Genomic DNA, 57,671 nt, shown 5'->3' with positions numbered 1-57,671 from the left:
AGCCTTTTTTTGGACCGGGTGTAGTCGAGCTGTTACAACGAATCAAACGGACAGGCTCATTGAATACCGCAGCTAAAGAAATGAAAATGTCTTATAACAAAGCGTGGCGAATCATTCATTATGCTGAAAAAGAACTGGGCTACCCTTTAATTATTCGCAATGTCGGCGGCAGTAACGGCGGCGGTTCTAAAGTGACCAGCGACGGAGAACGGATGATTACTAAATTTCTTCTCTTTCAAAAGAAAACGTATCAGGCGACCAATCAGTATTTTGAAGAGATTTTCGGCGAAGATTTTTTATCGTAGGAGCAGGAAGAACAAAAAGAGGAAGCATAGGAGTGAAGCCAATGAAAAGCAATGAACGCATCACACGGAAACGACTTATTATTATAGGGAGCCTGTGTGTATTTTTTCTTGTCATGGCTGTTTCCTTTTTCTTAGGTAAATTTCCTATTCCATTTACTGAATTTTGGCAAGCTATGTTGAATAAAGTGATGCCAATTGCGGAAAATACGAATAGTCAGGTAGAGACTATTTTGTTCAAGATTCGTTTTCCTAGAATTATTATGGCCGTGGTGATTGGCGCTGGGATTTCTGTAGCCGGAGCGGCCTATCAGGCGCTTTTTCAAAACCCTATGATCTCACAGGATATTTTAGGTGCTTCTCAAGGTGCGGCGTTCGGAGCCGCGATCGGCTTGTTTTTTTCAATGGCCTACGAACACGTGATTGGGTTATCTTTTGGCTTTGGGTTGTTGGCAGTTGGTGCGGTTTTGTTGTTCAATCATTTTTTAGGTTCACGTTCTGTGTTGAATTTGATCTTAATTGGGATGATGATCGGTTCACTGTTTTCTGCAGCTGTTTCTTTTTTGAAATTAGTTGGCGACCCGACCAATACATTGCCGGCCATTACTTATTGGCTGATGGGAAGTCTGTCGGGAATCAAAGAACAAAATGTTCTCTTTGCAGCGCCGTTAATCCTAATCGGTATGATTCCTATTCTTGTTTTGCGCTGGCGTTTGAATGTTATTTCTTTAGGTGAAGAAGAGGCAGCCAGTTTAGGCGTGAACAGTCGCCGGCTGAGAATTATTTTAATTATTGCGGCCACTCTAATAACGGCAGCAGCCGTATCAGTCAGTGGTTTAATCGGCTGGGTGGGTCTGATTGTACCTCATTTTGCGCGATTGCTAGTTGGAACAGATAATCGCTACAGTCTGCCGTTAACGGCTATTTTAGGAAGTACGTTTTTGTTGGTGGTAGATGACTTTGCCCGACTAATGACGACGAGTGAAATTCCAATTGGGATTTTAACTTCATTTATCGGTGCACCGATTTTTATCTTTTTGATTGCCAAAAATAGTCGGACGGAATAAAAAACAGGAGGCAGCAGGATGTTAAAAGTAATGCAAGCAGATATTGCCTATAAAAAAAGAACGATTCTCAACGATGTTTCCTTTGAGCTGTTTGCCGGACAGTCGGTTTGTCTTTTAGGCAAAAACGGTGTAGGGAAAAGTACGCTGTTTAAAAGCTTGTTGGGATTATTGCCTCTGCGTTCTGGTGAAATTTATCTTAATGAACGATTACTTACCACCTATTCCAAGCAAGAACTAGCGCAGCAAATCGCGTATATTCCTCAAAAGCAAAAAGGCGTCTTTCACTTTACGGTATTTGAAATGATTTTAATGGGTACAACGGCTCGGCTTAAAAGCTATCAACAGCCGGGAAAAAAGGAATATGAGCTGGCTGAAGCGGCATTAGATCTTCTGGATATTCGCTATTTAAAAGAGGAGTTATTTTCTGAGATCAGCGGTGGTGAACAGCAACTGGTCATCATAGCCCGTTCAGTGGCTCAGCAAAGCAAAATTATTATTATGGATGAACCCTGTGCGAATTTAGATTATGGGAACCAGATTATTGTGCTTGAAATGATTAAAAAATTAACTCAGGAAGGCTTTTTGATCATTCAAGCGACGCATGACCCAAATCATGCCTTGCAGTATGGTGATCATGTGTTGATTTTACAAGAAGGAAAGCTTACTTTGAGCGGTACACCCGCTACTATTTTAACCAGTGAAGTCTTGGCTGAAATGTATCAGGTACCGATTGAGGTGGGCGTGTTGGCTGCCAGTAGGCAACTGGTTTGTGTTCCTAAAAATAAAACAATGGAGAGCTAAATCGCATGTTTAAGGAAAGAAGGATGAGAAATGAAAAAAAGACAAATTTGGTTAGGAGCTTTAAGTATACTATTGCTGGCAACAGCCGGCTGTTCTGCTACAAACAAAAATACTGCGAATCATTCTACCGATCGTTCTGAAGTACAGCAAAGTACTGAAAAAGGACAAACAGCAACTCGTACCTTTGTTGATTCTGCCGGACGTAAAGTACAGGTTCCAAAGACGATTACCAAAATTGCTCCGTCCGGTTCCCTGGCACAAATGGTCTTATATACAAGCTCGCCGGATCAATTAGTTGGGTTAGCGGGTCCGTTTAGTGAAAGTGCTAAAGAATATATCCCGGAAAAATATCAAAAGTTACCTGAATTTGGTCAATTTTATGGGAAAAATGCGTCGTTAAATATGGAAGCTTTGAGCGCTGCGCAGCCGGATGTGATTATTGATATTGGTGAAGCAAAAAAGACTGTTAAGGAAGACATGGACAAACTACAGGAACAAATGGAGATTCCCACAGTTTTTATTGAGGCCAATTTAGAAAATATGCCTGAAGCTTATACTATGTTGGGAGATCTGTTGGGAAATAAAACAGAAACAGAGCAACTGGCCGATTATTGTCAAAAAGTCATTGATCAAGCCCAAAAAGCTCGTAGCGCAATCAAAGAAGCAGATCAAAAATCCGTCTATTATGCATCAGGAAAAGCAGGACTGAATACCAATAGTGAAGGTTCTTTTCATGCACAGGTCATTGACGAAGTAGGTGCCAAAAATGCTGTAACTGGTATGGAAGCAGCCTCGCAAGGCGGTGGAACAGTTGTTTCTCTTGAACAATTAATTCAATGGCAGCCGGATTATATTTTAGCAGATTCCGCTGATGTTTATCAGCTAATTACTACTGATTCCTCTTGGCAAGAGTTGACGGCCGTTAAAAAAGGACACGTATATCAAGTGCCGACTGAGCCTTACAATTTTATGGGCTTTCCGCCGTCAGTGAATCGCTTTATAGGAATTCAATGGTTGGGAGAGCTACTATATCCAGAACAGTATAAGTTGAAAATCGCAGATGAAATAAAAGAGTTTTACCAACTGTTTTATCATTCGTCTGTAACGGATGAACAAATCAACCAGATTTTGCAGAATGCCGACTAGGGCAAGTTGAACACAGAACGTCACAGGAAAAAATGGAGGAGAAAAATGAAGGAATTTTTTCAAGCGTTAAAAGCTGCTTTCGATCAAAATAAGGATACCGTTTTAGTAACAGTTGTCACCAGTTCAGGATCTACACCGCGAGCGGAAGGCGCACATATGTTGATAGGTAAGGAAGGTCGTATCTGCGGAACAATTGGCGGTGGCGCTGTAGAGTTTCAGTCAGAACAGCTAGCCGCAAAGGTTTTGGAGCATCATCAGCCGGTACTAAAAAAATTCATATTAGCACCAAATAAAACAGATGATATCGGCATGATCTGCGGCGGCAATACAGAAATTTTATTTCAATTTATTTCAGGGAAATCGGCGCCACTTTTGGAGCAAATCAATCAGGCGGCAATGACCTGCTTTAAAAAAAATCAAGCTGGCTGGCTAATCTGTACCTACGATGAAGAGCACAACAGCAGCCTCGGCTTCTATAGTCAAGAAGGCTTGATTGGCTTAAGCGAAGAGCTGCCGGAAACCTTATTTACCAACCAAATTCAAAAATATCAAAAGGATCAAATGCATTATTATATCGAACCGATTCTAACGCCAGGTAAGGTCTATGTCTTTGGCGGTGGTCATGTTGGTCAAGCTTTGGTACCGATTCTAAAGTCAGTAGATTTTTATTGTGTGGTTGTTGAAGATCGTCAGGAGTTTTTGACCAAAGAGCTCTTTCCTTTAGCAGATGAGTTGATTCTCACTGATTTTCATGAGGTGACTAAAACCATCCCTTTCACTGAAAACGACTACGGGATTGTGGTGACTCGTGGACATTCCTTTGATTATGCGTTGGAGGAACAGCTGATTCGAGCGCCGCATTATTACCTTGGCGTAGTCGGCAGTGAGCACAAGGTTACGTTGCATAAGAAAAAGCTGATGGAACAAGGTTTTTCTGCTACTGAGATCGCTTCGGTGGATATGCCGATTGGCTTGCCGATTCCTACAGAAACACCGGCAGAAATTGCCATCAGTATTGTCGGTAAATTAATCGAGGCTCGCGCAAATAAATAAAGGAGCTAGTGTTGATGAACAATCAAAAAGAGTACGATCACTACTTATCTTTATGGGAAAAACACAGCGCAGCAAGCATTGTTCACGAAAAACAGTTTTGGAATGAAAAAGCGCCGGAGTGGGCAGACATTATTCAAAAGCAGGATCAAAGCTTTCAATTAATGCAGGAGCGGGTTACAGCAACTACCAATTATCTGCAGCAACGGGGCGTATTAAATGAAAAGACGGAATGTCTGGACTTGGGCTGTGGGCCAGCCCAGTTCGCTTTTAAGTTTGCGCAAACGGCTCACTCCGTTACTGCCGCAGACTTTTCTGAAGCTATGCTGTCTTTCGGTCGACAATATTGTGAAGCACGTAGTTGTTCAAATGTGACGTTTACATTATGCGATTTTCGTACGGCGGATCTTGCTCAGCTTGGCTGGAAAAAGAGATACGATCTGGTGTTTTGCTCGATGACCCCGGCCATACGAATGCCCGGCTTGCTGGAAAAATTAATGGCGGCCAGTAAAAGCTATTGTTTTACCAGCTGTATCTTATCCAAACAAGATTCATTACTAGAAACACTAACAAATCACTTTCAGGACAAATTAGCGAAAAAGTCTGACACTCAATATTTTTATGCGCTGTTTAATCTGCTGCTTTTAAGAGGTTTTTTACCCGAAACCTATTATCATCATCAAACCAGACAAAAAGAGCAATTCCTGACAGAAGAAACGGTGAATGAATACGCCCAAGCTCTTTTTGGAAAAAATTGTCGGCCAGAACAAACGATACAGGTCTCTAATTATTTAGCGGAACAGTTTCCGACGGGTCACTGGACAAGTACAGAAAAAATCACATATGGCTGGCTTTTATGGAATGTGGCTGATCAGAAACGGATGCCTTGAAAATGACGAAGAAAGAGCCAAAGGAACTTTTTAAAAATTTGCCCTAAAAAATATTTTTATTGCCTAAAAATATGTTATAATTAACTCGATCATATAATAATGTCAGGGGTGTATTTTATAATGTATTCATTAGTGGTAAATGGCAAAGAGGAACACTGCGACACAAATAAGAAGTTGATGGATTTCCTTCGTGAAGATTTGCACTTGACCGGAACCAAGGACGGCTGTAATCAAGGCTCGTGTGGCGCTTGTTCGGTGCTGATAAATGGAAGGGTTTCCAAAGCGTGCTTATTTAATTTGGAAAAAGTGAACGGCAAAGAAGTTTTAACCATTGAAGGCTTGGATCAGCGACAAAAAGATGTTTATGCATATGCTTTTGCTAAAGCAGGTGCAGTCCAGTGCGGCTACTGTATTCCGGGAATCGTTATTTCCGCTCATGGCTTACTGATGAAAAAGGAAGAACCCAGCGATGAAGAAGTTCGCAAAGCCATTCGCGGCAATATTTGCCGATGCACCGGCTATGTCAAGATTATAGAAGCGATTCAGCTGGCCGCTAAATTCTTCCGTGAAAATTTAGAGATTCCCGAAGAAAAATCAAGCGCCAAGCTGGGGGATGATTTCAAACGTGTGGATGCAGTTGAAAAGACCCTGGGAACTGGGCTTTATGTTGATGATATCACTGTTGATGGCATGTTGCATGCTTCAGCGGTCAGAAGTGCCTATCCGCGTGCGAAGGTTTTATCTATCAACATTGAAAAGGCCCTCGCTCATCCAGATTGTGAAAGCGTTTTAACTTCTAAGGATGTACCGGGGAATAATAAAATTGGACACTTGGAATTTATTTCTGATTGGGATGTCATGATTCCAGAAGGCGGAATCACCCGTTATGTCGGCGATGCAATTGCGTTAGTCGTTGCTAAAAATAAAGAATCTTTGGAAGAAATTAAGGAATTAGTTGAAGTTGCTTACGAAGAATTAACGCCAATGGTTACCTGCGAACAAGCTTTGGCGGAGGATGCCCCGTTGATTCACGAAAAAGGCAATATCTTATCTCACGAACACTTAATTCGCGGCAATGCTGATGAACAATTGGCCGCCTCAAAGTATGTGGTGACACAGCATTATTCTGTTCCAATTAACGAGCATGCATTTATGGAACCGGAATGCGCGATTGCAATGCCGGAAGGTGAGGATGGTATTCTTCTTTATAGTGCCGGTCAAAGTATTTACGATGAACAACGCGAAGTTGCGCGCATGCTGGGTGTAGAAAAAGACAAGGTTCATGTTCAGGCAAAATTGGTCGGCGGCGGCTTTGGCGGCAAAGAAGATATGAGTGTTCAGCACCATGCTTCATTGGCGGCTTGGTGTTTGCAAAAGCCAGTCAAGGTTTTACTTAGTCGTCAAGAAAGCTTGATGATTCATCCCAAACGTCATGGAATGGAAATGGACTTTACAACTGGCTGTGATGAAGAAGGAAACTTAACAGCGATGAAGGCTGTCATTTATGCCGATACTGGTGCGTATGCTTCTCTGGGCGGACCAGTGCTGCAGCGGGCATGTACCCATGCTGCCGGTCCTTATAAATATCAGCATATTGATGTTGAAGGCTTTGCGGTTTATACGAATAATCCGCCGGCTGGGGCCTTTCGCGGGTTTGGTGTTTGTCAAACCTCCTTTGCCATTGAAAGCAATTTAAATCTCTTAGCTGAAAAGGTAGGGCTTTCCCAGTGGGAGATTCGTTATAAGAATGCTGTAGCTCCGGGAGATGCTCTACCAAACGGGCAAATTGTTTCTAAAAATGCTGCCTTGAAAGAAACCTTGTTGGCTGTAAAAGATGCCTATGAACAAGCGGATGTAGCTGGTATTTCCTGCTTCTTTAAAAATAGCGGAATTGGTGTCGGCTTACCTGATGTTGGTCGCTGTATTATTTCAGTTGAAGATGGAAAAGTGCATGTACGGACGAGTGCTGCTTGTATCGGTCAAGGGATGGCTACGGTGACAACGCAAGTAGCCTGTGAAACACTGGATTTACCACCTGAAATGATTGTGGCGGAAGCGCCTGATACACGCCGAACACCGGATTCTGGTACAACAACAGCCTCTAGACAGTCGTTATTCACAGGAGAAGCAACAAGAAGAGCGGCCATGAAGCTGCGTTATGAACTGGATATGGGACGACCGCTAGCTGATTTAGAAGGTCAAGAGTTTTATGGAGAATATTCTGCAGTGACTGATCCGCTGATTAATGATAAGCAAAATCCAGTCAGTCATGCCGGTTACGGCTATGCATCAGAAGTCGCGATTCTTGATGAAAAAGGAAAAGTCGAGAAATTTGTCGCAGCTTATGATGTTGGTCAAGTCGTTAATCCAAGAGCGGCTGAGGGTCAAATTGAAGGCGGAATCGTCATGGGAATGGGCTATGCGTTAACCGAAAAATTCCTGATGGATCAAGGCTATGTGAAGGCTAAATATGCTACACTAGGCTTATTAAATGCGACTCAAGTGCCGCCAATTGAAACACATTTGGTTCAAGCAGAAAATATTCATGACGGTCTTGCTTATGGCATTAAGGGTGTCGGCGAACTTGCGACAATTCCAACAGCTCCTGCCTTAGCTGCGGCTTATTATGCATTGGATGGTGAGTTAAGACCAACTCTGCCGATGGAAAATACATTCTATCAGAAAAAGAAAAGATAAATAATGTAACTGTGGTGTGTACTATTCACAAGCAGGCAAGCAAAAGGGTCTGTGGCATACCAATGTCTCAGACCCTTCAATTTATTTAGCTGGTGTTCATTATCTTGAGGCTAAAGGAGCGGTGACAATGTTGAAAATTAGCGCGATTATTATGGCTTCTGGTTGCTCATCAAGAATGGGGACCAACAAATTATTTCTTGAATACGATGGACAATCCTTTTTAGAGCGGGTGATTCAATTGACCGAAGAACTGCCTTTTTTTGAAACAATTCTGGTAATTTCACCGCAAAATAGCAAAGAACTGGTGGTTCCGGAGAGGATCAAGGTGGTTTTAAATAATCAGGCAGAGCAGGGTCAAAGTGCCAGCGTACGTTTGGGCACAGAAGCAGCCTCCGGGGATGGCTACCTTTACTTGACGGTCGATCAGCCTTTGTTGAGTCCCGAGACCATCAAAACCCTTTTTCCCGCTTACACTTGTGAAACCATCGTTTTTCCTGTTAAAATGTCAGGTCGTCCAAGTAGTCCCGTTTTTTTTGGCAAGCAGTTTCGTTCTGAACTGTTGAGTGTTCAAGGAACGGCCGGCGGTAGAGCTGTTCGAAACAGACACCCCGACGCTTGGCGAGCCATTCCGATTGAACAAGAGGAATGTTTAATCGATATTGATACAGTAGAAGATTACCAGCGCTTGTGTTTTTAGCGAAGGAAAGCAGGTGAAAAGGTTGAAAAAGCCCGTTTATTTAAATCATGCAGCGACATCAAACCAAAAATTTCCGACTACGATCGTCGCTTTGACTGATTATTTAACAACGAACAATAACTTAACTCTAAATCGCGGAACCCATGATCTGGCGCAGTTAAAGCTGATTTTTGAAGCACGGCAGACGATTGCGCGTTTTTTTCATGCACCGGATCCTGCACATGTTATTTTTACAGCAAATGCGACTATGTCGTTGAATATGATTTTAAATGGTTTACTAAAGCCAGGCGATCATGTATTAGCATCCAGTCTAGAGCATAATGCGGTGGCGCGACCTTTAGCATTGTTGGAAAAGCAAGGTGTTGAAGTCACTTATCTTACATGCAACAAGGCTGGCTGGCTTGATCCTGAACAAATTCCGACAGCTATAAAGCCACAGACAAAAGCCCTTATTTTAACCCATGCCTCAAATGTTCTGGGAACGATTTTACCGATTAAAGAGTGCTTTCAGCAAGCAAAGCAGCAAGGCCTGATCACGATTTTGGATAGTGCACAAACAGCGGGTTTTTTACCGATTGACATGCAGAATCTGGGAGTAGACATTTTGGCTTTTACAGGTCACAAAAGCCTGATGGGCTTGACAGGGATTGGTGGTTTTGCTTTGGCGACTGGTTTAGAAGCCATGATTGCTCCTTGGTTGACCGGCGGAACGGGCAGTCAGTCACAGTCCTTACAACAGCCAAGCTGTTTACCGGATAAGTTTGAAGCAGGCACTATGAATACCTTGGGGATTCTTAGCTTGAAAACCAGTATTGAACAAATTGAAACAATCGGTTTAGCAACAATTATGCAGCATGAACGAACGCTGACTGAACGTTTTTTGGCGGGATTAAAGCTTTTGCCAGTCCGGATTTTGGGAACTCAGGAAGCAGTACAATCAGTGCCGGTTGTGTCGATCGTTTCTGACAAGATCGGTTGTGGTGAATTGGCGCAGCTTTTGGCCGATCGCTATCAAATCATTACTCGTTCTGGCTTGCATTGTGCGCCCTTGGCTCATCAGACAGCCGACACACTTGATACAGGAGCAGTGCGCTTTAGCTTTGGCTGGTTTACAACGTTGGAAGAAGTGGATTATACATTGCAAGCATTACAGGAAATATGTTCTACATTAGTTTAGGCAAAGGAGAAGACACATGACCTTTTTATCTCAATGTACCTCCGGTGGCTGCGGCGCCAAGATTGAACCGGATGCACTGGCAGCCTTTTTACAGGAGCTGCCTCAAGCAACGGATGAACAGCTATTGGTCGGCTATGATGCAGCTGATGATGCTGCCGTCTATCAGATTTCGGAGGATACCGCATTAATTTCAACTGTAGATTTTTTTTCACCTATGGTAGAGGATCCTAGAACCTTCGGCCGAATTGCTTGTGCCAATGCGTTAAGTGACATCTATGCAATGGGTGGGTCGGTGCTTTATGCATTGAATTTAGTCTGTTTTCCCCAAAAGATGAATAAGCAGTTTCTAGCCGAAATCCTTTACGGCGGTTCAGAAAAATTAAAAGAAGCCGGAGCTACTTTAGCAGGCGGTCATTCAATTTACGATCATGAACCTAAATATGGCTTAGCCGTCACCGGTAAAATTGCTCCAGAAAAGATTATTCGCAATGATACGCCGAAAACCGGTGATGTCCTAATTTTAACCAAGGCATTAGGAGTAGGGTTGATCCAGTCAGCTGTACGTGGAAAAATGGCTTCACCAGAAGCGGAAGCAGCTGCCATCCGTTCAATGGAACGTTTAAACAAATATGCAGCCGAAAAAATGGTTCACTTTCCTGTGCATGCCTGTACTGATGTTACCGGATTTGGTTTAGCTGTTCATGCCAGCGAGATGGCAGGTAATGAACACACGATTGTTTTGGCTGCTGATCAACTGCCGCTGCTGCCAGATGCGTATCAATATGCTGCAGAATTTCTAGCGACAGCTGCTGGTCAAAGAAATCGCCAAGCGCTGGAGGGCAAAATTGATCTGTCAGCGGTTGATCCGGCAATGCAGGAGCTGTTGTTTGATCCCCAAACCTCCGGTGGCTTGCTGCTTAGTGTGGCTCCGGAAAAAGCTGCTGAGTGCTTGGCAGCCATTCAAGTCGATGATCCGGCAGCAGCCATTATCGGTGAAGTTTGTCATAGAGAAGCTCAAGCAATACTGATTGTTTAAGAAGGAAGGAAGACTCATGATAAAGATCAATGCAATAGGAAAACCTTGTCCGATCCCGGTGATTGAAGCTAAAAAAGCGATTCGGACGTTAGAAAAAACCGGTGGTGTGGTTGAGGTTTTAGTCGATAACGACGTCGCAGTTGAAAATATTAAAAAAATGGCTTTGGGCTTGAATCTGACAGCTACCTCGGAACAACTGGCTTCGGATCAATTTAATGTTCAGTTGGTTGTTACGGAAAAAAAGCTAGTGGATCAAAAAGCTCAGGAGCAGGGACTTGTGATTGCTGTCGGACGTAAGACAATGGGTGAAGGGGATCCAGAATTAGGGGCTATTTTACTCAAAAGTTATCTTAATTCCCTTTGTGAGTTGGATACGCCGCCGCAACAGCTGCTTTTTTTCAACAGTGGTGCTTTTTTGACCAATCAGGAATCCAATGCGTTGGCGGATCTACGACAATTAATGGAAAAAGGAACGAAGATCAGTACGTGTGGTGCCTGCTTGGATTTTTATAATCTAAAGCAAACGCTGGCTGTAGGCGAGATTACCAATATGTATCAAATCGTTGAAACCATGGCGCAGGCTGAAAAAGTGATTACCCTTTGATGAGGTGAGAAGATGGATTACCTATTAACGTTTCAAAACACCCATTATGCCATTCACAGTGAAAATAAGCTGACAGAGGCAAAGATCCCAATATCTGTAATGGCCTTACCAGAGACAATTGGTGAATTTTGCGGTATTTGCTTGAAAGTGAACGAAGCGTATTTGGTAGCTAGTCGCTCCTGTTTAACAAGAGCTGAAATACCTGTTGAAGCTATTTTTGCCATTACTTATATTGGAAATGAAAGGAAGTATCAGCTATGGAGTCCTTAATCGATTGCTTTTCTTTTTCAAATCAGCAAGTAGTTTCTTTAATCGGCAGCGGTGGCAAAACGAGTTTAATGTGGTATTTAGCGAATTGCTTCAAAAACGAAAAGGTTTTAGTCAGTACCACAACCAAAATTGGTTACCCGCAAAAAAAAAGCTATGACTATTTTTACACAGATCATTTTACGGCGTTAGGGACGCAAGGCTGCGGCATCACTTTAGCCGGAACAGTGACCCACGAGGGACAAAAGCTGGGCATGCCGGAGCTGCCGGATTTTCCTGCGGTTTTTTCAAAATTTGATAAGGTTTTTCTGGAAGCAGATGGCTCCAAGCAATTGCCGTTGAAGGGCTGGGAAACCTTTGAACCTGTCGTCTTGCCGCAAACTACTATGACGATCGGTTTAATTCCAATCTCCGTGATTGGCGAAGTAGCCGATCGGCAAACTGTCCATCGCTTAGATTTATTTTTACGGGCGATTGAACGAAAAGCGGGACATTTAATTGATGAGCAGACCTTAGCGGAAATTATTGCAAGTCCGACTGGTTTGTTTGAAAAAAGTCGCGGTCGCCGAATTTTATGTATGAATCAGGTTGAAACGCCGCAACAGCTGGAACAAGCCAGAGCAGTGGTAAAGCTGCTGCCGCAGATGCTGTTAAAACGCCTATCAAAAGTGATTGCCTGCAGTATTCAGTCACAAAAAGGAGTGGTTCTATGGGAAAAACAAAACAAACAATGACCGATTCAATTATTGTCGTTCGCGGCGGTGGTGATTTAGCGACAGGAGTCATCCAAAAGCTGTATCACGCAGGCTTTAACGTTGTTGTTTTAGAAACGGAAAAACCCTTGGCGATTCGACGAACCGTTGCCTTGTGCAATGCAGTCTTTGAGGGAAGCCAGCGGGTGGAGGATGTCATCGGTTGTCTAGTAGCATCCGTGTCGGAGTGCAAAAAAATCTGGCAAGCTGGCCAAATTCCTATTTTGATTGATCCTCAGGGAGAAGCAATTAAGCTTTTGGAGCCGCTGGTGGTCGTTGATGCGATTTTAGCTAAGAAAAATCTCGGTACAAATAAAACTATGGCGCCACTTACAATAGCATTAGGCCCCGGATTTTCTGCGCCGGAAGACGTGGATGTGGTGATAGAAACAATGCGTGGGCATTACTTAGGTCGGTTATATTTTAAGGGCTCCGCAATTCCCAACACCGGAATTCCAGGAGAGATTGGCGGTAAAAGCGCTGAACGGGTGATTCATTCTCCAACTGCTGGAAAAGTTACACATAAAAAGACTATTGGTGCAACGGTAAAAAAAGGTGAGACGCTCTTTTATGTAGGTGAAACGCCGGTTCTTTCGCCGCTGGATGGCGTCTTAAGAGGCTTAATTTCAGAGCAGGTAATCTGTCAAAAAGGGTTAAAATGTGCAGATGTTGATCCGCGACCTGTTGAGAAAGTGGATTGTTTCACAATATCAGATAAAGCGCGTGCCTTAGGCGGTGCTGTTTTAGAGGCTGTTCTATTTTTAGGACACCAAAAGAATCTGTTTATTTAATATGTTCTCACAAGAAAAAGTAACAGTAATTTTTACTAAAAATTATTTTTTTTACCTAAAAAATATTGTTTAACACCGCATGAATGTGGTATAGTATAGGTGAAGTTTTTACATCATAATGTTTCTTAAAAGATAAGCATTTTCAGTGGTTTTGATACTTTGTGAAAAAGGTAATTTATCAAGGATATAGATTCACGGCTCCATCATTATCTGCTATTAAGTATGAAAATTTTGAAAGGGGTTACAGTTAGCGTTTTCATGCTTTTAAATAATTTGAAAAAAAGATGAGAGGATGAGTAAATATGGCACTAGTAAAAATCGTTTATGCAAGTATGACAGGGAACACAGAAGAAATTTCAGAGATCTTGGAAAGCACTATACAAGAAGCTGGTTTTGATGTAGAAAGAGAAGAATGTTCAGAAGTGGATGTCGATTTCTTTGATGACGCAGATGCCTGCATTATCGCGACTTACACGTACGGTGATGGTGAGTTGCCGTTTGAATTTGAAGATTTCTTCGATGAATTAGGTGAAAAAGATTTAAGCGGCAAAGTATATGGCGTGGTTGGTTCAGGTGACCGCGAATATGGCGAATTTTTCTGTAAATCCGCTCATGATTTTGTCGAAGCCTTTGAAAAAACAGGGGCTAAAAAAGCTGCAGAAACGGTTGAAATTGAAAACAATGCGGAAGATGAAGATGTGGAAGCATTGAAAAAATTTGTACAGGAAGTTGCCGCTAATTTATAAACGCCAATACAAAGAAAGAAGGAAGTGCGAATGAGCATATTCATTCAAAATGGTGATTCCTATGTTTAAGATAACCAGAAGTGAAGAACTTTCGCAAAATGAATTTGATTTTTGGATTGATGCGCCTAGAATTGCCAAAAAAGCGAAGCCGGGTCAATTTGTCATTTTACGAATTGATGAAAAAGGAGAACGAATTCCTTTAACCATCGCTGACGTGGATGCCGAAAAAGGCGAAGTTCGCTTGATTTTTCAAGTTATCGGTAAAACAACAGCCGCTCTTTCGAAGCTGAAAAAAGGCGATTCACTGCTGGATTTAACCGGTCCGTTGGGGATGCCTACAGAAATTGAAAATTACGGTACAGTGATGATCGTCGGTGGCGGCGTAGGAATCGCTGCTATTTTCCCAATACTGAAGGGTTTAAAACAAGCGGGCAATCGTGTCATCACTATTTTAGGGGCTAAGACAGCGGAGCTGGTTATCCTTCAGGAAGAATGTCGCCAGTATTCGGATGAGCTGATTATTACAACAGATGACGGTTCTTTAGGAATGAAGGGGCTGGTTACGGAAGCAATGGAGCAAGTGATTGCTAGAGAACCAGTCAATTGTAGCTGGGCAATTGGTCCTAGCATAATGATGAAGTTTTGTACATTGACTGCTGAAAAGCATCAGCTGCCGATTTATGTTTCGCTCAACCCGATTATGATAGACGGAACCGGAATGTGCGGCGGTTGTCGAGTAACGATTGACGGCAGTATCAAATTTGCTTGTGTGGATGGCCCTGAATTTAAGGGTTCAGAAGTGAATTGGGATGAATTTATCAGCAGAATGAGACAATATCAGCCGGAAGAGCAAGCGAGTTTATCAGATTATCAAAAAGCGCAGGTGAATCAACATGGCTAGAAGAAGCAGAACCAAAACACCAATTACTGAGCAAGCTCCGGACATCCGTAAAACGAATTTTGCTGAGGTTTGCCTTGGGTATACAATCGAAGAAGGACAAGCTGAAGCTGCGCGTTGCCTGCAATGTAAAAATGCTCCGTGTATTGGCAACTGTCCAGTAATGATTGATATTCCGGGCTTTATTCTGGCTATCAAGGAAGGCTCAATGCAAAAAGCGGCGGATATTTTAGGCAAATATACCAATCTGCCGGCCATCTGCGGTCGGGTATGTCCACAGGAAAAGCAGTGCGAACAGGTTTGCAAGCTGGGCATGGCTAAAAATTTTGAACCGGTAGCAATCGGCAAATTGGAGCGCTTAGTCGCTGATTGGGCCTTAGAAAATCAAGATTTTTCAAGTCAAGTAGTCAATGATCAGCCGTATATCGGCAAAGTGGCAGTTATTGGCTCTGGGCCATCCGGACTGACCGTGGCAGGTGATTTAGCCAAGCTAAATTATGAAGTGACGATTTTTGAAGCTTTGCACGATTCGGGCGGAGTATTAACCTATGGTATCCCGGAATTCAGGTTACCAAAAAGAATCGTTCAAAAAGAAATCGAAAGTATTAAATCATTAGGTGTATCAATTGAAACCAACGTTGTTGTAGGTAAGACGATTACGATGGACGAAATCATGGCAGACTTTGACGCCTGCTATATCTCAGTTGGTGCAGGAGCGCCAAACTTTATGGGTATTCCGGGAACTGCTTTAAATGGGGTATATTCTTCCAGTGAATATTTAACCCGAATTAATTTAATGCATGGCTATGAATTCCCTAAATACGACACGCCGATTAAGCAGTCAAAAAATGTTGTCGTCATCGGCGGGGGTAATGTGGCGATGGATGCTGCACGTTCAGCGAAACGATTAGGCGCTGAAACTGTTAGTATCGTGTATCGTCGTTCTTTAGAAGAATTACCGGCACGGATTGAGGAATACCATCATTCAGTAGAAGAAGGAATCACGTATCATTGGCTGACAAATCCAATTGAATATTTGGATGATGGACAAGGCAATCTTTGTGGCGTCAAATGTATTCAAATGGAGCTGGGTGAAGCAGATGAATCAGGGCGTCGCCGTCCGGTTCCAATCGAAAATAGTGAGTTTATTATCGAAGCTGACACAGTGATTGAAGCGATTGGTCAAGGATCAAATAAAGTGTTGTTATCCACTTTCCCAGAACTTAACTTGACCAAATGGGGTTATATTGAAGCGGATCCTAAAACGGGAGAAACATCGATTCCCGGTGTCTTTGCTGGCGGAGATATCGTTACAGGAGCAGCGACCGTGATTTTGGCGATGGGCGCCGGCAAGGTTGCAGCAGTTGCGATTGACAAGTATGTACAAGAACAGAAAACGCCTGTGACAACAAAAGTCTGAGGAAAGATAAAAGGTGAACAGAATGAAAACAACGAAAACGATGGACGGAAATACTGCAGCTGCATATATTTCCTATGCATTTACAGAAGTTGCAGCCATTTATCCGATTACGCCAAGCTCTACCATGGCGGAATTAGTGGATGAATGGGCGGAAAACGGATTAAAAAATATTTATGGTCAAAAGGTTCAAGTTATCGAAATGCAATCAGAAGCAGGAGCTGCCGGCGTAGTGCACGGTTCATTAAAAACCGGTGCTTTAACAACGACTTATACGGCTTCTCAAGGTCTACTGTTGATGATTCCCAATATGTACAAAATTGCGGGCGAATTATTGCCGTCCGTTTTTCATGTGGCAGCCAGAGCGATTACAACCAGTGCCTTGAGCATCTTTGGTGATCACGGTGATGTTATGGCCACACGTCAAACTGGTTTTTGTATGCTGGCAGAATCTACGGTACAGGAAGTCATGGATCTTTCAGCAGTTGCTCATTTAGCTAGTTTGGAAGGCAGTCTGCCGTTTGTAAACTTCTTTGACGGCTTTAGAACGAGTCACGAGCTGCAGAAAATCGAAGTTCTTGACTATGAAGATCTAAAAGAAATGGTCAATCAGGAAGCGGTAGAGCGTTTTAGAAATAATAGTATGAATCCAAACCATCCGACTGTTTCTGGTACAGCCCAAAATCCGGACATTCATTTCCAACAAAGAGAAACAGTGAATGCAAATTACGAAGCGATGCCGGCAATTGTTCAAAAATACATGAATAAGATTAATGCACTAAGAGGAACTTCTTATGATTTAACGGACTATTATGGCGCTGAGGATGCAACAGAAGTCATTATTTCAATGGGCTCAGCTTCTCCAGTCATCGTTCAGACAGTCGATTATTTGAATAGTCAAGGGAGAAAAGTTGGCTTTATCAATATTCATTTATATCGTCCGTTCCCAACGGAAAATCTCTTAGAAAAATTACCGAAAACAGTGCAAAAAGTCGCTGTATTAGATCGGACAAAAGAAGCAGGAGCAGACGGCGAACCATTATTACTGGATGTTCAAAGCGCATTGTATCAGCACGAAAATCGTCCGATTGTAATTGGCGGACGTTATGGACTAGGTTCAAAAGATGTAACACCGAATCAAATCAAAGCGGTTTACGATCACTTGTTATTGCCATTTAATGAATTAAAACAACGGTTCACTATTGGAATTGTTGATGATGTTACGTATCGTTCTTTACCGCTTGGTGAAGGACTGGATCTAACGCCAAGCTCAACCTTTCAAGCCAAATTCTGGGGCTTCGGCTCTGACGGAACTGTGGGAGCGAACAAGCAGGCAATTAAAATTATCGGAGATAATACTGATTTATATGCGCAAGCCTACTTTAGCTATGATTCTAAAAAATCCGGCGGGTTGACCGTTTCTCATTTACGTTTCGGGAAAGAGCCGATTACATCGACTTATTTGGTGGAGCAGGCTGATTTCATTGCCTGTCATAATGCATCCTACATCCATAATTATGATTTACTAAAAGGCTTGAAGGATGGCGGCACCTTCCTGTTAAACACTATTTGGGATAAAGAAAAGGTATACCGCTTGCTTCCAGCCAAACTAAAAAAATATATCGGTGAACATAATATTCAGTTTTATATTATTAATGCAGTTGAACTGGCACGGGAAGTCGGTTTAGGTCGGCGAATCAATACGGTCATGTCTACAGCCTTCTTTGAAGTGACGGACATCATGACAAGGGAACAATATTTACCGTTATTGAAAGCAGAAGTGAAAAAGACCTATGGCAAAAAATCAATGGAAATTGTGGACAAGAACTTTGCAGCCATTGACCGTACCTTTGAATCTCTGCAAAAAGTTGAAGTACCGGCTGAATGGGCGGCTATTGAGCTTGAACCGGAAGTTGTTAATACTGAATTACCAAAATTCGTTACGAATATTCTGCAGCCCATTAATCGTCAAGAAGGAGATCAGTTAACGGTTGGTGATTTGATTGATAACGGTATGAAAGGCGGCGCTATTCCGATGGGAACAGCGGCGTATGAAAAACGCGGTATTGCGCTAGAAGTACCTGAATGGCAGATGGATAAATGTACAATGTGTAATGAATGCTCCTTTATTTGTCCACATGCTGCAATTCGTCCGTTCCTAGCGGATGATGAAGAATTAGAGGCAGCGCCTGCAGGCTTCTTAACGAGAGAAATGCGCGGAACAGACGGCTTGAAATATCGTATTCAAGTATCTTTAGAGGATTGTACAGGTTGTGGTCTGTGCGTACAGGCTTGTCCGGTAAAAGACAAAGCGATCTTAATGAAGCCATACGAAGAGCAAAAAGAACAAGCGATGAACTGGGCTTTTGCAATGACCTTGCGTCAAAAAGCCAATCCGGTGAAAAAATTATCTGTGAAGGGTTCGCAATTTAATCAGCCGTTAATGGAGTTTTCCGGCGCTTGTGAAGGCTGTGGCGAAACGCCGTACATCAAGCTTTTAACGCAGCTCTTCGGCGATCGAATGATGATTGCCAATGCTACCGGCTGTTCTTCTATCTGGGGCGGTTCTTCACCAGTTACGCCTTATACGACCAACGCTTGTGGTCAAGGACCTGCTTGGAGTAATTCTCTATTTGAGGACAATGCGGAATACGGCTATGGTATGTACATTGCTAATAAAACGAAACGACAATATTTAGCCGATCAAATTCGAGAAGCAATTGAGAAGAATGTTGGTTCTATAGAGCTACAGGCACTGTTGGCTGATTGGCTAGAACATTACTTAGAAAGCGACGGCACACAACAGCGTGCAACCAAGCTGGCGGCAGCCCTTAGCGTAGAATACGATGCCGATCCTTTATTAACAATGATTTATAATCAAAAAGATCTTTTGGTTAAAACCAGTCAATGGATTGTCGGAGGAGACGGCTGGGCTTATGATATTGGTTACAGCGGAATTGATCATGTATTGGCAAGCGGCGAAGATGTTAATATCTTTGTTATGGATAATGAGGTTTATGCAAATACTGGTGGTCAAACATCCAAAGCAACTCCGGCGGCTGCAATTGCTAAGTTTTCTGCTGGCGGTAAACAAACCTCGAAGAAGGACCTTGGTATGATGGCCATGACCTACGGCAATGTTTACGTCGCACAAATTGCGCTGGGCGCGAATCCAATGCAGACCATTAAGGCAATTGACGAAGCAGAACGTTATCCGGGACCTTCACTGATTATCGGCTATACGCCATGTATCAATCATGGGGTAAAAGGCGGCATGGTGCAAACCTTGTCGCTAGCGAAAGAAGCAGTAGAGTCCGGTTATTGGCAGTTATATCGCTATAATCCGCAGCTCATCGAAAAAGGGAAAGATCCAATGGTTATCGACTACAAAAAAGCCGACTTCGATAAAATGCGTGATTTCCTTGAAAAACAAACCCGCTTCTCTGCTTTGCATAACATTAAAAAAGATCAGGAAGTGGTCGATCAACTGTTGACTAAAACAAAAGACGATGCGGAAGATCGTTCCGAAAACTACTCTAAATTACTGAGTCAAATGAAAAAATAATCGTTAAATAGCCTAGAACGGAGCAAAACGAATCATCAATTTTGCTCCGTTTTTTTAATCTGTACAAAACGTGGGATTAATAAAAAAATTCTACCTTAAGTAAAAGCATAGTTTTTCTTTAAATTGTGCTATAATCTCATAGACAGATTAAGTAGGAGGGATAAAATGTTTCAGAAATGGAACTTAAACAAAATAGAAATGAAACGTGAAATACTTGCGGGAACCACTTCGTTTTTTGCTATTTCCTATATTATTATGGTGAATACCTTAATTTTAAGCGAAGCAGGCATGCCGAAGGAATTGACCATATTCGGGACCATTTTTATTTCAATCATCGGCTCCTTGATGATTGGTTTTTTTGCGAATGCGCCCATTGTTTTAACGACAGGAATGGGTGTCAACTCCTTTTTCACCTATACCTTGGTGCTTTCATTGGGATTGACTTGGCAGCAGGCTTTAGCCGTCAGCTTTTGTGCCGGTGTCGTCTATCTGGTGGTGGCTTTTACCAGATTAAGTAAGTTATTTGCAGAAGTAGTACCGGAAACCTTAAAAACCGGCATTACAGTCGGCATTGGTTTTTTCTTAGTCTTAATTGGTTTGGAAAAAGGACATTTAATTGAGCAGGGGGCACATACTTTTTTACAGCTTGCTTCTTTAAAAGAGCCGGTGACCTTGTTAACCTTATTTTCTTTATTTTTGACACTGGTCTTATATTTGAAAAAAATTCAAGGCAGCTTTTTTATCGGTATCGTAATCGTAACGATCGTAGCCAACCTTTTAGGCTTAGTTAATACTACTGAGCATTTTTCCTTGGCGGGAATCAGCGATTATTCTACAATTTTGTTTAAAATGGATTTTGGACCAATTCTGACGAAGAACTTTTTCCTTGGTGTGTTCGCCTTATCAATGATTTTGATCTTTGAATCTATGGGTTTGTTAAAAGGGCTGATGCCGGATGCGAGTGAACAACAATATTTAAAAGCCTATCGCATTACTGGGTTTATAACCATGCTGTCAGCTATTTTTGGAACGAGTCCAACAGTAGCTGCCGCTGAAAGTGCGACAGGAATTGAAGAAGGCGGCAAAACTGGTTTAACGGCGATTACCAGCGGAATTTGTTTTATTTTTGCTTTGTTCGCGTTGCCGTTGTTGTCTTACATTCCAGATGCAGCGTTGGCTCCGGCAATTATCATCACTGGCTTTTTGATGATTCAGCAGATCCGCACACTGGATTTCGGCGATTTTAGCGATTATTTCCCGGCGATGCTAATGATTGTGCTCATTCCTTTTACCATGAATATTTCGGACGGAATGGCCTTCGGCTTTGTAGCGTATCCGTTAACGAAATGGCTTGCTGGTAAAAAGTCCGTTCTTTCCTTACCTATGTGGATTATTTCCGCTCTTTTCCTTGTTTATTTAATCGTAAATGTGGTTATTTAAAAAAAGTGCAGTACCGTTCGAGAGCGGTGCTGCACTTTTTTTATCACCCAATAATAATTTTTTCTGATGGATATTCATAGCCAATATCACGTGTTTCTTTTGGTACAAAAAGCATTAATGTATAAAGCATACCAATTCGTCCTATAAACATCAATAACGCAATCATCAATTTTCCCACGGTAGTTAAGTCCGCTGTAATTCCCAGCGATAAACCGGTTGTTCCAAAAGCGGAAGCGACTTCTACAATGATCGCAATCAAAGGATGATCCTCAGTCGCAGTTAAAAAAAGTACCGCAAAAAAGCACATTGTCAGCGACAACATAAAGACGACAATAGATTTTTTGACATCATCTTCATCAATTCGTCGACCAAAGACATTAATATTATCTTCACTTTTTAAAAACGACCATAAGTATAATCCAATAATTGCAACAGTCGTGGTTCTAATGCCGCCGCCAACGGAGCTGGGGCTACAGCCAATAAACATCAGCATGGAAAAAACGATCAGTGTAGTAATTTGAAAATCCCCTAAATCATTAATCTGCAAACCAGCATTTCGCGTGGTCATCGAGTAGAACATCGAGGTCATCCAACGCTTCGTTTCGCCCATATCGACGAATAAATGATCTTTTTCCAATAAATAAATCAAAACCGTCCCGCCGACAAACAGCACGACAAATGCTAATAAAGCAATTTTACTGAATAATGAAAAACGGAATGGATATTGTCCTTTTTTCTTCTTGAAAAACAGCCATTCACGAACTTCCATCAAGACAGGGAAGCCGATCCCACCGACAAAAATTAAAAACATAATCACTAGTAAAAATAGATAATCATCGGCAAAAGGAATAATAGAATCCCCTGTTACATCAAAACCAGAGTTTGTCACTGCTGAGATCGACTGATAAAAGCCGAAGAAAATCGCTTTTGACCAAGTCTTATAATAACCGGCAAAATAAAAATAAATCGAAAAGAAAGTGCCGAAAATCACTTGAAACCAAAGAATAATGGTAAACGTAATACGAATTAAACGTACAATTCCGCTTAATTTTGGCTGATTCATATCCGTCATAATCAGTTGCCGTTGTTTTAATGAAATCCGCCGCTTCGACAAAATAATAAAAGCTGTGGAAATCATCATAATGCCCAATCCGCCAATCTGAAACAAGACCTCTAACAACAAAACGCCACGATCATTAAAGACAGAATTAATATCAAACGTCGAAAGTCCCGTGACACTTACCGTACTAATTGCCATAAACAACAAATCAATAAATGAAACCTGTGAATCCGGCTCTCGAAAAAAGGGTAGACAAAATAATAAATATGAAATAATCGTCATAATAATATAATACGAAACAATGATCTGAATAGATGAAAAATTATTGGAAATAAACCGATTTCCCTTGCGCTGTGCTTGCCACAACAACCTCATTCGACTCATAATGCTCCTCCTGCTTTTCCTTAAAATTAAGTATAGCAGAAAATAAATAGAGGGCAAACAAAGAATAAGAAGGTAGAGGAAATAAGAAATCGATTAAAAAAGTCAGGAATAACCCAAAAATCGAGTAAAACATGCTATTTTATCTATGAGCAATTGTTCTTGATTTTTTTGTGAAAAAAATAGTAAATTCAAACATTTTTTGATAGATTTACTATTTGTTTCAATGATGAAAGCTTTTTTCATTCTTTTGTCATGTGAAATAAATCACTTGATTATCTCGAACGTTACTCGAAAAAGTTTGTTTTGATTAAAATGATCAAAGGTGGGGGAAAAATGAAGAAAGTAGTACTAAGTTTAGTGTCATTAGGGTTATTCTTCGGTATAGCCGGATGCTCTGGAGATCAAAAGAAAACGGCAGAATCACAAGCATCGAAAGAAAGTACAGAGGCGACAACGGGTGCATCAGCCAATGGCTATACAGATTTAAAAGAATTAAAGGATAACTATGATATTGTCATCGTGGGTGCCGGCGGGGCAGGTATGACTGCTGCCTTACAGGCAAAGGAAGCGGGCATGAATCCCGTTATTCTTGAAAAGATGCCGGTAGCAGGTGGAAATACGATTAAATCTTCCTCAGGAATGAACGCATCACAAACCAAATATCAGGAAAAAGAAGGCATCAAAGACAGCAACGATAAATTCTTTGAAGAAACCTTAAAAGGTGGTAAAGGAACCAACGATAAAGAATTATTACGTTATTTCGTTGATCATTCAGCAGAAGCGATTGACTGGCTGGATTCGAAAGGAATTGAGCTTAGCAACTTAACCATTACTGGCGGCATGAGTGAAAAACGCACGCATCGTCCGGCAGACGGTTCAGCGATCGGCGGCTATTTAGTGGATGGCTTGCTGCGCAACATTAAAGAAGAAAAAATTCCGCTTTTCGTTAATGCAGATGTGACAGAGTTGACGGAAAAAGACGGCCAAGTAGATGGTGTAAAAGTTAAATTAAACGACAAAGACACAAAAGAAATCAAATCAAAAGCAGTCATTGTTACAACTGGCGGTTTTGGTGCCAATAAAGAAATGCTGGAAAAATACGATCCAAAATTAAAAGATTACGTGACAACAAATCAGGCTGGTTCTACAGGCGATGGAATCAAAATGATCGAAAAATTAGGCGGAGCAACAGTGGACATGAAAGAAATCCAAATTCATCCGACTGTTCAACAGGATAAATCTTATCTTATTGGTGAAGTTGTTCGTGGCGAAGGTGCGATTTTAGCTTCTCAAGAAGGCGTTCGTTTTGTTAATGAAATGGACACCCGCGATAAAGTTTCTGCAGCGATCACTGCCTTGCCTGAAAAATCTGCTTATCTGGTCTTCGATCAAGGTGTACGTGACCGCGCAACAGCGATTGATTTTTATGACAAACAAGGCTTTGTAGTTGAAGGCAAAACCATCGAAGAACTTGCGAAAAAAATTGACATGCCTGAAGCAAAACTAAAAGAAACCTTGGATCAATGGAATCAAGATGTTAATGCTAAAAAAGACAGCCAATTTGGCCGGACAACCGGAATGGATCATGACCTGACAAAAGGACCTTTCTATGCAATTAAAATTGCACCGGGAATCCACCATACAATGGGCGGTGTGAAAATCAATACGAAAACAGAAGTGCTGAAAGAAGACGGCACGCCAATCAAAGGCTTATATGCAGCCGGCGAAGTAACAGGCGGTATTCACGGCGCTAACCGCATCGGCGGTAACGCAGTTGCCGATATCATCATCTTTGGACGTCAGTCCGGAAATGAAGCAGCAGCTTTTGCTTCTGAACAAAAATAACACTTAAATACTCAGCTAGGATGTGTAGCTAAGCTCCAGAAATCAGGAGAAGAAGCTACTGTCCTGGCTTTTTATTTACCCTCTAGTACGTGAAAAGAGCAGATTAACGAAAAACTAAAACCAATTTTTCAAAAATACTGCTTTTTTGCCGGAAATATAGTAATTGTTCTTTTCTGATAAACGATAAGAGTAGAACAGAAAGTTTTGTAAAAGCAGGTATATTTTTTTAAGAAAGATTTGACTACGGATGTTGATATAGTTGCCATCACATACAAATAATGAAAGGTGTGTGGCTAAGAGGTCTACAACTAGTAAAGTACTAAAAAATTTATATACAGCATTAGGAGAAAAAAGTGAAGGAATTACGGTAAGTGAATTTTGGGAGTATTTATTTGAAGACAAAAAACTTACTAAAGAATTGGTGTTTAATGGTGAAAGACGAGAGGGAATTGTTAATGAGTTATAAACACGTATTAGAAAAGGTGGAAAGACAGTAGAAGGAATTAAAATTAGCAAAAATAGTGAAGGCAAAAACGTATTTATCTTAAATAGCAATCATTTTAACTATTTAGCAGGTATATCCAATAAATAATTACAATAAGCTACAAGTATTAAATTGGAAGTACTGGTTATACTTTTAATAAGTCGGATATTGATAATGCTAACCATCATTGCAACAGGCAATTAATAACTTAGTTTAATATAATAATCTTAAGTAGAAGTATAGTACGCTAAAAAGCATACTATCTCTTTTTTCTATAAATCAGCAACATTATTTAAAATTAAATAATGAAAATGTAATATATAACTATCTATTTTAGTTTACTATTGGTAAAATAAATATTGATTAAGGTGCAAATAAATATCATCCTGTTTAGGAGGAGAAAATATTTTGAAACAATTGTATTTATTTATAGGAGGACTAATTATAATGAGTGGATTAACTGGATGTGAAACAAAAAATAAAGTAGAAATTGAACAAAGTTTTGATAAGGTATTAGCAATGTATCCAACACCAAATCTGGAAAGCTTTTACGATATGGAAGGCTACCGAGATGATGAGTTTGATAAAGATGATAAGGGTGTTTGGGTGTTAAATTCTGACTTTTCAATGAGTAAAACAGAAGAAGGCGATTTACTCACAGAAGGCATGCGACTAAGAATTAATAGGAATACAAGGAAAATGAATGGTTATTATTATGTTTCTATTACTCCTAATTCTTTTGGAAAAAGCAGTAAAACTACTAAGTACCCAGTAGTCTATACTGATAATGGGTTTCGTTCAAAAGAAGAAATTTATGACAAAGAACTTCAGAGAAAAATAGAAAAATTCCAATTCTTTGTTCAATATGGAAAATTTGACCAACTAAATTCATATAAGAATTTAAAAAAAATGTACAATCCAGAAGTTCCTATGTATGAATTAGAGTATCAACTAACAAATGAGGATTCAAATGTAAAGGAATTAAGAAAAAGGAATGATATCCCCGTAGAGATACCACCAACTTTATTATTAAAAGGTACAGGTAGTCTAGATGGGAGTTCGGTAGGATATAAGCAAGTGGAAATTAGGTTTGATAAAAAATTAAGTGTCTATTTTTCTGATTTTATTGATTTTCAACCTCGATCCGAGGAGGACTTAACAGTTGAGTAAATATGAACTTAGGGATAAAGGAATTAAAATAGATAGTGAACCAACTAGTGCTGTAGCTACAATCTCTTATGAAATTGAAAATGCATTGGCAAATGGTGTATCAGATAGAGATATAATTAAGCAACTAGAAGCATTACAAGAAAATAAAAAATTCCCTTCTAATCTCCAACTAGTAGATGCATTCTATGATCCTAAAACAAGTTCAAGTGGTGTAGCTTTTCTAGATAACAATACAGGAAAAGTTGTTGTTGGTTTTGCAGGTACTAATTTTGATAATGGCTTTTTTGGAGAAGGTTCTAAAGATGTTGGACAATGGGGAAATATAGCATTTAAAGGAGATGGTCCTTCTTCATCGTATTTTGATGCTAGCAATAAATTTATGAATGATTTAAAAGCTAATGGCTATAATGTTGATACTGTTACAGGACATTCTCTTGGGGGAAGAAATGGAACGATTATGGGAATGGCACATAATATACCGAATATCATTCTGTACAATTCTGCACCATTGATGAATGTTTTAACGAGTGTTCCAACAAAAGGAAATTTATCTAATGCAAAAGAACTAGAGAAATTGTTAAGTGGTTATAAGGGGAATATTATTTATTTTGTATCTGAAGATGACCCATTAAATAAAGTTTCTGGAGTAGGTGGTAGTGTCTATCCAGGGAAGATTATTGTGATAAAAAATGGGAAAGCCCATGAGATCACGGGTTTTTTAACAAAAAAAGAACAAGAATTTATTCGTCAACATACACCTGATTTAAATAAAATTTATTTGGCTCAACAAAAAGTTCAAACAGATACTCGGAGTAAATTAAAAGGATTAGATGTGTTGCGAGCAAAGCTCTTGAAAAGTGGTGGCGGATTATCTGCTTCAGAAGAAATTTATCTAGATGCGTCCGAAGCATTGATTTTGACACAAGGAATGAGTAAAACCCTTCAAATTGAAATAGATGATATCAAAAAAATGTATCGAGAAGCAAAGAAAGATTCCGATAAATTATGGACGGATACGTTGAAAACAGCCGATTCTGTGGGTTCTACATTACATCAAGGAGAGGTGTTAGATTCTTTAAATAGTGGTGGTGCAACAGAGTCAATTGTTCGAATGGAACCAAAAGAAGAATATGAACAAAAAATATCAGAATTATCTTCAATTAAGCAAGAATACTATGAATTAATTGGTCAAATACAATCATCCATAAATAAACAAGTAGAAACAGACCGAGAGTTAGCTAGACAAATAGGGGGATAAACTCTCATGGAGAGAACATATATAAATAAATTATTAGATTTAGAATCAGAGTATGAAAAAAACCAAAAAAAGATTGAAGAAGAGTTAGAAGAAGCCTTTTATGAAAAGCAAAAATTTAGCCGAGAGTTAGAAAATCTTTCAGAAAATTATCGCTATCATTATCAGCAAGCAGAGTATAGTGAACCAGTAAATATGAGTAGAGTCTATCATTTATTAGAACAATGTAAAGATGATGGGGATAGGGTTGTTAATCAGACAATGAAAGAATTAAAAAATAAACAAGAAGAAAATAAGATTCATTATAAGAAACAAACCCGATTAATAGAAGATGAACTTACTCTTTTTAAAGAAAAGGAGCGGAAAAAAGAAAATGAGCAGTGAAAAAATAAAATTGGAGTTGAAAAGATTACGAAAAGAATTGGAAAAAGCTCTGATACGAGGCATGGTTGCTCCGCCATGTGTTCAAACAGCAGAAACGAAAAAGCAATTAGTAAAAAACATGGGACAAGCTCGAGTAGAACGATTAAAAACTAGTAGTGCAAACTATATTTCAAACTTTCAATCCTCTGCAAAAGGGGCATGGGTAACAAAAGCAAAAACAACGTTTGAAAATACTTCTAAAAAACTGACAACTATTACAGAAGATGGGAAATGATGGACTTTCGAAGTTTATCATTTTTTATATGTTCTTGTAACCTTTGGCGAGCTCTCTGGAGCTTTTTAAAAGTTTGTGTACAAATAAAGCAAATTTTAAAAACCCTGAAAACTAATCTGATGGCGTTTAAGTAGCAGTTAAAATAACGTGATTAAGAAATTTAAATCATAATGAAAAATAAAATAAATTGAATTCACGCCAAACATTAAAAAAGGATAAAACAATGACAGATGGTTATATTCATACAAGTCCAAATTATATAATAGAAATAGCAAATAAAGCAGATAAGGTAATTATTCCACTCATAAAAATTGAGTAATTACATTTTTCTATACTCCGAAAAATGAGCAGGCATAGGTGCAGATATGAAAAAACTTTTGACGCTGAAAGTCCTTGATACATAAGGCTTTAATTTACCACTATAAAAAACTTCGAAAATATAGTAAAATACGAGAGGAACGAAATGAAAGGTGACGACAGAACAATGGCACAATTATTTTTCAAGTATGGCGCAATGAATAGTGGGAAAACAATTGAGATATTAAAAGTAGCTCATAACTATGAAGAACAGGACAAACCCGTGGTTATCATGACCAGCGGCCTTGATACCAGAGATGGTGTTGGCGTCGTTTCCAGTCGCATCGGCCTTAGACGCGAGGCGATTCCGATTTTTAAAGAAACCAATGTCTATGAATTGATCCAAAGCTTGGAATATAAGCCCTATTGTATTTTGGTCGATGAATCACAATTTTTAAGTAAAAAGCATGTGATAGAATTTGCCCGAGTCGTAGATGAATTAGGCATTCCAGTCATGGCTTTTGGTCTGAAAAATGATTTCCGCAATGAGTTGTTTGAAGGATCAAAATATTTAATGCTTTACGCAGATAAATTAGAAGAATTAAAAACAATTTGCTGGTTCTGCCACAAAAAAGCGACGATGAATTTACATTATATTGACGGCAAGCCTGTCTATGAAGGCACGCAAGTACAAATTGGCGGAAATGAATCCTATTATCCCGTTTGCCGCAATCATTATTTTCATCCGCCGATTGATGGACAGCAGGAAGACTAACACCGATCATGTGAGGATGATCGCTATTCAATGATAAAAAAGGAGCAACGAATTATGTACGATCAGTTACAATCAATCGAAGATCGCTATGAAGAGCTGGGCGAGTTATTAAGTGATCCGGCTGTTATTAGCGACACAAAACGTTTCATGCAGCTATCAAAAGAAGAAGCCAATACTCGTGAAACGGTGGAAGTGTACCGCCGTTATAAAAAAGTTGTCGACGGCATTGGTGAAACCGAAGAGCTTTTAGGCGAAAATCTAGATGCTGACATGCTGGAAATGGCCAAGGAAGAATTGGCCGATTTGAAGAAAGAAAAAGAAGTGCTGGAAGAACGAATCAAGATTTTACTTTTACCAAAAGATCCAAATGATGACAAAAATATCATCATGGAAATCCGCGGAGCAGCTGGCGGCGATGAAGCGGCGTTATTTGCCGGAGATCTTTTCTCAATGTATCAGCGTTATGCTGAATCTCAAGGTTGGAAAGCAGAAGTTTTAGAAGCCAACGTAACTGGCATCGGCGGCTACAAAGAAGTCATCATGATGATTTCAGGCGAGAATGTCTTTTCAAAATTAAAATACGAAAGTGGTGCACATCGCGTACAGCGTGTACCATCTACTGAATCCCAAGGCCGGATTCATACATCTACAGCGACAGTTGTCGTTATGCCGGAAGCTGAAGAGGTTGAGATTGATATTGCGGATAAGGACATTCGGACAGATATTTATCATGCTTCAGGTGCAGGTGGTCAGCACGTCAATAAAACGGCCTCTGCGGTACGTTTAACTCATATTCCGACAGGAGTTGTGGTGGCGATGCAGGATGAACGTTCACAGCTGAAAAACCGTGAAAAAGCGATGAAGGTTCTGCGCGCTAGAGTGTATGATATTATTCAACAGGAAGCTCAAAGTGAATATGATGCCAATCGTAAATCAGCGGTCGGTACTGGGGATCGTTCGGAACGAATCCGTACGTATAACTTCCCGCAAAATCGTGTGACTGATCACCGGATCGGCTTAACGATTCAAAAGCTGGATCAGATCTTAGCCGGTAAATTGGACGAGATCATTGATGCACTTGTCTTGTATGATCAAACCTCTAAATTAGAAGAGATGCAAAATGGCTAACCGTTATTATGAAGTCCTTGAACGGGCTTCTTCTTTTTTAGAAAGCAAAGGAGTCGAAGGAAACAGCATTCTGTTTGTCTTTCTGGAAAGAAAAGGCTGGAGCAAAACGGATTGGCTGCTACATTTGCGTGAAGAAATGCCGAAATCAGAAGAGCAGCAGCTCAATGCCGATGTAAAAAGACTGGCAGAGCATTATCCGCCGCAATATCTTTTAGGCTATAGCGACTTCTATGAGCAGCGCTTTTTAGTCAGTGAAGCGACCTTGATTCCAAGACCGGAAACCGAAGAGCTTGTAGCACAATGCTTGCAGGAAAATACCAATTTGCCTTTGAAGGTTGTTGATGTGGGTACGGGAACCGGCGCTATTGCGATCAGCTTAAAATTAGCTCGACCGGCCTGGCAGCTGACGGCTATTGATCTTTCCGAAGCCGCCTTGGCGATTGCTAAGAAAAATGCGGCTGCTTTACAGGCTGATATTGCCTTTGAACACGGAGATGGGTTAGGACCAATTTCGGAAAAGATTGATCTTTTAATTGCCAATCCGCCCTATATTAGTGCTGCTGAATGGTCATTAATGGATCAAAGTGTTCGTACCTTCGAACCTAAAATGGCTTTATTTGCAGAAAATGATGGGTTAGCGATTTATCAGCAGTTAGCCAGACAAGCACAATCATTGCTCAAGTCAACCGGCAAAATTTATCTGGAAATCGGGTTTCAGCAAGGCGCTGCTGTACAGGCAATTTTTCAGCAGGCTTTTTCGGATAAAGACGTACGTATATTAAAGGATCTGTCTGGAAACGACCGGATGGTTATTGTTGCTTAGAAAAGAGGGAAACTATGATGAAAACGAAGCGAATAACAGCTGATGAAATCAAGCAGGCAGCTCAATTACTGCTTCAAGGAGAACTAATTGCGTTTCCGACTGAAACTGTATACGGTCTAGGGGCAAACGCATTGGATGAAGCAGCAGTCAAAAAGGTTTACGCTGTCAAAGGACGTCCCAGTGACAATCCGTTAATCGTTCATGTTTCAAGCTTTGATATGGTAAAAAAATATGTAGCAGACTTTCATCCCGCAACGCAAAAGCTGGTGAATACATTTTGGCCGGGACCTTTAACTTTAATTTTCAAGGTAAACCCTGGGACCTTTTCCAAGGTAGTAACAGGTGGACTGGAAACAGTCGCCTTTCGGATGCCGAATAATGCGACAACGCTTGAGCTAATTAAGCAAGCAGGTGTGCCATTAGTTGGTCCTAGCGCCAATACTTCTGGGAAGCCTAGTCCGACTACCGCCCAGCATGTCTTTCATGATCTGCAAGGGAAAATTGCCGGAATTGTTGATGATGGACCTACGCAAATTGGGGTGGAATCAACGGTTCTTGATCTGACAGCAGAAGATGGTTTTCCAGTCATTCTAAGACCAGGAGCAGTGACTCAAAGCGCCCTCCAGAAGCTTATAGGACAAGTGTCTATTGATCAGCATCTGCTCAGTGAAAAAGAAGCACCGAAAGCGCCCGGCATGAAATACAAACATTATTCACCAGATGTGCCGGTGTGGATCGTTGAGGGAGACGAGCAGGTTTTTCGACAAGCAATTAACTGGGCAAAAGCAAATAAGCAAAAAATCGGTCTATATGCGAATGACGATCTTACTCAGAGGTTTACCGATGAAGCAAAGGCTGTATTCTCTTTTGGCGAGAACAAGGTTGAAGAGGCGACTAAGCTGTTATTTGCTGGCCTTAGAGCGTTGGACGAGCAGGAAATTGATCTGATTTTTGCACAAGCCTTTCCAGAAATTGGTCTGGGATCTGCTTACATGAATCGTTTAAAAAAAGCGGCCAATCAAAAAGTTTTAAAAAAAGATTCAATTTTTGAGTAGAGAGTATTTAAGTATGATACAATCGATGTAACTAAGTGAAATGGAGGTTTGTTTATGGATTATAAAACGTTTGACCCTGATTTATGGGAAGCCATCGCAAAGGAAAACGAGCGACAAGAAAATAATTTAGAGCTGATTGCTTCGGAAAATGTTGTGTCAAAAGGGGTAATGGCTGCACAAGGGAGTATTTTGACCAACAAATATGCAGAAGGCTATCCTGGCAAGCGTTATTATGGCGGTTGCGAATTTATTGATATTGTGGAAAATTTGGCTATTGACCGGGCAAAAGAATTGTTTGGGGCAAAATTTGCCAACGTTCAGCCGCATTCCGGCTCTCAAGCAAACACAGCGGCGTATCTTTCATTAATTGAACCCGGCGATACAGTTTTAGGGATGGATTTGTCTGCGGGAGGACATCTTACTCACGGCTCGCCAGTAAACTTTAGCGGTAAAACCTATCATTTTGTCAGCTACGGTGTTGATCCTACGACAGAAGTGATTGATTACAATGTCGTACGAATTTTAGCACGTGAGCATCAGCCAAAGCTGATTGTGGCAGGAGCAAGTGCCTATTCACGAACTATCGATTTTGCTAAATTCCGTGAAATCGCGGATGAAGTAGGCGCAAAATTAATGGTAGATATGGCGCATATTGCCGGATTAGTAGCGGCTGGTCTGCATCCAAGTCCAGTGCCGTATGCTGATATTACCACATCAACGACCCATAAAACCTTGCGCGGACCGCGCGGTGGGTTAATTTTAACCAATAACGAAGAGTTAGCCAAAAAAATCAACAGCAATATATTCCCTGGCATTCAGGGCGGACCTTTGGAGCATGTGATTGCCGGTAAGGCAGCCGCATTTAAAGAAGCATTAGCGATTGAATTTAAAGAATACAGTGAACAAGTGATTGAAAACGCCAAAGCAATGACTAAGGTCTTCAATCAAACGCCTGAAGCACGCTTGATCAGCGGCGCGACAGATAATCATTTACTGTTAATTGATGTGACAGGTTTCGGCCTGAACGGCAAAGAAGCTGAAGCAGTTTTAGATAGCGTGAATATTACCGTGAATAAAAATTCGATTCCTTTCGAACAGCTTAGTCCCTTCAAAACAAGCGGTATCCGGATTGGCACACCGGCCATTACGACGAGAGGTTTTAAAGAAGACGATGCAGTAGAAGTTGCGAAATTAATCGTCAAAGTATTAAAAGAACCTGAAAATGAAGCCACACTTTCCGAAGTTCAAGCATCAGTAAAAGAATTAACTAAAAAATATCCGCTTTATAATTAAAAGTTTCGAGTGATTGACTAGTCAATCGCTCGTTTTTGTTTTACAATAGGAAGGAATAAATTATAGAAGGAGAATGAACATGGGAAAATTCCAAGTAATCGATCATCCATTGATTCAACACAAATTAACAATCATTAGAGATAAGGATTGTGGAACGAAGGTTTTTCGTGAAGTCGTGAATGAGATTGCGATGCTAATGGCTTATGAAGTATCTAGAGATATGCCATTAGAAGACGTTGTTATTGAAACGCCTATTTGCAAATCAACCCAAAAAACTTTATCTGGTAAAAAGGTAGCCATTATTCCTATTTTACGTGCAGGTATTGGGATGGTAGATGGTATTTTGGAATTGATTCCAGCAGCTAAAGTAGGACATATCGGTTTATACCGTGATCACGATACATTAGAGCCTGTAGAATATTTCGTAAAAATGCCGGAAGACATTGATGCACGTCAATTATTTGTGGTAGATCCAATGCTTGCGACAGGCGGTTCTGCTATTATGGCGATTGATGCATTAAAAGAACGCGGCGGCAGCAATATTAAATTCGTTTCATTGGTAGCTGCTCCAGAAGGCGTGAAAGCTTTACAAGAAGCACATCCGGATATTGATATCTATACAGCCGCTTTAGACGAAAAATTAAACGAAGACGGCTATATCGTTCCAGGTTTAGGCGATGCGGGCGACCGTTTATTCGGCACAAAATAAAAGATAATACACGAAAACCGTCCGGTGTACCTCTTGCACCGCACGGTTTTTATAAATAAAAAAAGGTGTGAGCCAAAAGTAAAAATACTTTTGTTTCACACTTTAAATCAACAGAGAAAATGACATTGTCGATGGTTCACATTCATCTTTGTCCTTTAAAGTTTTTGCAGCTTTTTGTAGTTAATGACAATCACACCGTTGCTTTTCGCAATTAAATCAGTGTTTTCAGCGTTCTCATCAATCTCAACAACAGCAGAATTGCTTAATTGCTTCGTAATGGTACCAGTCTGCTGCTGACCATGCATCAAGAAAGTGACCTGAGTATCAACCGTGAATAAATCTCCTTCAGAAGAAGGCACAACAGGACGATTAAAGTTACCGAAATTAGACATTCATAAAAACTCCCTTTCTTAACCTAATCTTATTATAGCACAAATGAAAGAAAATTTCAGAAAGCGGATTTAATTGAAAAAAACTTCTTTTTTGCCTTTACAAATAATCACATTCGTTTTATAATTTTGTTTGTGTCGCCAGCTTAGCTCAGTTGGTAGAGCAACGCACTCGTAACGCGTAGGTCGTAGGTTCGATCCCTATAGCTGGCATAAATGAAAAAGACAGATATACCGATTTTTTATGATTGGTATATCTGTCTTTTTATTTTCAAAAAGTTTTTTTAATCCGGTTATTTCTTTTAATTCATTAAGATACTCGATATCCAAGTTGAAAATTACTCTTGCATGTAACGTAACGTAATAGGTTATTGTTTTAGTAACACTAGGTTATATAAAGGTGTGTGACTAAAAATAATGATAAAAATTACGTTAGGAGATGGAACCATGAAACATTTGGCTAAGGCTTTAAAATTAGTAATTATGCTAGTGATTCTTTCAGGAAATTTTGTACCTTTATGGAAAACAGTTCACGCTGATACTCAAGAACGTATCCAAGTAAAGAAGATAAAGAGCTTAGATAAAATAGACGTGAATTTAAAGAATTGGGAGGATTATACTGAAGATAATAAGATGAGCTTGATGAAAAATAGTGCGACAGGAGATGCAGTATTTTGCATAGAGCCTAAAAAGGAGTACCCTTCCAACAACAGCTATTTAACGGTAAAATCACGATTAGAAAATAAACGTATTGCAAATTTAATTTTAAACTACCAAAATCAAAAAGAATATATTTCTCATTTGGATGAAGACGCCCAATATGCAGCTACTCAATGTGCCATTTTTTATACAGTTTCTGGAGATAGCGATGATTTAGAGGTAGATCCTATTGTCGAGAAATTAATTAACTACGCCGATAGCTTGGCAGATCCTATTGAGAAAATAAATAATTTTAACTTAAAGCTTGAATCGGAAAATCAGGAATTAGTTAAAAATGGTGATAAATATACAGCAAACTATTCAATCGATACGGAAGCAGGCATACTTGCTGATACGCAAGTTGCTATAAAAAGTAACAATCAGGAAGCGCAGTCTAAAGCCGTTTACACCATCAAAAACAAACAGTTGGAAATTAGTTTGCCTGAAGAGGTAGTAAATAAAACACAAACAAAAATAGAGCTTGAAATTAGTCTTACTACAAAATTAGTTGGTATGTTACAGCTGTCCGGTTATTTAGCTCCCGATCAAGCTTCAAGGCAGCATATGGCAACGATACAAGCTTTTCAGATGACGAGCAGTAGATTGTACTCAGCCAACGCCAAAGCAGAGGTGCCAGAAAAGCCAAGTGTACCGGAAATTAAAACAAATGCAACAAATGCCAAGGACAATACAAAAATAATTCCCGCCGAAGAAAAAGTACAAGTCAAAGACGTTGTAACCTACAAAAATCTGATCCCCGAAAAAGAATACGAGCTGCATGGAAAACTAATGGATAAAGAAACGGGTAAAGCTTTGCTTATTCAAGGCAAAGAAGTCACGGCCAACAAAAAATTCACAACGATAAACGCTACAGGAGAAGAAGCCTTACTGTTTGAATTTAATGCCTCTGCCTTGCAGGGTAAAAAGATCGTGGTATTCGAAGAGCTAAAACAAGACGGTAAACAAATAGCCGTTCATAATGACATTACCGATAGTAACCAAACAGTGACAGTCCCGAAAAAACCAAAAGTACCCGAAGAACCAAGAAAACCAAAGCTTCCGGAAATCCAAACAAATGCAGCCAATGCTAAAGACAACACGAAAATAATTCCCGCCGAAGAAAAAGCGCAAGTCAAAGACGTTGTCACTTATAGAAATCTGATTCCCGGAAAAGAATATGAGCTACAGGGAAAATTAATGGACAAAGAAACGGACAAACCTTTGCTTATTCAAGGCAAAGAAATAACTGCCAGTAAAAAATTCACACCGACAAACGCAGCGGGAGAAGAAGCTTTACTGTTTGAATTTAATGCCTCTGCCTTGCATAATAAGAAGATCGTGGTTTTCGAAGAGCTAAAACAGGAAGGCAAACAAGTAGCCGTCCATAACGACATTACGGATAGTAACCAAACAGTGACCATCCCGGAAAAATCAAAGAACCCGGAAGAACCAAGAAAACCTAGTGTGCCGGAAGATCCAAGTATACCAAGAATACCAGCACAAAAAATCAATAAAGGGTATAAAAATACACTATTGCCAACCACTGGAGAATCAAAAACCAGCTTTTTCATATTTTTAGGGTTATTTTTCATTGCCTTATCTGTTATATTATTAAACTATAAACAACTAATAGGGAAAAATAAAAAATAATCGTATTTTTTTAGAATAATCAAAGGGAGCTATTCCGCGTTTAATATCCAGAAGGGAATGAACGAGATGATATCTATAACAGAATTGACCAGAATGTTTAATATTACGACTAGAACGATACGTTATTATGAAGAAATCGGACTAATGGAATGCCCTGTAAGATCGAACGGAATCAGACATTATGAGAAAGACGCTGTCGTGAAAAGAATCAATGAAATACTTTTTTTAAAATCGCTGGGATTCAAATTATCAGATATTCGGTTCATTTTAAACAATTCTCTCTATATAAAACCCATATTAATGAACATTCGACTTAGCTTAATTTATAAGCAAATTGAGAAATTAAGAGCAGAATCGCTTCATTTAAAGCAAAAATTAGCTAATTATAACTGGCAAGAAATAATAATCAATAATGAATCTATATTAAGAGACATGGAGAAAAGTTACTCAGATCTGTTATTAATTGAGGAGCAAATAACGAGCAGAGAACAGGTGACGAAAAAAGATGCGGTTTTATTTGTAGAATATTATAAAAAATGGCATGAAGAAATGGGAATGACTATGTCAGAAGAACATTTGAGGTTGCTTGCGTTTAATCCAGAAATCCAGATTAGATGTGAAAAAGTCAAAGAATTATTCATAAAATATTTTGAATAACCGCTAAAATTTACTTTTTGCGCTTTATTTTAAGGTTGCTTTAAGTTTGGCTAGTTAGGATGTACTTAACCCTAATAAACTAATTTTTTCATTTTCATTGGAGACTGAGCTAGGCACTTTTTACGTGTCTGGCTCAGCTTCTTTTTTAGATTTTAAGAGGAAAGTGGTCGGCTGTTGCTCTATTTTTAAGCACAGGGTATACTTTCATTATCACTAATTATTTAAATGATAAAGATCGTTTTTGGTTGTTATAGATAAGATGATGAATGGCGCAAAGAAAGAAGTGAAGGCAATGAATGAAGGAAAAAGAACGCTCCAGCTAATGGGGACCGTGATTCAAATTTGGGTGCAGCACGAAACACCTGAGCTTTTATTAGCGGAAGCGGAGCAACGATTAATAGATTATGAAAAAAGATTCAGTGCCAATGATCCCCATTCTGATTTAATGAAAATTAACAAACAAGCAGGAAAAGCGCCGGTAAAAACCCAGCCTGATTTATATGAATTAATCAAAATCGGCAAACAGCAAAGCTTAGTTGAAAACAGCTTTTTAAATATTGCGATTGGACCACTGATTCAAGCTTGGCGTATCGGTTTTGCGGATGCAACGCATCCTTCTGCCGAGCAAATAAAAGAGCTGTTGCCATTGATTCGTCCGGAAGATATTCTATTAAACGACGCAGAAGCCAGTGTCTTTCTTAAGCAGCCCAAGATGGCGATTGATCTTGGCGCTTTAGCAAAAGGGTACTTTGCGGATCGAATCATTCAGTATTTCCGGCAGACAGGTGCGCAGGCCGCATTTATTGATTTAGGTGGTAATGTCTTAACCTACGGTGAAGCGCCTAATCATGCAGATGGCTATTGGCGCGTGGGTATTCAAAATCCTATGCTTCCGCGCGGGAATCAGGCAGCAATCATCAAGGTTAAAAATCAATCCGTCGTGACTTCAGGGATTTACGAAAGAAAGTTTGAATGGCAGGGCAAAACCTATCATCACATTTTCAGCAGTAAAACCGGTTATCCAATGCAAACAGATCTTGCAAGCTTAACAATTGTTTCTGATTTGTCACTGGATGGAGAAATTTGGACAACGCGTTTATACGGCTGGTCGGCTGCTGAAATTATTGTTTATCTTACGTCAGTTAAAGATATTCAAGGGTTGGTTATCACGACAGACGGGCGCATGGCCTTTACACCAGACTTAAATATGGCAAATTAAAAAGAGGAATCGTTCGATTCCTCTTTTTAATGTTTAGTGAGCGCGAATTCTACCTGCTGCAGGAAACAGTCAACAAATTCTTTTTCAGCAGACATTAAGGTTTTCTCGGAAGAATGAGCAATAAAATAATCCAGCGATAACAGCTCCAGAGGCATTGGATAAAGATTGTACTGACCGTCTGTTTTTGATACTTGCACACTTTCCGGAATGAAGGTAATGCCTAGATCTTGCTTTGCCAGCTCTAGAACGGTGAAAATATTGTTGCTTTCTAAAAGAATGGCAGGCTGAATTTTATGCTTTTGCAGCAAATAGTCAATTTGGCGCCTAATAGCAGAACCCCGTGTCGTTAAAATCAGCGGTTCCTGAAGCAATTGCTTTAGCGAAAGTGCATCAGACTTTAATAGAACCTTGTTTTTTTTATAAAGCGGTGAACGTTTAGGAATCACAGCATAGTAGCCATGCGGACCGCGATTATAAATAGTAAGATTAGGCGAGATTGTTTCGGGATTTTGACCAATAAAAAAATCAAGCTCTTTTGCCAGAATTTTTTCTTCATTTTCTTCGGGCATGGCTTCTATCAACTGAATATTAATTTGTGGATGGCTCTGCATAAAAGTCGGTAAAAATAAAGGCAACAAATAAGTACCTAAACTGGATAAAATACCTACACGAATTACTGTCTGGCTTTGGGGCGCGTAGGACGACAGTTTTTTGCGAAATTGATCTTGCTCGGTTTCCAAAGATCTTAAATATTGGTAATAAACCTTACCCGCTTCCGTCAGTTGCAAAGGAGACGAGTGCCGATTAATAATATCAATTCCAAGCTCCAGTTCAACTTTTTTGATCGTTTGCGTAAGATAAGGTTGAGAGATGTAAAGATCCTTCGCGGCTTTCGTGTAATTACTGTGTTTTAAAAGCATATCGAGATACTGCAGCATATTAGGCGAATAGATATAAGTCATTGATTCACTCCCGCATCTTTTTTTCTCATTATAACAAAATACTTATCGTTTGATAATTAAATAAATATTTCACAAATAGATTATTCTGATTTAAACTAACCATACAAAGAGAAATTATCACATGAATTCTTTTTAAATCGGCGTTTAATCTATTTTTTACAAATAGTTACTCAAAATAATTAAGAATTTATCCCCACTGCTTTCTCATTTTTTTAAGCAGTCATGTGTATAATTTCACAATAGAAAGGAAGACAATTTATGAAATTTATCGGAATTGTAGGAACGAATTCTGCTCGTTCAACGAATCGTAGCTTACTACAGTTTATGAGTAAGCATTTCACTGAAACTGCTGACATTGAGGTATGCGAAATCAAGGATTTTCCAGCATTTAATGAACCAAAAGATAAAACAGTACCAACGGCTATCAAAGCATTGTCTGACAAAATCAATGAGGCAGATGGCGTTATTATTAGCACGCCTGAATACGATCATTCGATTCCAGCCGTATTAAAAAGCTTAATTGAGTGGTTGTCCTACACGACACGCCCATTGATTGACAAACCAGTGATGATTGTCGGTGCCTCTCATGGATCACTTGGTTCTTCCAGAGCGCAGGCACATTTACGCCAAATTTTGGATGCACCTGAACTTAAAGCGCGTATTATGCCGGGTTCTGAATTTTTATTGGGACACTCATTACAAGCGTTTGATGAAAATGGCGGATTAGTTTACCCGGAAAAAGTCACAGAATTAGAAGAATGCTTTGAAGAATTTTGTCTATTTGTGTCAATTACAAATCAGTTAATCAAAGATCACCGTTTTAATACAGAACAAAAAAGAAAATTTACCTGGGAACAACTTGCTGATGGAGGAGAAAACCAATGAAAGTTATAGGAATCGTCGGTACGAATGCACAAGAATCATATAATCGATTGCTTTTACAATTTATGCAGAAACAATTTAAGAATAAAGCAGAAATCGAAATTTTAGAATTAACCAATGTGCCAATGTTTAATGAAACAGAAGATCAGTCAGATAGTGCGCTGATTCAGGAATTTAACCAAAAAATTACAGAAGCGGATGGTGTGATCATTGCAACGCCGGAGCATAACCATTCTATTCCTTCAGCGTTAAAAAGCATTCTTGAGTGGCTTTCTTTTAACCTACATCCGTTTGACGGTAAGCCAGTGATGATTGTTGGGGCTTCTTATGATGTTCAAGGCTCATCACGGGCACAGCTGCATTTACGTCAAATTTTAGATGCACCTGGTGTGAATGCAACGGTTATGCCGGGGTCGGAGTTCTTATTGGGACGTGCGCATCAAGCCTTTGATGAAAATGGCAATCTTAAGGATGAACGTACTATTGACTTCTTGGAAAGTTGCTTCTGGCGTTTTCTTCGTTTTGCTGAAGTGGCGAATTTATTAAATATTCCCGAAGAAGTTACGTTTGAACCGGGAGATTATCAGGTAACAGCACCTGGACATAACGGCGATCTACCAATGGTTGTTACATTAACAACGGATCGAATTGAGTCGATTGATATTGACACGTCAGGAGAATCTGAAGGCATCGCGGATGTAGTCTTTACTAGAATCCCTACCCAAATTCTTGAAGGTCAAACCTTAAATGTGGATGTTCTTTCCGGAGCATCAGTTACAAGCAATGGTGTGATTGACGGGGTAGCGAAGGCTGTTAAAATGGCCGGCGCTAATCCTGACGTGCTTAGAAAACGTCCGAAAGCTCCAAGTGCCATTGCAGCAGATGCCGAATATACAACGGATGTCGTAGTTGTCGGTGCCGGCGGAGCAGGCTTAGCAGCTGCAGCCAGCGTTTTACAAGAAGGCAAAAATGTGATTGTTGTTGAAAAATTCCCAGCAGTTGGCGGCAACACAGTGCGAACTGGTGGACCAATGAACGCAGCCGATCCTGCTTGGCAAAATACCTTCGATGCTATCCCGGGAGAGAGCCATACATTAGAAGAAATGGCAGCCATCGATGAACAGAAGATCGACCCGGAATATTTAGAAGATTTCCGTACTTTAAAACAACAAATTAATGAATATTTAACTGAAAATAAAGGCAAAACGGGCTACCTGTTCGATTCTGCTATTTTTCACCGGATGCAAACCTATCTTGGCGGAAAACGGACGGACCAACAAGGCAACGTGATTTATGGACAGTATGATCTAGTAAAAATTCTTACCGATCAAGCGCTTGATTCTGTAAAATGGCTGGAAGAAGTCGGTGTTGAGTTTGATACAGAGGATGTTACTATGCCGGTCGGCGCGTTGTGGCGTCGCGGACACAAGCCTTTAAAAAATGAAGGTTATGCGTTTGTTTCAGCGTTACAAAACTTTGTGGAAAACAATGGCGGAACGATCATTACGGATACAGCAGTGAAAGAGCTGATCATTGAAAATGGCAAAATTACCGGTGTTATTGGTTCTGGGATCAGTGGACAGACCGTGACAGTTCATGCGAATGCAGTTGTACTTGCTTCCGGCGGCTTCGGTGCCAATACGAAAATGCTAAAAGAATACAATACTTACTGGACACAAATTGATGATGATATTAAAACGTCAAATTCACCGGCAATTACAGGGGACGGAATTCGTCTGGGACAGAGCGCCGGCGCCGATCTTGTAGGTATGGGCTTTTCACAAATGATGCCGGTCTCTGATCCAGAAACTGGTGCGTTATTTAGCGGTCTGCAAGTACCACCGCAAAACTTTGTGATGGTCAATCAAGCAGGCAAACGCTTTGTCAATGAATACGGCAGTCGGGATGCGTTAACACAAGCAGCGATTGACAATGGCGGACTGTTCTATCTGATTGCAGATAATGAAATCAAAAAAACAGCGTACAACACAACGCCGGAAAAAATTGAACGTCAGGTAGCCGCTGGGACATTATTCCGTTCTGATACACTGGAAGGCTTGGCAGAACAACTTGGTATGGATCCTGAAGTCTTTGTAGACACAATTAATAAATACAATAGCTATGTTGAGCAAGGGCACGATCCTGAATTCGGCAAAGATGTATTTGATTTGAAGGTAGCTGTAGCACCGTTTTACGCAACACCAAGAAAACCAGCCGTTCACCACACAATGGGTGGCTTGAAAATTGATACCGAAACACATGTTTTAGATCAAACAGGCAAGGTTATTCCAGGTCTATATGCTGCAGGTGAAGTAGCTGGTGGGATTCATGCCGGAAATCGTTTAGGCGGAAATTCTTTAACTGATATCTTTACTTTTGGTCGAATTGCCGGCAAAACAGCATTGAAGGACACAAACGCTGAATAAGCGACTGAAGGATAATTGAGGAGGATTAAAGATGAATTCTAATGTAAAACGATGGCAAGTGTTGTTTGGGTCAACCGCAGTTTTGCTCTGTACAGGAGCTGTTTATGCCTTTAGTGTGTTTGCAGGACCGTTAAGCGCGGCCAAGGGCTGGACAATGGCTGAAATTATGCTGGCGTTCACGATTAATGCAGCGATTGGGCCGATTCCCATGATTTTTGGTGGCTTTTTGACGGATCGAGGTCTGGCCAAATGGGCGATCATTATTGGAGGATTATTATTTGGCGCAGGTTTTCTATTGACAGGCTTTGTAACTAGTACTGGCATGCTTTACCTAACGTATGGCCTTATTGCCGGCTTTGGTCAAGGCTTAGCTTATTCAGGATGTCTCAGCAATACGATTAAGCTGTTTCCTGACAAAAAAGGCTTAGCTTCTGGGATTATCACGGCAGGTATGGGTGGTGCAGCGATTATTGCTGCACCGATCGGCAACTATTTTGTTGAAAATCATAACGTATTTTATGCGTTCCGTTTATTAGGAATTGCTTATATTATCGTTATTGTCATCGCCAGTCTTTTTATTAAAACGGCACCGGCTAATTATCAGCCTGCCGGCTGGACTCCACCAGAAGTAAAACGTGGCGGCAAATTGGCAAATAAGAACTGGAAAAAAATGCTGCAAACACCTTATTTTTATTTAATTTTCTTTATGCTTTGTACGGGCGCATTTTCCGGATTAATGATTGCTTCCAATGCAGCGGTTATCGGGCAGCAAATGTTTGGCTTAAGTGCTGGAACAGCGGCTTTTTATGTTAGCTTGTATTCCTTCAGTAACTGTGCTGGAAGAGTCGTCTGGGGCACTGTTTCAGATCGCCTAGGACGCAATAGAACCTTGAGTATCATTTTAGGTGTGATCATTCTTGCTTTAATTGTGCTGACTATTTTGTCTTCTCAATTTGGTTTCGCAGTAGGCATTATAGCCCTAGGACTTTGCTTTGGCGGTGTTATGGGTGTCTTTCCGCCTGTGGTTATGGAGAATTATGGTCCTGTCAACCAAGGAGTAAATTACGGAATCGTATTTGTGGGCTATTCCACCGCAGCCTTTTTTGCGCCAAAAGTAGCTGTTAATATGGCGGCTGCAAATGGCGGCAGTTTCACAAACGCCTTTTACGTAGCGATTGTCGTTGCCGGAATCGGCTTGATTTTAAACATCATCTATAGCTATTTGAAAAAAGCAGAGGCAAGTAAAGCAATTGAAGCTTAAAAATTATAAATCGGAACAAGAGGTGCGCCTTTTGTTCCGTTTTTTTTATTTTAATGAAAAAGTGAGCGTAATCTGTAAGCTGTATATTCAGATAAAGGCATTCTCTAAAGTTTTTCCAAAATCATTCAGTCTATACTTTCTTTTCTTAACATGGAAAGTTATAATAAAAGGCGTATGATTTAAGGAAAAGGGATGACGAATGAATAAAAAATTTATGAATAATCTAGATAATAGGATTGATTACGGCGTTATTTTGCCAGTCTTTTTACTTTCGATCATCGGGATACTCTCGCTTTATGTCGCTCTAAATAACGACCCGATCCGGCCGGAAATCGGCAATATGCTGATGAAGCAAGGCTTATGGTATTTGGTGGGCGGCGTTAGTATCGTGATCGTGATGCATTTCAGTTCAAAGCTGCTTTGGCGCTTAACACCTATTTTTTATGTAATTGGTCTAATTATGATGGCCTTGCTCTTGAAATTTTATGATCCATATCTGGAATCACAAACAGGTTCGAAAAACTGGATCAGCATTGGTGGCACGACGTTCCAGCCTTCCGAATTGATGAAGGTCGCCTTTATTTTAATGCTGGCTTACGTTGTAACGATGCACAATGTTCGATATGTCAAGCGAACCATCAAGTCTGATTTTTGGTTAATTGGTAAGATGTTGCTGGTTACTTTGCCGGTTATTCTATTAATATTATTACAACAAGACTTTGGAACGATGCTGGTCTTTTTAGCCATTTTCGGCGGTGTCTTTTTAATGTCTGGTATTTCTTGGAAAATTATCATCCCGACATTCTTAGTCACTTTTCTGATCGGTGCCGGCACGATTTATCTTGTCACGACAGAAACAGGCCGCAACTTTCTTTATTCAACAGGGATTTTTCATTCGTATCAATTTGAGCGAATTGATTTATGGATAAATCCATTTCATAATGATCCCAATCGTTCCTTCCAGCCTGCCTATGCGATTACAGCAATTGGCTCCGGTGGACTTTTAGGGAAAGGCTTCAATAATATTGATGTCTATGTTCCGGTTAGAGAATCAGATATGATTTTTACAGTAGTCGGTGAAAACTTTGGTTTTATCGGTGGCTGCTTTATCATCTTGTTATATTTTATTTTAATTTACCGCATGATTCGTGTTTGTTTTGAAACGAATAATGAATTTTATGCCTATATTGCAACCGGCATAATTATGATGATTTTGTTCCACGTGTTTGAAAATATCGGCGCAAACATCGGTTTATTACCATTAACAGGGATTCCACTGCCATTTATTAGTCAAGGGGGTTCGTCCATTCTAGGAAATATGCTGGGCGTTGGTTTAATTATGTCGATGAAATATCAAAAGGAAGCAACTATTGCAAAATATTAATTGAAAGAAGGCGTTCATATGTATACATTTTTCTGGTACCCAAAATGCTCCACTTGTAAAAAAGCAAAGGCTTGGTTAGATGCGAATCAGGTGAAGTATGAAACAGTGGATATGATTCAAAATCCGCCGTCCGCTAAACAATTAGCCGACTGGATGGAGCAAAGCGACTTACCAATTCGTCGTTTCTTTAACACAAGCGGCGCTCGTTACAGAGAACAAGGCTTAAAAGACAAGGTTAACGATTTTTCAATTAAAGAAGCCAGTGAATTATTGGCAACCGATGGTATGTTGATTAAACGTCCGATTTTTGTAAAAGGCGATCAATTTTTAGCAAACGGCTTTAAAGAATCTGATTACGAAGGAGCGATTCAATAATGGCTGATGAACTGAAAATTATTGACGGTCTATGGATTTCAAAAACGAGTGAAGGCTACAAAATTGGTTTAACCAATGAAGCGCAGGAGGACTTAGGTAGCATTACCTTTGCTACCTTGCCGAAGGTTGGACAAACTCTAAAAAAAGGCGATTCGCTGATTGAAGTAGAAGCCGAAAAAGCTGTCAGTGAATTCAGCTCGCCAATTGGTGGAACAGTTGTTGCTATCAACGAAGCAGCAACAAACGAGCCAAGCCTCTTGGATGATGCAGACCAAACCAAAGCTTGGATCGCTATTTTAACAAATGTCGATGAAGCTCAACTGAACGAAGCATAAAAATGATTGACAAGCCTTGAGGTTGTTGCTATAATTTCTTCATTATTATAATGTGAAAGCTTTGAAAAGAAGAGTACATGTCAAAAAGGTTTAAAGAGAGCCCTGTTCGCTGAAAATGGGCAACACGATTGAGATGGAAGATGGTCTTTGAGCAGAATAAGTGAGCGTCAGTGAACTTATTACGGGAGTGCCCGTTACAGCGCACCAGTATAAAAAAGTACTGGATGAGACTATTATTGTGAAATAATGGTGAATTAAGGTGGTAACACGAAAGACAAGCTTTCGTCCTTTGTCAGAAACATAAGACAAAGGGCGGAAGCTTTTTGCTGTGAATCACTGCGATTGCCTACGGCAAAGCAGATGATGAACAGTACTTGGCGAACGGAGAGAGCGAAGTCCCCACAGTCCCGAATCACTGCGATTGCCTACGGCAAAGCAGATGATGAACAGTACTTGGCGAACGGAGAGAGCGAAGTCCCCACAGCCGCGAATCACAGCGATTGTCTACGGCAGAGCATCTGATGAACAGTACTTGGCGAACGGAGAGAGCGAAGTCCCCACAGCCCCGAATCACAGCGACTGGCCAAGCCAGAGCAGCTGATGAACAGTACTTGGCGACCGAAGAGAGCCAAGTTTCCAAAGCCTCGAATCACTACGACTGGTCAAGCCAGAGCATCTGACGAACAGTACTTAGTGAACGAAGAGAGTGAAGCCATCCAAGTGCCGAAGCCCTCCGACTGCCAAAGTCAAAGCAGCAAATGAATAGTTTTTAACAATTTACACAGAGCAAATAAAGACCAACAAGCAACGAACAAAAGGTCCAAAATCATAACAACACGTTCTTATGAACTCCATGCTAAATTCATCACCAGCTTATTTTATTCACTGTGGTTCTATAGGAAGAAGCTTTACATTCAACAAGAAATAAGCATTTATTCAGCAATTATGTAGTATAATAAACGAAGCAAAACAAAAGAAAGCGGAGGGGAAAAGATGCCTCTAATCGAATTACAACATGTCAAAAAACAGTTTTCCGGAAAAAACGGCCAGGTCACTGCCGTAAACGATGTATCTTTATCAGTTAATCAAGGCGACATCTACGGTATTGTCGGTTACTCTGGTGCAGGAAAAAGCACTCTTGTCCGTTTGCTGAATGGTTTAGAGCTGCCAACAGACGGTGAAGTGATTATCCAAGGTCAAAATGTCGCGAAAATGACAAACAGCGAATTACGCCAATTTCGTAAAAAAATCGGGATGATTTTCCAACATTTCAACTTGTTATGGTCAAGAACTATTTTAGAGAATATCATGCTGCCGCTGGAATTAGCCAAGGTTCCAAAGAAAGAAAGAGAAGCTCGGGCACAAGAGCTATTAGCTTTAGTAGGCCTTGAAGGACGCGGCGATGCTTATCCCAGCCAATTATCCGGCGGGCAAAAGCAGCGTGTGGGGATTGCCAGAGCCTTGGCGAATAACCCGGAAATACTTTTATGTGATGAAGCAACTAGCGCTTTAGATCCTCAAACTACAGATGAGGTCTTAGATTTATTACTGGAAATTAACAAGACGTTAAAACTAACGATTGTTTTAATTACCCATGAAATGCATGTGATTCGTAAGATTTGCAACAAGGTGGCAGTGATGGAGCTAGGTCAAATTGTTGAAGAAGGGGATGTACTGCAGGTCTTTAAACATCCACAACAGGCGGTCACCAAACGCTTTGTTCAACAAGAATTGGAGCCGGAAGAAGACACCAAAGAGTTACTAAATGAGCTTATTAAAGAAAATCCGGCAGGTCTTGTGGTGACACTCCAATTTAAAGGAGATAATGCCAATGAGCCCGTAATATCACAAGCAATTCGTCAATTTGCAGTAGATATTAATGTGGTTCAAGGTCAAGTGCAGCAGGCAAAAGAAGGAGCTTTCGGAACATTAACGGTGATGGTTACGGGTGCTTCAGCTGAAATAGAAAAGGCACTTGCCTTTTTCAACGAAAAAGAAGTGGGTTTGGAGGTGATTCATCGTGGCGAATGAATCATTTGTAGAAAAGTATTTGAATTTTAGTCGGGTTAATCCAGAATCAATGAAGCAAGCAGCTGTTGATACTATTTTTATGACAATCATTGCGATGATTTTTGTAATTATCATAGGTTTTTTGTTGGGACTGCTTTTGTATAGTTTGAGTCGGAAAAAGTCACCGGCTGCAAAGCTTTGTTACAGCATTTTATCCATTGTCAGCAATATTTTCCGCTCTATTCCTTATATCGTGTTGATTATTCTATTGATGGATTTTTCAAGGAAATTAGTAGGAACAGGAATCGGAGCAAAAGCAGCCATACCATCGTTGATCGTGTCTGCTGCGCCGTTTTACGCGCGGCTGGTGGAAATTGCTTTTCGTGAGGTGGATAATGGTGTTCTTGAAGCGGCGGATGCTATGGGAGCGTCCAAACTTCAACGGATTTTTAAAGTATTGATTCCCGAAAGTACACCTGCTTTGCTTTCAGGCGTGACCTTAACAACGATTACGATGATCGGTTTTACCGCAATGGCCGGCATTATCGGCGGCGGCGGTCTTGGCGGACTAGCTTACCAAGAAGGCTTTAGCCGCAACAACAATACGGTTACATTAGTGGCAACAATTTTAATTTTGGTTCTAGTGTTTATCATTCAATTCGTGGGTGATCAATTGGTAAAACGTTCAGATAAACGATAAAAACAAATGGAGGAATGTACAATGAAAAAGAAATTATTCGGTTTAGCAGCATTGGCAGTTGTCGCATTAGGGTTAGTGGCTTGTGGTGGTAGCAACAGTAAAACAGATGAGAGCAGTAAAAAGGCAGATTCAGATAGTTCATCTGTTTTGAAGGTTGGCGCTTCTGCTTCACCACATGCTGAAATTTTGGAGCAGGTCAAACCGATCCTCAAAAAAGAAGGCATTGATTTAGAAATTGTTCAATTTGACGATTACATTTTGCCAAACAAAAACTTGGCGGAAGGTGACATCGATGCGAACTACTTCCAGCATATTCCTTATTTTAACCTGCAAGTAAAAGAAAACAACTATGATTTTGTCAACGCAGGTGGCATCCACATCGAACCTATGGGCTTGTATTCTAAACGAATCAAAGACATTAAAGACTTAAAAGATGGTGCAACAATTATTACGTCTAATTCAGAATCTGACTGGGGTCGCATTATTACTATTTTACAGGACGCTGATTTAGTGACAGTCAAAGACGGCGTTGATTTAGAAACAGCGACTTTTGATGATATTGATAAAAACCCTAAAAATTTGAAATTTATCTATAACATTAATCCGGAAGTTTTAGCGACAACTTACAACAATGATGAAGCGGATTTGGTGGCGATCAATGCAAACTTTGCATATAGCGCTGGGTTAAATCCGTTAAAAGACTCTGTGTTGCTTGAAAAAGACAATTCACCATACGTGAATATCGTGGCTGTTCGTTCAGAAGATAAAGATAATGACAAGATTAAAAAATTAGTTGATGCATTACACAGCAAGGATGTACAAGACTGGATTCTTAAAAAATGGGATGGTTCTGTAAAACCAGTGGATAAATAAAAAGAGCTATTAATATAGAAGCAAAAGTGTGAAGTGAAAGGGCAAGTCTTTTACTTCACGCTTTTTTTGTTGAAAATGGCTTGTTCACAAAGTTCAAGAACGTGTCGTTTAGTAGTCCTTTCTCTTTACCTTTTAACCGTGAAATAAGGCAGCTTAAAAATAATCTTTACTTTAGAAATATTCTAATTAAGTCTGCTCTTTCACAAAGAAAACCTCGTTTTATTAAGAATTATTCTAGTAAAGACATTGCTTATCATTCTCAATTAGGATAAAATGAATGAGAACGATAAAATACTATTTTAAGTTGGAGGGAATCATACATGTCCGTTTTAGAGATTAAAAATTTACACGTATCAATTGAAGATAAGAAGATTTTAAAAGGGGTTAACCTGACGATGAAAACGGGTGAAATCCATGCGATCATGGGACCTAACGGAACTGGTAAATCTACATTGTCTGCTGCGATCATGGGAAACCCGAACTACGAAGTAACTGAAGGCGAGATTCTTTTTGACGGAGTAAATGTATTAGACCTTGAAGTTGACGAACGTGCTCGTTTAGGACTATTCCTTGCTATGCAATACCCAAGTGAAATTCCGGGTATTACCAATGCTGAATTTATGCGCGCCGCAATTAATGCGAAGCGCGATGAAGACGATAAAATTTCTGTGATGCAGTTCATTAAAAAATTAGATAAAAAAATGCAGCTGTTAAACATGCCCGAAGAAATGGCTGAACGTTACTTAAACGAAGGCTTTTCCGGTGGAGAGAAAAAACGCAATGAAATTCTGCAATTATTAATGCTAGAACCAACCTTTGCTATTTTAGACGAAATCGATTCCGGTTTGGATATTGACGCCTTGAAGGTTGTCTCAAAAGGCGTAAACGAAATGCGCGGCGAAAACTTTGGCGCGCTAATCATCACGCATTATCAGCGCTTACTAAACTATATTACACCTGATGTTGTTCATATCATGATGGAAGGCCGTGTTGTAAAAACCGGCGGAGCAGAACTGGCAAAACGTCTAGAAGCTGAAGGCTATGCCGGCATCAGTGAAGAATTAGGTATCGAATACAAAGAAGAAGCGTAAGGGAGGACAAGATAAATGAAAGACCTAACAACAGCAAATTATCTTGACGACATCAAAGCTTTTTCAGCTCGTAATGAAGAACCTTCATGGATGACCGACTTACGTGCAGCGGCTTTAGAAAAAGCTGAAAACTTAGCATTGCCAAAAATCGATCGGGTAAAATTTCACCGCTGGCCATTATTCAATGTAAACACTGAAGAATATACACCGCAAGCGTTAAATGTTCCCAGCTTTGATGCAATGAAAGATAATCCGGTGATTGTCCAGCAAGGGTCTGTCACAGCCTTTGAACAGCTTTCAGCAAAATTAGCTGAACAAGGTGTGATTTTTACGGACATGTTTACTGCGTTGCAAGAGCACGGTGATTTAGTCAAAGAATATTATATGAATAAAGCTGTGGCAATGGATGAAGATAAATTAACGGCGTTTCATACCGCTTTTATGAACAGTGGCGTTTTTCTTTATGTGCCAAAAAATGTTGTAATTGAAGAACCGCTTGAAGCGATTTTTATTCAAGATTCAGACAGCGTACAGCCCTTCTTTAAACATGTTTTAATCGTAGCGGACGAGCATAGTGAATTTAGCTATTTAGAACGATTCCAAACTATCGGCGAAGGTAAAGCAAAAGTTTCGGCAAATATAGTTGTCGAAGTCATTGCGAAAGCAGGCGCCAAAGTGAAATATTCTGCGGTAGACCAATTAGGTGTAAACTTAACGACTTATATGAACCGCCGAGGTCATATTATGCGCGATGCGTCGATTGACTGGGCACTTGGTGTAATGAATGATGGTGACGTGGTTGCTGATTTTGATTCAGATTTAGTAGGTGAAGGCTCTCACTCAGAAGTTAAGGTTGTGGCCATCAGCGCGGGCAAACAAACACAAGGAATTGATACACGTGTAACCAATAAAGCTTCTCATTCTGTGGGTCACATTTTACAGCATGGTGTAATTCGTGAACGCGGTACCTTGACCTTCAATGGCATTGGTCATATCTTAAAAGGGGCTAAAGGAGCAGATGCGCAACAAGAAAGCCGTGTCCTGATGCTTTCTGATAAAGCGCGTGGCGATGCGAACCCCATTTTATTGATCGATGAAAATGAAGTAACTGCAGGACATGCAGCCAGTGTCGGTCGTGTCGATCCAGAAGAAATGTACTATTTGATGAGTCGTGGTTTGCGCAAAGAAGAAGCAGAACGTCTAGTAATCCGTGGCTTCTTAGGCTCTGTAATTACAGCAATCCCGGTCAAAGAGGTTCAGACCGAGTTTGTAGAGGTTATTGAAGGGAAGTTGAATGCATGATAAACGCAGATAAGATTCGGCAACAATTTCCCATCTTGTTTCAAGAAGTAAATGATGAGCCGCTCGTTTATCTGGATAATGCAGCAACTACTCAAAAACCAAAAGCAGTTTTAGATAAACTGACTTATTATTACGAACATGATAACGCCAATGTCCACCGCGGCGTGCATACCTTAGCTGAACGGGCAACAAAAGATTATGAAGCGGCTCGTGAAAAAGTTAGAGCTTTTATCAATGCCAAAGAAACAGCCGAAACGTTATTCACACGAGGCACAACGACTAGCTTGAACTGGGTCGCAAAAAGCTATGGTGATCTGGCGGTAGCAGCTGGTGATGAAATCGTGATCTCATACATGGAGCACCATTCAAACATCATTCCGTGGCAGCAGTTAGCTGAACGTAAAGGGGCAACGTTGAAATACATTGATATTACAGCAGACGGTTTTTTAGATATGGAAAGCGCAAAACAACAAATCACGGATAGAACTAAGATCGTTTCTATCGCTCATGTCTCTAACGTCCTAGGTGTGACCAATCCAGTTAAGGAACTAGCTGAATTAGCGCACAGTCATGGTGCTGTCTTAGTTGTCGATGGTGCGCAAGCTGTTCCTCATATGTCGGTGAATGTTCAAGCTATCGATGCAGACTTTTACGCTTTTAGCGGACATAAAATGTGCGCCCCAACTGGAATTGGTGTACTATATGGAAAACGAGAATTGCTGGAGAAAATGGAACCCATCGAATTTGGCGGGGAAATGATCGATTTTGTGAATTTACATGATAGCACATGGAAAGAATTGCCATGGAAGTTTGAAGCAGGAACGCCTAATATTGGCGGCGCGATCGCATTGGGTGCTGCAATCGATTTTCTCAATGAGATCGGTTTGAACAATATCCATCAACATGAAGCTGAATTAGTAGAATATGTGTTACCAAAATTGTTAGCGATCGATGGTCTAACGGTGTATGGTCCACAAGATCCTGCGCATCATACAGGTGTGATCGCATTTAATTTAGATGGACTGCATCCTCATGATACAGCGACGGCTTTGGATATGGAGGGTGTGGCAGTTCGGGCAGGACATCATTGTGCCCAGCCATTACTGAAATATTTAGACGTAGCAGCAACAGCTAGAGCTAGCTTTTATCTCTATAATACAAAAGCAGATGCGGATCGATTGATCGAAGCAATTTTAGCGACAAAGGAGTTTTTCCAACATGGCTCTCTCTAAATTAGATAATTTATACCGTCAAGTGATCTTAGACCATTCAAGTCACCCGCACCATCATGGCAGCTTGGATGCGTCAAGTCAAACAATCGAAATGAACAATCCGACGTGCGGTGATGTGATCGAATTACAGCTGGATATCCAAGATAATATCATCAAAGATATTGCTTTTAACGGTAGCGGGTGTTCAATTAGTACTGCAAGCGCCAGCATGATGACCGATGCAGTCATCGGCAAAACCTTAGCTGAAGCAGAGCAGCTTGCGGAAGATTTCTCGCAATTGGTACAAGGCAATGAGGTATCCGATGAAGAAAAACTGGGTGATGCAGCGATGCTTGGCGGTGTAGCGAAATTCCCGGCTCGGATCAAATGCGCCACATTAGCGTGGAAAGCATTAGAGCAAGCAGTGGAAAATGACGGACAAGGAAGTGCAGGGCAATTACACTGCGAATAGCAATAAGCAGTTTGGATTCAGTAAGGAATCAAGAAAAGGACGTGAGATAATTTGAGTACTGTACCAGAGTTAGAAGAATATAAATTTGGTTTCCACGATGATGTGAAACCGATCTTCAGTACGGGAGATGGACTAACAGAGGAAGTCGTTAGAGAAATTTCACGTAAAAAAGAAGAACCAGAATGGATGCTAGAATTCCGTTTGAAATCATTAGAACAATTCAATAAAATGAAAATGCAGGAATGGGGACCAGATTTATCGGATATCGATTTTGATAAAATCAAGTATTTCCAAAGAGCTAGCGACAAACCTGCTCGTGATTGGGACGATGTACCAGATAAAATCAAAGAAACCTTTGAAAAAATCGGGATTCCAGAAGCTGAACGTGCTTACCTAGCTGGTGCTTCTGCCCAATACGAATCAGAAGTGGTTTACCACAATATGAAAGAAGAATTCCAAAAATTAGGAATCATCTTTACCGATACAGATTCAGCCTTGAAAGAATACCCTGATTTATTCAAGAAATACTTCTCAAAATTAGTACCACCAACAGACAACAAATTAGCAGCACTAAACTCTGCTGTATGGTCAGGTGGAACGTTTATCTATGTACCGAAAGGCGTTCGCGTAGACGTCCCATTACAAACCTACTTCCGGATCAATGCGGAAAATACAGGTCAATTTGAACGTACACTGATCATCGTGGATGAAGGCGCAAGTGTTCACTACGTAGAAGGCTGTACCGCACCTACGTATACAAGCAATAGCTTACACGCAGCGATCGTTGAGATCTTTACCCATAAAGATGCCTATACACGTTACACAACGATCCAAAACTGGTCAGATAACGTATATAACCTAGTAACCAAACGTGCCAAAGCTTACGAAGGAGCAACCGTTGAGTGGATCGATGGAAACCTAGGAGCAAAAGCAACGATGAAATACCCAAGTGTCTATCTAGATGGCAAAGGCGCACGCGGCACGATGCTATCAATCGCATTCGCCGGCGAAAACCAAATCCAAGACACAGGGGCAAAAATGATTCATAACGCACCAAACACATCAAGCTCGATCGTTTCAAAATCGATCGCCAAAGATGGCGGCGAAGTGAACTATCGTGGACAAGTAACCTTTGCCAAAGATAGTGCTGGTTCGATTTCACATATTGAGTGTGATACGATCATCATGGATGATAAATCGAAATCAGATACGATTCCGTTCAATGAGATCCATAACAGCCAAGTGGCCTTGGAGCATGAAGCGAAGGTTTCGAAGATTTCGGAAGAGCAGCTTTACTATTTGATGAGTCGTGGCTTGTCAGAACAAGAAGCGACGGAGATGATCGTTATGGGATTTGTAGAGCCGTTTACGAAGGAATTGCCGATGGAGTATGCGGTTGAACTTAATAGATTGATTAGTTATGAGATGGAAGGGTCTGTTGGGTAGACCTATAATAGAAGCTCCGAATGTTGATATAACAGCATTCGGAGTTTTTTATTTTGCCTGAAAATCTATTTAACTACGTCGTTAGCTACGAGTTAAAAATTTGCGTACTTAGCGAACTGGTTATGAGCATCATTTATATCATCGTCTGTAATGTGAGCTTAAATATTCATTTGAGACTAGATCAAACTTGGGAAGCGATAGAAAAGATTTTAGGTGTAACAATTGACTTCTATCATAAAGAGTATGATAGAGATCGAAGTATTTTGAAGATAAAAATACTAGATGTACAAAAGATAACTACAACTATTTCACAAGGATGTTCATCAGATGAATTGTTTAAAATGCTATATCTCTTACCCGCCCATAATTCACTTAGGAAAAATGTTTATGTTAGTGTTGAAGGATACTTGCATCAATATATTCCAGCACTACTATCTGCTGACTCAAGGCTAATGGAGGAATATGTAATGAATGATCCTCTACTGTTAAAAAAGATTAAGAATATTGTTCCAGAAAAAAATCCCGAATTTCAAGCAGAACAAATAATTCAAGTTAGTATTTTACCTTTATCAACTCAAAAAAAAGCACAACAATTCTTAGACCAAGTGTATAGAAATAGAAAAATGTGGAAATTTAGTGTGAGTAATGTTTCGGGGCAAGAGAAATTCCTTCAATTAAATTGCCGACTTATAGAAAATCAGACGGTTCAAAACATTGAAAAATTGAAGCCAGATATTGAAGCTCTATTTAGGTGTCAAGTGATTATTAAAGAACATGCTGACAGAGGTATTTTTACTTTAGTAGCTTTATTAAATGAAGAGCTATCTTCTTATGAAATGAGTATTGATGCACTGAATACGTATAATGCAGTTGGGGAGTTTTTTATTGGGGAAAGTTTAATGGGATCACTGTCTGCTAAATGGAATTTTCAAACGAATTTCTTTTGGGTAGCAGGGATGAGTGGAGCAGGGAAAAGTGTTCAAATTAAGAATATTTTAGCTCAGTTAGCTCAAATTTCGCAATACGATTTGGGTTTTGACTATACAACTATGTTTTTGACGTCTAGTTCTAAAATTGCTGATTTTATAGAATTTGAGAAAGCAGGAGCTTTTATTGCTTCTGGAATTAACTCTCATTTGAAGGTCTTTGAATACGTCTTAAAAGAGCTTGAAAGACGTGAAAGGTTGTTTTATGAGCTTCAAGTTGAAAACATTAAAGAATATAACGAGAAGCATTTACATGCTCCACTAAAACAAATAGTTTTATTAGCGGATGAATATGAAAATACTCGAAATGGGTTAGATAAAAAGCAAGGTGATTATGCAGAAAGATTGTAGTGACCCCAAAAAGTTAGACTTTTATGGAGTGGAAAAATCCACTCTTTTTTTATGCAATGAAACAGGTTGTTACATTCCCCTTTGTGCTGCTTCTCGAAACACCACTGGACTTTGATTATTTAATTTCCTTTTCATTCGTTCATGATTATAATACTGGATATAGTTTTCAATGGCTTGTTTCAGCTCATCAAAGCTGTGGTAGATTTCTCCATGAAACATTTCTTGTTTTAGTAAACTGAAGAAATTCTCCATCAAAGAGTTATCCAAACAATTCCCCTTTCGAGACATGCTTTGAAATATTTTATGTCTCTTCAGTTTATTTCTGTAAGCTCTCATTTGATAAGCCCACCCCTGATCTGAATGAAAGGTCCGACGGTAAGGGCAATCCATTGTAATCTGGATCGCTTCTTCCAACCCAGCCATTACAGCCAATGCGTTTGGTTTTTCTGAGATTCGATAGGACAGAATCTCACTATTATACATATCCATAAATGGATCTAAATAAAGCTTTTTCTGATGAATGATACCTTTGGTATCTAATTCAAAATACTTGAATTCTGTGGTGTCTGTCGTAATTTTTTGATGACAAATATTCGTATAGAAACGACGACGAAGTCGATTCCTTATAACCGTACCAAGTTGACCACGATAGGAACTATAACGTCGGGATTTTCGAGTATAAGAGCGGACTTCAATCCCCAGTTTACGAAT

Annotated in this window: 53 protein-coding genes, 1 tRNA gene and 1 other annotated feature (1 of these 55 running past the window's edge); of the genes, 50 read left to right on the top strand and 4 right to left on the bottom strand. The window is 40.1% G+C overall.

The window, feature by feature from the left end:
- From ABH902_RS09765 to ABH902_RS09675, 19 genes are all read left to right on the top strand, one after another.
- Positions 1 to 305, top strand: the 3' portion of a protein-coding gene (locus ABH902_RS09765) for a winged helix-turn-helix domain-containing protein (RefSeq protein ID WP_404590531.1). Its footprint begins 55 nt before the window's first position; the window shows 305 of its 360 coding nt (coding positions 56-360); its start codon lies beyond the left edge, outside the window; it ends in the stop codon at positions 303 to 305.
- A gap of 41 nt (positions 306 to 346) precedes the next feature.
- A complete protein-coding gene (locus ABH902_RS09760) occupies positions 347 to 1,369 on the top strand; it encodes a FecCD family ABC transporter permease (RefSeq protein WP_404590530.1) in 1,023 nt (340 codons plus the stop codon).
- A gap of 18 nt (positions 1,370 to 1,387) precedes the next feature.
- Complete coding sequence (locus tag ABH902_RS09755) at positions 1,388 to 2,170, top strand: ABC transporter ATP-binding protein (protein ID WP_404590529.1); 783 nt, start codon at positions 1,388 to 1,390, stop codon at positions 2,168 to 2,170.
- A gap of 30 nt (positions 2,171 to 2,200) precedes the next feature.
- Complete coding sequence (locus tag ABH902_RS09750) at positions 2,201 to 3,316, top strand: ABC transporter substrate-binding protein (protein WP_404590528.1); 1,116 nt, start codon at positions 2,201 to 2,203, stop codon at positions 3,314 to 3,316.
- A 45-nt stretch (positions 3,317 to 3,361) separates the two neighbouring features.
- A complete protein-coding gene (locus ABH902_RS09745) occupies positions 3,362 to 4,369 on the top strand; it encodes an XdhC family protein (RefSeq protein ID WP_404590527.1) in 1,008 nt (335 codons plus the stop codon).
- Between the two features lie 14 nt (positions 4,370 to 4,383).
- Complete coding sequence (locus ABH902_RS09740; protein WP_404590526.1) at positions 4,384 to 5,256, top strand: class I SAM-dependent methyltransferase; 873 nt, start codon at positions 4,384 to 4,386, stop codon at positions 5,254 to 5,256.
- A 120-nt stretch (positions 5,257 to 5,376) separates the two neighbouring features.
- Positions 5,377 to 7,953 carry a selenium-dependent xanthine dehydrogenase gene (gene xdh, locus ABH902_RS09735; protein WP_404590525.1) on the top strand — a complete coding sequence of 859 codons (2,577 nt, stop codon included), beginning with the start codon at positions 5,377 to 5,379 and terminating at the stop codon, positions 7,951 to 7,953.
- A 127-nt stretch (positions 7,954 to 8,080) separates the two neighbouring features.
- Positions 8,081 to 8,650, top strand: coding sequence for an NTP transferase domain-containing protein (locus ABH902_RS09730; protein WP_404590524.1), 570 nt, complete (start codon positions 8,081 to 8,083; stop codon positions 8,648 to 8,650).
- Positions 8,651 to 8,672: 22 nt separating this feature from the next.
- Complete coding sequence (gene sclA, locus ABH902_RS09725) at positions 8,673 to 9,827, top strand: selenocysteine lyase SclA (protein WP_404590590.1); 1,155 nt, start codon at positions 8,673 to 8,675, stop codon at positions 9,825 to 9,827.
- Positions 9,828 to 9,843: 16 nt separating this feature from the next.
- Positions 9,844 to 10,863: a selenide, water dikinase SelD gene (gene selD, locus ABH902_RS09720; protein ID WP_404590523.1), complete on the top strand. Its 1,020-nt coding sequence runs from the start codon at positions 9,844 to 9,846 to the stop codon at positions 10,861 to 10,863.
- Between the two features lie 16 nt (positions 10,864 to 10,879).
- Positions 10,880 to 11,467 carry a sulfurtransferase-like selenium metabolism protein YedF gene (yedF, locus tag ABH902_RS09715; protein ID WP_404590522.1) on the top strand — a complete coding sequence of 196 codons (588 nt, stop codon included), beginning with the start codon at positions 10,880 to 10,882 and terminating at the stop codon, positions 11,465 to 11,467.
- A 12-nt stretch (positions 11,468 to 11,479) separates the two neighbouring features.
- Positions 11,480 to 11,737, top strand: a complete 258-nt coding sequence (locus ABH902_RS09710) for a putative Se/S carrier-like protein (protein WP_404590521.1) — start codon at positions 11,480 to 11,482, stop codon at positions 11,735 to 11,737.
- On the top strand, positions 11,725 to 12,468 hold the full coding sequence (gene yqeC / locus ABH902_RS09705) for a selenium cofactor biosynthesis protein YqeC (protein WP_404590520.1): 744 nt from the start codon (positions 11,725 to 11,727) through the stop codon (positions 12,466 to 12,468). The genes ABH902_RS09710 and yqeC overlap by 13 nt, the downstream gene beginning before the upstream one ends.
- Positions 12,444 to 13,277, top strand: coding sequence for a selenium-dependent molybdenum cofactor biosynthesis protein YqeB (yqeB, locus tag ABH902_RS09700; RefSeq protein WP_404590519.1), 834 nt, complete (start codon positions 12,444 to 12,446; stop codon positions 13,275 to 13,277). The genes yqeC and yqeB overlap by 25 nt, the downstream gene beginning before the upstream one ends.
- A gap of 302 nt (positions 13,278 to 13,579) precedes the next feature.
- Complete coding sequence (locus ABH902_RS09695; protein WP_404590518.1) at positions 13,580 to 14,023, top strand: flavodoxin; 444 nt, start codon at positions 13,580 to 13,582, stop codon at positions 14,021 to 14,023.
- 61 nt (positions 14,024 to 14,084) lie between these two features.
- Positions 14,085 to 14,924: a sulfide/dihydroorotate dehydrogenase-like FAD/NAD-binding protein gene (locus ABH902_RS09690; RefSeq protein WP_404590517.1), complete on the top strand. Its 840-nt coding sequence runs from the start codon at positions 14,085 to 14,087 to the stop codon at positions 14,922 to 14,924.
- The gene (gltA, locus tag ABH902_RS09685) at positions 14,917 to 16,341 is read left to right on the top strand and encodes an NADPH-dependent glutamate synthase (protein ID WP_404590516.1); all 1,425 of its coding nucleotides are present in this window, start codon (positions 14,917 to 14,919) and stop codon (positions 16,339 to 16,341) included. Before ABH902_RS09690 ends, gltA begins: the two co-directional genes overlap by 8 nt.
- Before the next feature lie 22 nt (positions 16,342 to 16,363).
- Complete coding sequence (gene nifJ / locus ABH902_RS09680; RefSeq protein WP_404590515.1) at positions 16,364 to 19,903, top strand: pyruvate:ferredoxin (flavodoxin) oxidoreductase; 3,540 nt, start codon at positions 16,364 to 16,366, stop codon at positions 19,901 to 19,903.
- Positions 19,904 to 20,068: 165 nt separating this feature from the next.
- On the top strand, positions 20,069 to 21,343 hold the full coding sequence (locus ABH902_RS09675) for an NCS2 family permease (RefSeq protein ID WP_404590514.1): 1,275 nt from the start codon (positions 20,069 to 20,071) through the stop codon (positions 21,341 to 21,343).
- Positions 21,344 to 21,386: 43 nt separating this feature from the next.
- Here ABH902_RS09675 and ABH902_RS09670 read toward each other — a convergent pair whose 3' ends face one another.
- A complete protein-coding gene (locus ABH902_RS09670; protein WP_404590513.1) occupies positions 21,387 to 22,787 on the bottom strand; it encodes a TrkH family potassium uptake protein in 1,401 nt (466 codons plus the stop codon).
- A 333-nt stretch (positions 22,788 to 23,120) separates the two neighbouring features.
- Between ABH902_RS09670 and ABH902_RS09665 the strand changes: the two genes are divergently transcribed.
- From ABH902_RS09665 to upp, 12 genes are all read left to right on the top strand, one after another.
- Positions 23,121 to 24,632 (top strand): flavocytochrome c, encoded by a 1,512-nt coding sequence (locus ABH902_RS09665; protein WP_404590512.1) that lies wholly within the window; start codon positions 23,121 to 23,123, stop codon positions 24,630 to 24,632.
- 259 nt (positions 24,633 to 24,891) lie between these two features.
- The gene (locus ABH902_RS09660) at positions 24,892 to 25,098 is read left to right on the top strand and encodes a hypothetical protein (RefSeq protein WP_404590511.1); all 207 of its coding nucleotides are present in this window, start codon (positions 24,892 to 24,894) and stop codon (positions 25,096 to 25,098) included.
- A 426-nt stretch (positions 25,099 to 25,524) separates the two neighbouring features.
- Positions 25,525 to 26,286, top strand: coding sequence for a tandem-type lipoprotein (locus tag ABH902_RS09655; protein WP_404590510.1), 762 nt, complete (start codon positions 25,525 to 25,527; stop codon positions 26,284 to 26,286).
- Positions 26,279 to 27,544 (top strand): hypothetical protein, encoded by a 1,266-nt coding sequence (locus tag ABH902_RS09650; RefSeq protein WP_404590509.1) that lies wholly within the window; start codon positions 26,279 to 26,281, stop codon positions 27,542 to 27,544. The genes ABH902_RS09655 and ABH902_RS09650 overlap by 8 nt, the downstream gene beginning before the upstream one ends.
- Positions 27,545 to 27,550: 6 nt before the next feature.
- Positions 27,551 to 27,925, top strand: coding sequence for a hypothetical protein (locus ABH902_RS09645; protein WP_404590508.1), 375 nt, complete (start codon positions 27,551 to 27,553; stop codon positions 27,923 to 27,925).
- On the top strand, positions 27,915 to 28,199 hold the full coding sequence (locus tag ABH902_RS09640; protein ID WP_404590507.1) for a hypothetical protein: 285 nt from the start codon (positions 27,915 to 27,917) through the stop codon (positions 28,197 to 28,199). Before ABH902_RS09645 ends, ABH902_RS09640 begins: the two co-directional genes overlap by 11 nt.
- A 484-nt stretch (positions 28,200 to 28,683) precedes the next feature.
- The gene (locus tag ABH902_RS09635; RefSeq protein ID WP_404590589.1) at positions 28,684 to 29,271 is read left to right on the top strand and encodes a thymidine kinase; all 588 of its coding nucleotides are present in this window, start codon (positions 28,684 to 28,686) and stop codon (positions 29,269 to 29,271) included.
- Between the two features lie 54 nt (positions 29,272 to 29,325).
- The gene (prfA, locus tag ABH902_RS09630) at positions 29,326 to 30,399 is read left to right on the top strand and encodes a peptide chain release factor 1 (protein WP_404590506.1); all 1,074 of its coding nucleotides are present in this window, start codon (positions 29,326 to 29,328) and stop codon (positions 30,397 to 30,399) included.
- The gene (prmC, locus tag ABH902_RS09625; protein WP_404590505.1) at positions 30,392 to 31,222 is read left to right on the top strand and encodes a peptide chain release factor N(5)-glutamine methyltransferase; all 831 of its coding nucleotides are present in this window, start codon (positions 30,392 to 30,394) and stop codon (positions 31,220 to 31,222) included. The genes prfA and prmC overlap by 8 nt, the downstream gene beginning before the upstream one ends.
- A gap of 17 nt (positions 31,223 to 31,239) precedes the next feature.
- Complete coding sequence (locus ABH902_RS09620) at positions 31,240 to 32,277, top strand: L-threonylcarbamoyladenylate synthase (protein WP_404590588.1); 1,038 nt, start codon at positions 31,240 to 31,242, stop codon at positions 32,275 to 32,277.
- 54 nt (positions 32,278 to 32,331) lie between these two features.
- The gene (gene glyA / locus ABH902_RS09615) at positions 32,332 to 33,570 is read left to right on the top strand and encodes a serine hydroxymethyltransferase (protein WP_404590504.1); all 1,239 of its coding nucleotides are present in this window, start codon (positions 32,332 to 32,334) and stop codon (positions 33,568 to 33,570) included.
- Between the two features lie 79 nt (positions 33,571 to 33,649).
- On the top strand, positions 33,650 to 34,279 hold the full coding sequence (upp, locus tag ABH902_RS09610; protein ID WP_154774895.1) for a uracil phosphoribosyltransferase: 630 nt from the start codon (positions 33,650 to 33,652) through the stop codon (positions 34,277 to 34,279).
- Positions 34,280 to 34,434: 155 nt separating this feature from the next.
- Here the strand turns inward: upp and ABH902_RS09605 are convergent, their stop codons facing one another.
- Positions 34,435 to 34,671, bottom strand: coding sequence for a hypothetical protein (locus ABH902_RS09605; protein WP_404590503.1), 237 nt, complete (start codon positions 34,669 to 34,671; stop codon positions 34,435 to 34,437).
- 137 nt (positions 34,672 to 34,808) lie between these two features.
- On the opposite strand from ABH902_RS09605, the gene ABH902_RS09600 reads away from it, so the two are divergent.
- From ABH902_RS09600 to ABH902_RS09585, 4 genes are all read left to right on the top strand, one after another.
- A tRNA-Thr gene (locus ABH902_RS09600) sits at positions 34,809 to 34,881 on the top strand.
- A gap of 234 nt (positions 34,882 to 35,115) precedes the next feature.
- A complete protein-coding gene (locus ABH902_RS09595) occupies positions 35,116 to 37,017 on the top strand; it encodes a VaFE repeat-containing surface-anchored protein (protein WP_404590502.1) in 1,902 nt (633 codons plus the stop codon).
- 57 nt (positions 37,018 to 37,074) lie between these two features.
- Complete coding sequence (locus ABH902_RS09590) at positions 37,075 to 37,674, top strand: MerR family transcriptional regulator (protein WP_404590501.1); 600 nt, start codon at positions 37,075 to 37,077, stop codon at positions 37,672 to 37,674.
- Positions 37,675 to 37,966: 292 nt separating this feature from the next.
- A complete protein-coding gene (locus ABH902_RS09585) occupies positions 37,967 to 38,893 on the top strand; it encodes an FAD:protein FMN transferase (RefSeq protein ID WP_404590500.1) in 927 nt (308 codons plus the stop codon).
- A 26-nt stretch (positions 38,894 to 38,919) separates the two neighbouring features.
- Here the strand turns inward: ABH902_RS09585 and ABH902_RS09580 are convergent, their stop codons facing one another.
- Positions 38,920 to 39,855 carry a LysR family transcriptional regulator gene (locus ABH902_RS09580; protein WP_404590499.1) on the bottom strand — a complete coding sequence of 312 codons (936 nt, stop codon included), beginning with the start codon at positions 39,853 to 39,855 and terminating at the stop codon, positions 38,920 to 38,922.
- A 258-nt stretch (positions 39,856 to 40,113) separates the two neighbouring features.
- On the opposite strand from ABH902_RS09580, the gene ABH902_RS09575 reads away from it, so the two are divergent.
- The 15 genes from ABH902_RS09575 to ABH902_RS09505 all read left to right on the top strand — a co-directional run bounded on the left by ABH902_RS09575 (position 40,114) and on the right by ABH902_RS09505 (position 56,960).
- A complete protein-coding gene (locus ABH902_RS09575; RefSeq protein ID WP_404590498.1) occupies positions 40,114 to 40,740 on the top strand; it encodes an NADPH-dependent FMN reductase in 627 nt (208 codons plus the stop codon).
- The gene (locus tag ABH902_RS09570) at positions 40,737 to 43,163 is read left to right on the top strand and encodes a flavocytochrome c (RefSeq protein ID WP_404590497.1); all 2,427 of its coding nucleotides are present in this window, start codon (positions 40,737 to 40,739) and stop codon (positions 43,161 to 43,163) included. The genes ABH902_RS09575 and ABH902_RS09570 overlap by 4 nt, the downstream gene beginning before the upstream one ends.
- 31 nt (positions 43,164 to 43,194) lie before the next feature.
- Complete coding sequence (locus tag ABH902_RS09565) at positions 43,195 to 44,424, top strand: OFA family MFS transporter (protein WP_404590496.1); 1,230 nt, start codon at positions 43,195 to 43,197, stop codon at positions 44,422 to 44,424.
- Positions 44,425 to 44,623: 199 nt separating this feature from the next.
- The gene (locus ABH902_RS09560; RefSeq protein ID WP_404590495.1) at positions 44,624 to 45,808 is read left to right on the top strand and encodes an FtsW/RodA/SpoVE family cell cycle protein; all 1,185 of its coding nucleotides are present in this window, start codon (positions 44,624 to 44,626) and stop codon (positions 45,806 to 45,808) included.
- An 18-nt stretch (positions 45,809 to 45,826) separates the two neighbouring features.
- Positions 45,827 to 46,183 (top strand): arsenate reductase family protein, encoded by a 357-nt coding sequence (locus tag ABH902_RS09555; RefSeq protein ID WP_404590494.1) that lies wholly within the window; start codon positions 45,827 to 45,829, stop codon positions 46,181 to 46,183.
- Positions 46,183 to 46,518 (top strand): glycine cleavage system protein H, encoded by a 336-nt coding sequence (locus ABH902_RS09550; RefSeq protein WP_404590493.1) that lies wholly within the window; start codon positions 46,183 to 46,185, stop codon positions 46,516 to 46,518. Before ABH902_RS09555 ends, ABH902_RS09550 begins: the two co-directional genes overlap by 1 nt.
- A gap of 52 nt (positions 46,519 to 46,570) precedes the next feature.
- Positions 46,571 to 46,811 (top strand) — a binding site (T-box leader).
- Between the two features lie 700 nt (positions 46,812 to 47,511).
- On the top strand, positions 47,512 to 48,549 hold the full coding sequence (locus ABH902_RS09545; protein ID WP_404590492.1) for a methionine ABC transporter ATP-binding protein: 1,038 nt from the start codon (positions 47,512 to 47,514) through the stop codon (positions 48,547 to 48,549).
- Positions 48,550 to 48,598: 49 nt separating this feature from the next.
- Positions 48,599 to 49,228, top strand: a complete 630-nt coding sequence (locus ABH902_RS09540) for a methionine ABC transporter permease (protein WP_404590587.1) — start codon at positions 48,599 to 48,601, stop codon at positions 49,226 to 49,228.
- A 21-nt stretch (positions 49,229 to 49,249) separates the two neighbouring features.
- Entirely contained in the window at positions 49,250 to 50,101 is an 852-nt protein-coding gene (locus tag ABH902_RS09535) for a MetQ/NlpA family ABC transporter substrate-binding protein (RefSeq protein WP_404590491.1), read from the top strand.
- Between the two features lie 320 nt (positions 50,102 to 50,421).
- Positions 50,422 to 51,192 (top strand): Fe-S cluster assembly ATPase SufC, encoded by a 771-nt coding sequence (gene sufC, locus ABH902_RS09530; RefSeq protein ID WP_404590490.1) that lies wholly within the window; start codon positions 50,422 to 50,424, stop codon positions 51,190 to 51,192.
- Between the two features lie 15 nt (positions 51,193 to 51,207).
- Positions 51,208 to 52,494: a Fe-S cluster assembly protein SufD gene (sufD, locus tag ABH902_RS09525; RefSeq protein ID WP_404590489.1), complete on the top strand. Its 1,287-nt coding sequence runs from the start codon at positions 51,208 to 51,210 to the stop codon at positions 52,492 to 52,494.
- Positions 52,491 to 53,726 (top strand): cysteine desulfurase, encoded by a 1,236-nt coding sequence (locus ABH902_RS09520; RefSeq protein WP_404590488.1) that lies wholly within the window; start codon positions 52,491 to 52,493, stop codon positions 53,724 to 53,726. Before sufD ends, ABH902_RS09520 begins: the two co-directional genes overlap by 4 nt.
- Positions 53,713 to 54,177, top strand: coding sequence for a Fe-S cluster assembly sulfur transfer protein SufU (gene sufU, locus ABH902_RS09515; protein ID WP_404590487.1), 465 nt, complete (start codon positions 53,713 to 53,715; stop codon positions 54,175 to 54,177). Before ABH902_RS09520 ends, sufU begins: the two co-directional genes overlap by 14 nt.
- Positions 54,178 to 54,228: 51 nt before the next feature.
- Entirely contained in the window at positions 54,229 to 55,623 is a 1,395-nt protein-coding gene (sufB, locus tag ABH902_RS09510) for a Fe-S cluster assembly protein SufB (protein ID WP_404590486.1), read from the top strand.
- A gap of 53 nt (positions 55,624 to 55,676) precedes the next feature.
- On the top strand, positions 55,677 to 56,960 hold the full coding sequence (locus tag ABH902_RS09505) for an FtsK/SpoIIIE domain-containing protein (protein WP_404590485.1): 1,284 nt from the start codon (positions 55,677 to 55,679) through the stop codon (positions 56,958 to 56,960).
- Between the two features lie 69 nt (positions 56,961 to 57,029).
- On the opposite strand, the gene ABH902_RS09500 is transcribed toward ABH902_RS09505, so the two are convergent.
- Positions 57,030 to 57,671: IS3 family transposase (locus tag ABH902_RS09500; RefSeq protein ID WP_404590484.1), on the bottom strand; the 642-nt coding region annotated here is incomplete at its 5' end.

Origin of the sequence: Enterococcus sp. UD-01, assembly GCF_044909655.1 — a bacterium.
Lineage (GTDB): Bacteria > Bacillota > Bacilli > Lactobacillales > Enterococcaceae > Enterococcus_L.
The sequence above is the reverse complement of the archived record's forward strand: the minus strand, read 5'-3'. Positions and strand labels throughout refer to the sequence as shown.

What these genes read in the sequence shown, in the direction of transcription:
- ABH902_RS09595 (WP_404590502.1), top strand. Translation starts at nt 35,116, where the DNA reads ATGAAACATTTGGCTAAGGCTTTAAAATTAGTAATTATGCTAGTGATT.
- ABH902_RS09730 (WP_404590524.1), top strand. Translation starts at nt 8,081, where the DNA reads ATGTTGAAAATTAGCGCGATTATTATGGCTTCTGGTTGCTCATCAAGA.
- gltA (WP_404590516.1), top strand. Translation starts at nt 14,917, where the DNA reads ATGGCTAGAAGAAGCAGAACCAAAACACCAATTACTGAGCAAGCTCCG.
- ABH902_RS09565 (WP_404590496.1), top strand. Translation starts at nt 43,195, where the DNA reads ATGAATTCTAATGTAAAACGATGGCAAGTGTTGTTTGGGTCAACCGCA.
- upp (WP_154774895.1), top strand. Translation starts at nt 33,650, where the DNA reads ATGGGAAAATTCCAAGTAATCGATCATCCATTGATTCAACACAAATTA.
- xdh (WP_404590525.1), top strand. Translation starts at nt 5,377, where the DNA reads ATGTATTCATTAGTGGTAAATGGCAAAGAGGAACACTGCGACACAAAT.
- ABH902_RS09675 (WP_404590514.1), top strand. Translation starts at nt 20,069, where the DNA reads ATGTTTCAGAAATGGAACTTAAACAAAATAGAAATGAAACGTGAAATA.
- sufD (WP_404590489.1), top strand. Translation starts at nt 51,208, where the DNA reads ATGAAAGACCTAACAACAGCAAATTATCTTGACGACATCAAAGCTTTT.
- ABH902_RS09580 (WP_404590499.1), bottom strand. Translation starts at nt 39,855, where the DNA reads ATGACTTATATCTATTCGCCTAATATGCTGCAGTATCTCGATATGCTT.
- ABH902_RS09755 (WP_404590529.1), top strand. Translation starts at nt 1,388, where the DNA reads ATGTTAAAAGTAATGCAAGCAGATATTGCCTATAAAAAAAGAACGATT.
- ABH902_RS09605 (WP_404590503.1), bottom strand. Translation starts at nt 34,671, where the DNA reads ATGTCTAATTTCGGTAACTTTAATCGTCCTGTTGTGCCTTCTTCTGAA.
- sufC (WP_404590490.1), top strand. Translation starts at nt 50,422, where the DNA reads ATGTCCGTTTTAGAGATTAAAAATTTACACGTATCAATTGAAGATAAG.
- ABH902_RS09645 (WP_404590508.1), top strand. Translation starts at nt 27,551, where the DNA reads ATGGAGAGAACATATATAAATAAATTATTAGATTTAGAATCAGAGTAT.
- ABH902_RS09695 (WP_404590518.1), top strand. Translation starts at nt 13,580, where the DNA reads ATGGCACTAGTAAAAATCGTTTATGCAAGTATGACAGGGAACACAGAA.
- ABH902_RS09550 (WP_404590493.1), top strand. Translation starts at nt 46,183, where the DNA reads ATGGCTGATGAACTGAAAATTATTGACGGTCTATGGATTTCAAAAACG.
- ABH902_RS09585 (WP_404590500.1), top strand. Translation starts at nt 37,967, where the DNA reads ATGAATGAAGGAAAAAGAACGCTCCAGCTAATGGGGACCGTGATTCAA.
- nifJ (WP_404590515.1), top strand. Translation starts at nt 16,364, where the DNA reads ATGAAAACAACGAAAACGATGGACGGAAATACTGCAGCTGCATATATT.
- ABH902_RS09760 (WP_404590530.1), top strand. Translation starts at nt 347, where the DNA reads ATGAAAAGCAATGAACGCATCACACGGAAACGACTTATTATTATAGGG.
- ABH902_RS09535 (WP_404590491.1), top strand. Translation starts at nt 49,250, where the DNA reads ATGAAAAAGAAATTATTCGGTTTAGCAGCATTGGCAGTTGTCGCATTA.
- glyA (WP_404590504.1), top strand. Translation starts at nt 32,332, where the DNA reads ATGGATTATAAAACGTTTGACCCTGATTTATGGGAAGCCATCGCAAAG.
- ABH902_RS09520 (WP_404590488.1), top strand. Translation starts at nt 52,491, where the DNA reads ATGATAAACGCAGATAAGATTCGGCAACAATTTCCCATCTTGTTTCAA.
- ABH902_RS09555 (WP_404590494.1), top strand. Translation starts at nt 45,827, where the DNA reads ATGTATACATTTTTCTGGTACCCAAAATGCTCCACTTGTAAAAAAGCA.
- ABH902_RS09575 (WP_404590498.1), top strand. Translation starts at nt 40,114, where the DNA reads ATGAAATTTATCGGAATTGTAGGAACGAATTCTGCTCGTTCAACGAAT.
- ABH902_RS09590 (WP_404590501.1), top strand. Translation starts at nt 37,075, where the DNA reads ATGAACGAGATGATATCTATAACAGAATTGACCAGAATGTTTAATATT.
- ABH902_RS09620 (WP_404590588.1), top strand. Translation starts at nt 31,240, where the DNA reads ATGAAAACGAAGCGAATAACAGCTGATGAAATCAAGCAGGCAGCTCAA.
- ABH902_RS09640 (WP_404590507.1), top strand. Translation starts at nt 27,915, where the DNA reads ATGAGCAGTGAAAAAATAAAATTGGAGTTGAAAAGATTACGAAAAGAA.
- yqeB (WP_404590519.1), top strand. Translation starts at nt 12,444, where the DNA reads ATGGGAAAAACAAAACAAACAATGACCGATTCAATTATTGTCGTTCGC.
- ABH902_RS09665 (WP_404590512.1), top strand. Translation starts at nt 23,121, where the DNA reads ATGAAGAAAGTAGTACTAAGTTTAGTGTCATTAGGGTTATTCTTCGGT.
- ABH902_RS09635 (WP_404590589.1), top strand. Translation starts at nt 28,684, where the DNA reads ATGGCACAATTATTTTTCAAGTATGGCGCAATGAATAGTGGGAAAACA.
- ABH902_RS09560 (WP_404590495.1), top strand. Translation starts at nt 44,624, where the DNA reads ATGAATAAAAAATTTATGAATAATCTAGATAATAGGATTGATTACGGC.
- ABH902_RS09690 (WP_404590517.1), top strand. Translation starts at nt 14,085, where the DNA reads ATGTTTAAGATAACCAGAAGTGAAGAACTTTCGCAAAATGAATTTGAT.
- ABH902_RS09740 (WP_404590526.1), top strand. Translation starts at nt 4,384, where the DNA reads ATGAACAATCAAAAAGAGTACGATCACTACTTATCTTTATGGGAAAAA.
- yedF (WP_404590522.1), top strand. Translation starts at nt 10,880, where the DNA reads ATGATAAAGATCAATGCAATAGGAAAACCTTGTCCGATCCCGGTGATT.
- ABH902_RS09540 (WP_404590587.1), top strand. Translation starts at nt 48,599, where the DNA reads ATGAAGCAAGCAGCTGTTGATACTATTTTTATGACAATCATTGCGATG.
- ABH902_RS09745 (WP_404590527.1), top strand. Translation starts at nt 3,362, where the DNA reads ATGAAGGAATTTTTTCAAGCGTTAAAAGCTGCTTTCGATCAAAATAAG.
- ABH902_RS09570 (WP_404590497.1), top strand. Translation starts at nt 40,737, where the DNA reads ATGAAAGTTATAGGAATCGTCGGTACGAATGCACAAGAATCATATAAT.
- prfA (WP_404590506.1), top strand. Translation starts at nt 29,326, where the DNA reads ATGTACGATCAGTTACAATCAATCGAAGATCGCTATGAAGAGCTGGGC.
- ABH902_RS09545 (WP_404590492.1), top strand. Translation starts at nt 47,512, where the DNA reads ATGCCTCTAATCGAATTACAACATGTCAAAAAACAGTTTTCCGGAAAA.
- yqeC (WP_404590520.1), top strand. Translation starts at nt 11,725, where the DNA reads ATGGAGTCCTTAATCGATTGCTTTTCTTTTTCAAATCAGCAAGTAGTT.
- sufU (WP_404590487.1), top strand. Translation starts at nt 53,713, where the DNA reads ATGGCTCTCTCTAAATTAGATAATTTATACCGTCAAGTGATCTTAGAC.
- ABH902_RS09710 (WP_404590521.1), top strand. Translation starts at nt 11,480, where the DNA reads ATGGATTACCTATTAACGTTTCAAAACACCCATTATGCCATTCACAGT.
- ABH902_RS09670 (WP_404590513.1), bottom strand. Translation starts at nt 22,787, where the DNA reads ATGAGTCGAATGAGGTTGTTGTGGCAAGCACAGCGCAAGGGAAATCGG.
- prmC (WP_404590505.1), top strand. Translation starts at nt 30,392, where the DNA reads ATGGCTAACCGTTATTATGAAGTCCTTGAACGGGCTTCTTCTTTTTTA.
- selD (WP_404590523.1), top strand. Translation starts at nt 9,844, where the DNA reads ATGACCTTTTTATCTCAATGTACCTCCGGTGGCTGCGGCGCCAAGATT.
- ABH902_RS09750 (WP_404590528.1), top strand. Translation starts at nt 2,201, where the DNA reads ATGAAAAAAAGACAAATTTGGTTAGGAGCTTTAAGTATACTATTGCTG.